Source organism: Jeotgalibacillus sp. 10bf12 (assembly GCF_055597105.1).
Map to the genome: position 1 here is coordinate 3,281,127 of NZ_CP200276.1, position 56,041 is coordinate 3,337,167.

At 44.4% G+C, this 56,041-nt stretch carries 69 protein-coding genes (1 of these 69 running past the window's edge); 6 read left to right on the forward strand and 63 right to left on the reverse strand.

Annotation, left to right across the window (positions count from 1 at the left end; translation table 11 throughout):
* The 27 genes from DH10bf12_RS17135 to DH10bf12_RS17265 form a co-directional block, all read right to left on the reverse strand.
* A protein-coding gene (locus DH10bf12_RS17135) for a hypothetical protein (RefSeq protein WP_471736426.1) crosses the window boundary here: on the reverse strand, positions 1–124 show its 5' end (the start). It extends 128 nt beyond the left edge of the window; 124 of the gene's 252 nt are visible here — the first part of the coding sequence; the start codon lies at positions 122–124; the stop codon falls past the left edge of the window.
* Between the two features lie 2 nt (positions 125–126).
* On the reverse strand, positions 127–633 hold the full coding sequence (recU, locus tag DH10bf12_RS17140; protein ID WP_471736427.1) for a Holliday junction resolvase RecU: 507 nt from the start codon (positions 631–633) through the stop codon (positions 127–129).
* Positions 634–637: 4 nt separating this feature from the next.
* A complete protein-coding gene (locus DH10bf12_RS17145; protein WP_471736428.1) occupies positions 638–1,024 on the reverse strand; it encodes a hypothetical protein in 387 nt (128 codons plus the stop codon).
* Positions 1,024–1,545 (reverse strand): hypothetical protein, encoded by a 522-nt coding sequence (locus DH10bf12_RS17150; RefSeq protein ID WP_471736429.1) that lies wholly within the window; start codon positions 1,543–1,545, stop codon positions 1,024–1,026. Before DH10bf12_RS17150 ends, DH10bf12_RS17145 begins: the two co-directional genes overlap by 1 nt.
* Before the next feature lie 11 nt (positions 1,546–1,556).
* On the reverse strand, positions 1,557–1,679 hold the full coding sequence (locus tag DH10bf12_RS17155; protein WP_471736430.1) for a hypothetical protein: 123 nt from the start codon (positions 1,677–1,679) through the stop codon (positions 1,557–1,559).
* Positions 1,679–2,158: a dUTP diphosphatase gene (locus DH10bf12_RS17160; RefSeq protein WP_471736431.1), complete on the reverse strand. Its 480-nt coding sequence runs from the start codon at positions 2,156–2,158 to the stop codon at positions 1,679–1,681. The genes DH10bf12_RS17155 and DH10bf12_RS17160 overlap by 1 nt, the downstream gene beginning before the upstream one ends.
* Entirely contained in the window at positions 2,155–2,733 is a 579-nt protein-coding gene (locus DH10bf12_RS17165) for a hypothetical protein (protein WP_471736432.1), read from the reverse strand. Before DH10bf12_RS17165 ends, DH10bf12_RS17160 begins: the two co-directional genes overlap by 4 nt.
* Positions 2,734–2,872: 139 nt before the next feature.
* A complete protein-coding gene (gene ssb / locus DH10bf12_RS17170) occupies positions 2,873–3,322 on the reverse strand; it encodes a single-stranded DNA-binding protein (RefSeq protein ID WP_471736433.1) in 450 nt (149 codons plus the stop codon).
* A complete protein-coding gene (locus tag DH10bf12_RS17175) occupies positions 3,322–4,128 on the reverse strand; it encodes a hypothetical protein (RefSeq protein ID WP_471736434.1) in 807 nt (268 codons plus the stop codon). Before DH10bf12_RS17175 ends, ssb begins: the two co-directional genes overlap by 1 nt.
* An 81-nt stretch (positions 4,129–4,209) precedes the next feature.
* Positions 4,210–4,629 (reverse strand): hypothetical protein, encoded by a 420-nt coding sequence (locus DH10bf12_RS17180; RefSeq protein ID WP_471736435.1) that lies wholly within the window; start codon positions 4,627–4,629, stop codon positions 4,210–4,212.
* Between the two features lies 1 nt (position 4,630).
* Positions 4,631–5,497, reverse strand: a complete 867-nt coding sequence (locus tag DH10bf12_RS17185; RefSeq protein ID WP_471736436.1) for a DnaD domain-containing protein — start codon at positions 5,495–5,497, stop codon at positions 4,631–4,633.
* A 12-nt stretch (positions 5,498–5,509) separates the two neighbouring features.
* Entirely contained in the window at positions 5,510–5,908 is a 399-nt protein-coding gene (locus DH10bf12_RS17190) for a hypothetical protein (RefSeq protein ID WP_471736437.1), read from the reverse strand.
* The gene (locus DH10bf12_RS17195) at positions 5,905–6,057 is read right to left on the reverse strand and encodes a hypothetical protein (protein ID WP_471736438.1); all 153 of its coding nucleotides are present in this window, start codon (positions 6,055–6,057) and stop codon (positions 5,905–5,907) included. The genes DH10bf12_RS17190 and DH10bf12_RS17195 overlap by 4 nt, the downstream gene beginning before the upstream one ends.
* Positions 6,054–6,734 (reverse strand): Sak single strand annealing protein, encoded by a 681-nt coding sequence (locus tag DH10bf12_RS17200; protein ID WP_471736439.1) that lies wholly within the window; start codon positions 6,732–6,734, stop codon positions 6,054–6,056. Before DH10bf12_RS17200 ends, DH10bf12_RS17195 begins: the two co-directional genes overlap by 4 nt.
* Positions 6,727–6,939: a hypothetical protein gene (locus DH10bf12_RS17205; protein ID WP_471736440.1), complete on the reverse strand. Its 213-nt coding sequence runs from the start codon at positions 6,937–6,939 to the stop codon at positions 6,727–6,729. Before DH10bf12_RS17205 ends, DH10bf12_RS17200 begins: the two co-directional genes overlap by 8 nt.
* Positions 6,940–6,942: 3 nt before the next feature.
* On the reverse strand, positions 6,943–7,146 hold the full coding sequence (locus tag DH10bf12_RS17210) for a hypothetical protein (RefSeq protein WP_471736441.1): 204 nt from the start codon (positions 7,144–7,146) through the stop codon (positions 6,943–6,945).
* The gene (locus DH10bf12_RS17215) at positions 7,143–7,517 is read right to left on the reverse strand and encodes a YopX family protein (RefSeq protein ID WP_471736442.1); all 375 of its coding nucleotides are present in this window, start codon (positions 7,515–7,517) and stop codon (positions 7,143–7,145) included. The genes DH10bf12_RS17210 and DH10bf12_RS17215 overlap by 4 nt, the downstream gene beginning before the upstream one ends.
* A 96-nt stretch (positions 7,518–7,613) precedes the next feature.
* On the reverse strand, positions 7,614–7,832 hold the full coding sequence (locus tag DH10bf12_RS17220; RefSeq protein WP_471736443.1) for a hypothetical protein: 219 nt from the start codon (positions 7,830–7,832) through the stop codon (positions 7,614–7,616).
* 13 nt (positions 7,833–7,845) lie between these two features.
* Positions 7,846–8,058 (reverse strand): YqaI family protein, encoded by a 213-nt coding sequence (locus DH10bf12_RS17225; protein ID WP_471736444.1) that lies wholly within the window; start codon positions 8,056–8,058, stop codon positions 7,846–7,848.
* Positions 8,024–8,230, reverse strand: a complete 207-nt coding sequence (locus DH10bf12_RS17230) for a hypothetical protein (RefSeq protein ID WP_471736445.1) — start codon at positions 8,228–8,230, stop codon at positions 8,024–8,026. The genes DH10bf12_RS17225 and DH10bf12_RS17230 overlap by 35 nt, the downstream gene beginning before the upstream one ends.
* Position 8,231: 1 nt before the next feature.
* A complete protein-coding gene (locus DH10bf12_RS17235) occupies positions 8,232–8,747 on the reverse strand; it encodes a hypothetical protein (protein ID WP_471736446.1) in 516 nt (171 codons plus the stop codon).
* A gap of 49 nt (positions 8,748–8,796) precedes the next feature.
* On the reverse strand, positions 8,797–9,096 hold the full coding sequence (locus DH10bf12_RS17240) for a DNA-binding protein (RefSeq protein WP_471736447.1): 300 nt from the start codon (positions 9,094–9,096) through the stop codon (positions 8,797–8,799).
* A 15-nt stretch (positions 9,097–9,111) separates the two neighbouring features.
* On the reverse strand, positions 9,112–9,873 hold the full coding sequence (locus DH10bf12_RS17245) for a phage antirepressor (RefSeq protein ID WP_471736448.1): 762 nt from the start codon (positions 9,871–9,873) through the stop codon (positions 9,112–9,114).
* The gene (locus DH10bf12_RS17250; protein WP_471736449.1) at positions 9,873–10,049 is read right to left on the reverse strand and encodes a hypothetical protein; all 177 of its coding nucleotides are present in this window, start codon (positions 10,047–10,049) and stop codon (positions 9,873–9,875) included. The genes DH10bf12_RS17245 and DH10bf12_RS17250 overlap by 1 nt, the downstream gene beginning before the upstream one ends.
* A 207-nt stretch (positions 10,050–10,256) precedes the next feature.
* Positions 10,257–10,523, reverse strand: a complete 267-nt coding sequence (locus tag DH10bf12_RS17255) for a hypothetical protein (protein ID WP_471736450.1) — start codon at positions 10,521–10,523, stop codon at positions 10,257–10,259.
* An 85-nt stretch (positions 10,524–10,608) separates the two neighbouring features.
* On the reverse strand, positions 10,609–11,103 hold the full coding sequence (locus DH10bf12_RS17260) for a helix-turn-helix domain-containing protein (protein ID WP_471736451.1): 495 nt from the start codon (positions 11,101–11,103) through the stop codon (positions 10,609–10,611).
* A 10-nt stretch (positions 11,104–11,113) separates the two neighbouring features.
* The gene (locus DH10bf12_RS17265; protein ID WP_471736452.1) at positions 11,114–11,335 is read right to left on the reverse strand and encodes a helix-turn-helix transcriptional regulator; all 222 of its coding nucleotides are present in this window, start codon (positions 11,333–11,335) and stop codon (positions 11,114–11,116) included.
* A gap of 156 nt (positions 11,336–11,491) precedes the next feature.
* Here DH10bf12_RS17265 and DH10bf12_RS17270 point away from each other — a divergent pair, with 156 nt between their 5' ends.
* From DH10bf12_RS17270 to DH10bf12_RS17285, 4 genes are all read left to right on the forward strand, one after another.
* A complete protein-coding gene (locus DH10bf12_RS17270; RefSeq protein ID WP_471736453.1) occupies positions 11,492–11,875 on the forward strand; it encodes a helix-turn-helix domain-containing protein in 384 nt (127 codons plus the stop codon).
* Between the two features lie 403 nt (positions 11,876–12,278).
* A complete protein-coding gene (locus tag DH10bf12_RS17275) occupies positions 12,279–12,977 on the forward strand; it encodes a hypothetical protein (protein WP_471736454.1) in 699 nt (232 codons plus the stop codon).
* A 168-nt stretch (positions 12,978–13,145) separates the two neighbouring features.
* Entirely contained in the window at positions 13,146–13,631 is a 486-nt protein-coding gene (locus tag DH10bf12_RS17280) for an ImmA/IrrE family metallo-endopeptidase (protein WP_471736455.1), read from the forward strand.
* 5 nt (positions 13,632–13,636) lie between these two features.
* On the forward strand, positions 13,637–14,857 hold the full coding sequence (locus tag DH10bf12_RS17285; RefSeq protein WP_471736456.1) for a tyrosine-type recombinase/integrase: 1,221 nt from the start codon (positions 13,637–13,639) through the stop codon (positions 14,855–14,857).
* Between the two features lie 250 nt (positions 14,858–15,107).
* On the opposite strand, the gene hisIE is transcribed toward DH10bf12_RS17285, so the two are convergent.
* The 9 genes from hisIE to DH10bf12_RS17330 form a co-directional block, all read right to left on the reverse strand.
* Complete coding sequence (gene hisIE / locus DH10bf12_RS17290; RefSeq protein WP_471738263.1) at positions 15,108–15,734, reverse strand: bifunctional phosphoribosyl-AMP cyclohydrolase/phosphoribosyl-ATP diphosphatase HisIE; 627 nt, start codon at positions 15,732–15,734, stop codon at positions 15,108–15,110.
* Between the two features lie 2 nt (positions 15,735–15,736).
* A complete protein-coding gene (gene hisF, locus DH10bf12_RS17295) occupies positions 15,737–16,495 on the reverse strand; it encodes an imidazole glycerol phosphate synthase subunit HisF (protein WP_039810995.1) in 759 nt (252 codons plus the stop codon).
* Positions 16,495–17,223: a 1-(5-phosphoribosyl)-5-[(5-phosphoribosylamino)methylideneamino]imidazole-4-carboxamide isomerase gene (hisA, locus tag DH10bf12_RS17300; RefSeq protein WP_471736457.1), complete on the reverse strand. Its 729-nt coding sequence runs from the start codon at positions 17,221–17,223 to the stop codon at positions 16,495–16,497. Before hisA ends, hisF begins: the two co-directional genes overlap by 1 nt.
* Positions 17,220–17,855: an imidazole glycerol phosphate synthase subunit HisH gene (gene hisH / locus DH10bf12_RS17305; RefSeq protein ID WP_471736458.1), complete on the reverse strand. Its 636-nt coding sequence runs from the start codon at positions 17,853–17,855 to the stop codon at positions 17,220–17,222. Before hisH ends, hisA begins: the two co-directional genes overlap by 4 nt.
* Positions 17,856–18,446, reverse strand: coding sequence for an imidazoleglycerol-phosphate dehydratase HisB (gene hisB / locus DH10bf12_RS17310; RefSeq protein ID WP_322422483.1), 591 nt, complete (start codon positions 18,444–18,446; stop codon positions 17,856–17,858).
* A gap of 338 nt (positions 18,447–18,784) precedes the next feature.
* Entirely contained in the window at positions 18,785–20,053 is a 1,269-nt protein-coding gene (gene hisD, locus DH10bf12_RS17315; RefSeq protein ID WP_471736459.1) for a histidinol dehydrogenase, read from the reverse strand.
* A gap of 26 nt (positions 20,054–20,079) precedes the next feature.
* Positions 20,080–20,706 (reverse strand): ATP phosphoribosyltransferase, encoded by a 627-nt coding sequence (hisG, locus tag DH10bf12_RS17320; RefSeq protein WP_471736460.1) that lies wholly within the window; start codon positions 20,704–20,706, stop codon positions 20,080–20,082.
* Entirely contained in the window at positions 20,703–21,881 is a 1,179-nt protein-coding gene (locus DH10bf12_RS17325) for an ATP phosphoribosyltransferase regulatory subunit (protein WP_471736461.1), read from the reverse strand. Before DH10bf12_RS17325 ends, hisG begins: the two co-directional genes overlap by 4 nt.
* 550 nt (positions 21,882–22,431) lie before the next feature.
* Positions 22,432–23,205, reverse strand: coding sequence for a SurA N-terminal domain-containing protein (locus DH10bf12_RS17330; protein ID WP_471736462.1), 774 nt, complete (start codon positions 23,203–23,205; stop codon positions 22,432–22,434).
* Positions 23,206–23,791: 586 nt separating this feature from the next.
* Here DH10bf12_RS17330 and DH10bf12_RS17335 point away from each other — a divergent pair.
* Positions 23,792–24,382 (forward strand): biotin transporter BioY, encoded by a 591-nt coding sequence (locus DH10bf12_RS17335; RefSeq protein ID WP_471736463.1) that lies wholly within the window; start codon positions 23,792–23,794, stop codon positions 24,380–24,382.
* A gap of 17 nt (positions 24,383–24,399) precedes the next feature.
* Here DH10bf12_RS17335 and DH10bf12_RS17340 read toward each other — a convergent pair whose 3' ends face one another.
* The 5 genes from DH10bf12_RS17340 to hprK are packed head-to-tail and all read right to left on the reverse strand — an operon-like array spanning position 24,400 to position 28,276.
* Positions 24,400–24,903 (reverse strand): acyltransferase, encoded by a 504-nt coding sequence (locus DH10bf12_RS17340; RefSeq protein ID WP_471736464.1) that lies wholly within the window; start codon positions 24,901–24,903, stop codon positions 24,400–24,402.
* Positions 24,900–25,553: a pyrophosphatase PpaX gene (gene ppaX, locus DH10bf12_RS17345; RefSeq protein ID WP_471736465.1), complete on the reverse strand. Its 654-nt coding sequence runs from the start codon at positions 25,551–25,553 to the stop codon at positions 24,900–24,902. The genes DH10bf12_RS17340 and ppaX overlap by 4 nt, the downstream gene beginning before the upstream one ends.
* Positions 25,537–26,481: a nucleoside recognition domain-containing protein gene (locus DH10bf12_RS17350; protein ID WP_471736466.1), complete on the reverse strand. Its 945-nt coding sequence runs from the start codon at positions 26,479–26,481 to the stop codon at positions 25,537–25,539. The genes ppaX and DH10bf12_RS17350 overlap by 17 nt, the downstream gene beginning before the upstream one ends.
* Positions 26,482–26,490: 9 nt before the next feature.
* Complete coding sequence (gene lgt, locus DH10bf12_RS17355) at positions 26,491–27,321, reverse strand: prolipoprotein diacylglyceryl transferase (protein WP_471738264.1); 831 nt, start codon at positions 27,319–27,321, stop codon at positions 26,491–26,493.
* Between the two features lie 19 nt (positions 27,322–27,340).
* Positions 27,341–28,276 (reverse strand): HPr(Ser) kinase/phosphatase, encoded by a 936-nt coding sequence (gene hprK, locus DH10bf12_RS17360; protein WP_471736467.1) that lies wholly within the window; start codon positions 28,274–28,276, stop codon positions 27,341–27,343.
* 161 nt (positions 28,277–28,437) lie between these two features.
* Between hprK and DH10bf12_RS17365 the strand changes: the two genes are divergently transcribed.
* Positions 28,438–29,097, forward strand: coding sequence for an N-acetylmuramoyl-L-alanine amidase (locus DH10bf12_RS17365; RefSeq protein ID WP_471736468.1), 660 nt, complete (start codon positions 28,438–28,440; stop codon positions 29,095–29,097).
* Between the two features lie 45 nt (positions 29,098–29,142).
* Here the strand turns inward: DH10bf12_RS17365 and DH10bf12_RS17370 are convergent, their stop codons facing one another.
* From DH10bf12_RS17370 to DH10bf12_RS17475, 22 genes are all read right to left on the reverse strand, one after another.
* Positions 29,143–29,406: a hypothetical protein gene (locus DH10bf12_RS17370; RefSeq protein ID WP_404404770.1), complete on the reverse strand. Its 264-nt coding sequence runs from the start codon at positions 29,404–29,406 to the stop codon at positions 29,143–29,145.
* 385 nt (positions 29,407–29,791) lie between these two features.
* Positions 29,792–31,060, reverse strand: coding sequence for a DUF4097 family beta strand repeat-containing protein (locus DH10bf12_RS17375; RefSeq protein WP_471736469.1), 1,269 nt, complete (start codon positions 31,058–31,060; stop codon positions 29,792–29,794).
* Between the two features lie 167 nt (positions 31,061–31,227).
* Positions 31,228–34,110, reverse strand: coding sequence for an excinuclease ABC subunit UvrA (gene uvrA / locus DH10bf12_RS17380; RefSeq protein WP_471736470.1), 2,883 nt, complete (start codon positions 34,108–34,110; stop codon positions 31,228–31,230).
* Between the two features lie 7 nt (positions 34,111–34,117).
* A complete protein-coding gene (gene uvrB, locus DH10bf12_RS17385) occupies positions 34,118–36,100 on the reverse strand; it encodes an excinuclease ABC subunit UvrB (RefSeq protein WP_471736471.1) in 1,983 nt (660 codons plus the stop codon).
* Positions 36,101–36,394: 294 nt separating this feature from the next.
* Positions 36,395–36,640: a CsbA family protein gene (locus DH10bf12_RS17390; RefSeq protein ID WP_404404778.1), complete on the reverse strand. Its 246-nt coding sequence runs from the start codon at positions 36,638–36,640 to the stop codon at positions 36,395–36,397.
* A gap of 31 nt (positions 36,641–36,671) precedes the next feature.
* On the reverse strand, positions 36,672–37,310 hold the full coding sequence (locus DH10bf12_RS17395; RefSeq protein WP_471736472.1) for an HD domain-containing protein: 639 nt from the start codon (positions 37,308–37,310) through the stop codon (positions 36,672–36,674).
* Between the two features lie 307 nt (positions 37,311–37,617).
* On the reverse strand, positions 37,618–38,781 hold the full coding sequence (locus tag DH10bf12_RS17400; protein WP_471736473.1) for a hypothetical protein: 1,164 nt from the start codon (positions 38,779–38,781) through the stop codon (positions 37,618–37,620).
* A gap of 115 nt (positions 38,782–38,896) precedes the next feature.
* Complete coding sequence (locus DH10bf12_RS17405) at positions 38,897–40,294, reverse strand: S41 family peptidase (protein ID WP_471736474.1); 1,398 nt, start codon at positions 40,292–40,294, stop codon at positions 38,897–38,899.
* Positions 40,295–40,318: 24 nt separating this feature from the next.
* Entirely contained in the window at positions 40,319–40,864 is a 546-nt protein-coding gene (locus tag DH10bf12_RS17410) for a TlpA family protein disulfide reductase (protein WP_471736475.1), read from the reverse strand.
* Between the two features lie 96 nt (positions 40,865–40,960).
* Positions 40,961–42,403: a murein hydrolase activator EnvC family protein gene (locus tag DH10bf12_RS17415; RefSeq protein WP_471736476.1), complete on the reverse strand. Its 1,443-nt coding sequence runs from the start codon at positions 42,401–42,403 to the stop codon at positions 40,961–40,963.
* Between the two features lie 51 nt (positions 42,404–42,454).
* Positions 42,455–43,339, reverse strand: coding sequence for a permease-like cell division protein FtsX (gene ftsX, locus DH10bf12_RS17420; protein WP_471736477.1), 885 nt, complete (start codon positions 43,337–43,339; stop codon positions 42,455–42,457).
* Complete coding sequence (gene ftsE / locus DH10bf12_RS17425; RefSeq protein ID WP_471736478.1) at positions 43,329–44,015, reverse strand: cell division ATP-binding protein FtsE; 687 nt, start codon at positions 44,013–44,015, stop codon at positions 43,329–43,331. The genes ftsX and ftsE overlap by 11 nt, the downstream gene beginning before the upstream one ends.
* 251 nt (positions 44,016–44,266) lie before the next feature.
* Entirely contained in the window at positions 44,267–44,587 is a 321-nt protein-coding gene (gene cccB, locus DH10bf12_RS17430; RefSeq protein ID WP_471736479.1) for a cytochrome c551, read from the reverse strand.
* Between the two features lie 53 nt (positions 44,588–44,640).
* Positions 44,641–45,510: a YitT family protein gene (locus DH10bf12_RS17435; RefSeq protein ID WP_471736480.1), complete on the reverse strand. Its 870-nt coding sequence runs from the start codon at positions 45,508–45,510 to the stop codon at positions 44,641–44,643.
* A gap of 291 nt (positions 45,511–45,801) precedes the next feature.
* Positions 45,802–46,906, reverse strand: a protein-coding gene (gene prfB / locus DH10bf12_RS17440) for a peptide chain release factor 2 (RefSeq protein ID WP_471736481.1) whose coding sequence is annotated in 2 segments (ribosomal slippage) — positions 45,802–46,833 and positions 46,835–46,906 — 1,104 coding nt in all. Because the reading frame shifts where the segments join, the coding sequence is not laid out codon by codon here.
* Positions 46,907–47,180: 274 nt separating this feature from the next.
* A complete protein-coding gene (gene secA, locus DH10bf12_RS17445) occupies positions 47,181–49,688 on the reverse strand; it encodes a preprotein translocase subunit SecA (protein ID WP_471736482.1) in 2,508 nt (835 codons plus the stop codon).
* Between the two features lie 276 nt (positions 49,689–49,964).
* Positions 49,965–50,795 (reverse strand): DUF1028 domain-containing protein, encoded by an 831-nt coding sequence (locus DH10bf12_RS17450; RefSeq protein WP_471736483.1) that lies wholly within the window; start codon positions 50,793–50,795, stop codon positions 49,965–49,967.
* Between the two features lie 33 nt (positions 50,796–50,828).
* Entirely contained in the window at positions 50,829–51,359 is a 531-nt protein-coding gene (locus DH10bf12_RS17455) for a chromate transporter (RefSeq protein WP_471736484.1), read from the reverse strand.
* Positions 51,356–51,883, reverse strand: a complete 528-nt coding sequence (locus tag DH10bf12_RS17460; RefSeq protein ID WP_471738265.1) for a chromate transporter — start codon at positions 51,881–51,883, stop codon at positions 51,356–51,358. The genes DH10bf12_RS17455 and DH10bf12_RS17460 overlap by 4 nt, the downstream gene beginning before the upstream one ends.
* A gap of 36 nt (positions 51,884–51,919) precedes the next feature.
* Complete coding sequence (locus DH10bf12_RS17465; protein ID WP_471736485.1) at positions 51,920–53,530, reverse strand: gamma-glutamyltransferase family protein; 1,611 nt, start codon at positions 53,528–53,530, stop codon at positions 51,920–51,922.
* A gap of 294 nt (positions 53,531–53,824) precedes the next feature.
* Positions 53,825–54,859, reverse strand: coding sequence for a YecA family protein (locus DH10bf12_RS17470; RefSeq protein ID WP_471736486.1), 1,035 nt, complete (start codon positions 54,857–54,859; stop codon positions 53,825–53,827).
* Positions 54,860–55,046: 187 nt separating this feature from the next.
* Positions 55,047–55,796: an SDR family NAD(P)-dependent oxidoreductase gene (locus tag DH10bf12_RS17475; RefSeq protein ID WP_471736487.1), complete on the reverse strand. Its 750-nt coding sequence runs from the start codon at positions 55,794–55,796 to the stop codon at positions 55,047–55,049.
* Positions 55,797–56,041: the final 245 nt, after the last annotated feature.

Below are 56,041 nucleotides of genomic sequence, written 5' to 3' on the forward strand. Positions count from 1 at the left end.
CTGACTTCAATTCTTTAGCCAGAACAGTGCCGATTGCATCCATTGCAGATTGAATCACAATTCCTTCTATGTCCGGTCTTACTCTCCCGATGTTCGGAATGATTAATGTTGATGTCTTTATCATGTTCACACCACCTTCAATAACCTGATATAATCCAACAGCACCCCATTACTACTCTTCACCTGATCACAATGAATCGGGAACCACTCATACTTAATCGACTTCGCACCGCCTGCCTGTGCCTTCTGCCACGCTTCCAGTAGATCATCAAACTGCAGCAGATACGTTTCCCTGTGCTTCTCAAAATGAACCAATATGAAGCTGATGCCACCCTGATCCTTCCACTTCTTCAGGAAGTCAATCTGATGCTGCTCAATATTGTTGAGTGGGAACCTGGTTGTTTGCTTCGTGCTTTTAGCATCAAATGCTATGCCTCTGCCATGTGACAGCCCAACGAAATCAACTGTGCTTCTGCTCTTGAAGAATGCCCCGGTGATCTGTTTGCCTTTTCTCATCACTGTAACCTCTGTCGGGATCTTATCGACCAGCGCAATGCCTTTCTGCTTGTACACTTGATTAGAGCGCTCAACCATCTGCTCGAATGCTTTTCCGAGATTGGCGTTTTTCTTCATTGAATCACCCTCCCACGTAAAACTGAACAGCTTTTCTCAGCCTCTTGACTTCCTCTTTCAGCTTGCTCATTTCCTTCAACTCATCAGCCTGCTTATTTGACCGGTATCGCTCGTTCTGAAGCGCGACATCTGTATTGATAGCTAGATTATTCAGTCTGTCGTTATCAGCCTGTAATTCAAGCACACGCGCTGCCAGATACTCTTCACGCTTTTTCAATTCGTCGTATTTCGTTTTGGTGACCATTAGAGGCTGATTCTCGAAACGTTCTTTTAATTCATCGCGCTCTTTTATTGCCTGCATAACAAATTCGGTGTTATGATCTATCGGATCAGGAACAATAATCCCTTTTTTAGGTATTTTATCTACCCAATTATCAATAGCTTCTACCATCATGAAACCCTCCCCGGATATAATGCTTGCATGGCGTTTCTCTCAGCTTCTCTCGCTTGTTCTTTTGTCTCGTAATAACCTATATCTATTTGTCTCTTTCCGATCGTTACACTCGCTTTAAAACGCTTCTCCTGCACATCTTGTTTAGCACCACTTTTCTCCACTCTGCGAATAGATGTGTAACGCATCCAGTTTTCCTTGCCGGTGACGCGGTTTTTAGTCCAGGCGTAGTACTCACCGATCTCACCCTTTTTGATCCTGTCAAAATCGACCTCGTATTTACCGATGATCACCTTTCCAGACCGATCAGTGATAAGCTCTCTATTCCTATTGCGATTAGCACGCTTTTCAGGATCTTTAAGCTCTCTTTGGCGTAATGCATTTAGATACTTGTCAAGTTGCTGTAAGGTAATGTCAAAATCATCTGCAATGCTGCTGCGTTTCTTGCCTTGATCTCTTAAACTCTCGTATGTCTCTAAGTCAAAAGGAACCTCCACTCTTTCTGCTCTTTTAACTGGCATGTTCTCCCCTCCTATTTTTTCGTATCTACATGATCCAGCACATACCTTCTGCCTGACACCTGTATCACGGTAGGCACTTCATTTTTAACCTTTGCGACTGTGACGACTGGACGGTATTTATGACCCTTTATCATCAGTAAGCGTTCTCCTGTCTAGCGTGATTCAACTGATTTTTAGCATAATAAGCATGTTCAATCTCTTCTTCTGTGAATCCCATCAACTCGCCTAATTGCAAAAATCTACTGAATGCCAGGTGATATTGATATTCCTGACCGTGATTGATCGTTGTCACTGTTTCATATACATCCAGCAAACATTCAAGTGTTGTTTTATGTTTAAACAAATTGATTCTCTCGAGTTTAAGTTCCATCTCATTCCCTAAACTCAAGAAGAAGTGAATACCATCCACGAACTCTTCAAGCGTTTTCTGTCTGTTCATTTGCTTATGGGTCCAAAACTTGAAGCCTCTCCATTCGTTTGCCATTTCCCCGATCTCAACCAGCAGCGCAATTTTCTTTTTCAGTAGCCTGTCCTCGCCTAATTGCCTCGGATGCTCCTGTTCAATATGTTCGTCTAGTTGACGTTGTGCATTGTACATGTTTAATAGATTCACGCTTCGAGCACCCCTCTAGCATTATCTTCAGCCGCCTTGGCTTCCTTTTCTGTATCGAATCGCCCGATCTCAATCTTTCTGCGCCCGACGTATGTATAAGCCGGGTAGTTGCCTTTCAGTGGATTCTTGTATACTTTCGGCTGCTCTTTCAACTCTTCTTTATATAGCTCCAGCAAAACTTTTCTTAGTGCGTCGTTCTCCATCTGCAGCGCTTCATTTTTACGTCTCTCACGCTCAATGTCTGTCCAGAGCTTATCTGCCTCATGAATGGCAGCTTCTTCAATTCTGAGTGCTTCTTTAAACAAGCTGATGATGTCATGTTGATGAATCTCAAGTTTCTGCGTAAGCTCCGACTTCTTCACATCTGATCGAGTTTTGACCATCTTTACCCGGTACATCACGCACTGATCATTCTCTTCAAACTTAAAACGCTTCTTCTGGGCCGAACTAAAACGCTTTGGCGCTGAAAACTCTCTGACGATCTCACCCTGTTGTTCAAACCCTCTGTCTTTTAGATCCTGGACTGCCTGCAAAAGCTCTTCTTCTCTCATTCTTGAGATAACTGTTGTTAGCATCGATCTTCCTCCTGACATCGTTTATTCCACTCTCTTTCAAGCTGTTCATCTGTCAAACTCTCGATATATTCAATGCTCCATGTCGTGACTAAGTTTAGTAGGCCGATGAGTTGTTCTCTGTCTTGGTTCACGTGTCACCTCAGAATGGGAGATCATCATCTGAGATATCAATCGGCTGGCCGTCATTCGAGAACGGATCTTTTGATACATCAGGTTGCTTATTCTCCTGCGGTTTATGTTCTCTCTGCTGCTCCTGTTGCTGATTGCTACCCTTAGGCTCAAGAAATTGAATGTTATCCGCTGAAACTTCAGTTACAAACACTCTTTTGCCTTCGCTATTCTCGTAATTCCTTGTGTTGATCCTGCCAGTTATACCAATCAATGAACCTTTCTTAGTGAAATTGGCAGCATTCTCAGCGCTACGCCCCCATATATTTAAGCTAATAAAGTCAGCCTCTTGATCACCTGATTGGCTTTTGAATGGCCTGTTCACTGCAATCCTGCCTGAAGCTACAGCCTTGCCCGCCTGGGTGTACCTCAAATCCAAATCTGCTACCAATCTTCCAACCAAAACCACCTGATTAATCATCATTGCACCTCTGTTTTCTGTTTTTTGTTACTCTTTGCCTTTGCGCTTAACACTGGATCTACTGGTCTGAATAAATCAGTCCCTCGATCACCTGATTTGTATCTATGAGTTAAAGCTCCGTAACTTATACCAGTTTTTCTTGACCATTCTTTCAGACATAATGTTTCAGATTCATAATTCACCATTATTTTTTCTTTTTTTGATTTTGAAACTAGATCTTTGCCTTTTACGCCTTGTTTATGCCTGTAATAAATAGCAGCATAGGGTATGCCATACTTCTTTGCTTGTTGAGCTAATGTTAATATTTTTCCTTCTATTTCAACGAAAACATTATTGATTGTATTATTGGCTTGAACGAAATTATCGACCCATCTGCAATTATCTGGAGAATAGCCTTTGTTATTATTAACCCTGTCAATAGAAAGCTCATCATTGTATCCATTGTTCATAGACCATTCGTAAAAATTGTCGAAGTTGTCCCACACAGAATCAACTTTTATACCCCTAAATCCATATCTCCGGTAAGATCCATTGTTTTTGTTGTTGCATCTATCCCTCATACTCAACCAAATTCGATATAACCTCTTGTGTTTGTAAGTGTTAGCAGTCTTTAATTCTGAAACTATTTGTTTTCTTAAACAGCCACAACTTTTACTTTTACCACTTGATAACGAATCTCTTAAAATCCACTTTTGTTCTCCACACTCACATTCACAAAGCCAATAAGATTTTTTATTTTCTCTTTTGTATTCAATAGCCAAAAGTCTGCCGAACCTTGTCCCTGTGTAATCAATAAAACTCCCCATTATTTATTACACCCCTCAAAAATAATATAATCAGCACCCTCAACCTTGCTGTTAAACACCTCAATCGTCACCAGCTTCTCTTTATCCACTGACTTTCTGCGCTTTACTCTGACGTATCTTTTCACGACGCTCTCTACCCTCAAGTGTTTTAATGGCACTCGTGATGTCAGCAAAGTTCATATTGTGCAGTTCTCCAAACGATCTTCTGGAACCGCCATTGCTCATGAAATCTCTGTATTCAGTCAGATTGAACGGAAACTCTCTGAAATATCTCCTCTTAGGCTGATAGCTCCCTCTCCTGCCTCTTGGAATGTTCATGATCGTAGGACTAAGCGTTTCGCCAATCATGCGTATCTCTTGATAGAAAGGACAGCCTGCGCACGCTTTATTAGGATTTGTTCTCTGAGGCGGAATCCAGTCCGGGCAATGATTGCAATGAGACTGTTCAATGCGCTCAATCTCTTCGTAAAGCTCCTTGCGTTTCTCCTTTGTGATTTGCACTTTATCCACCTCCCTGCTTCTGCGCTCTCTCGCGCCTGTATTGTTCTAACTCATTGATCTGCTCAGGTGTCATCTGTTCATCTTCATCCGGCTGATTAAACCACTCAGGAACCTTCTCTTTTCGCCCTGGCTTCTTGCCATATCCGTTATACTGCGGTTTCTGTTGCTTACTCTGTTGCACCTCATTCTCATGCTTCCTTGTAAATGCTCTAGCCTGATCAACTGTCAGCACATTCGCGTTGCGCCATTTCAGCAGCACGCCTTTAGCGAACCGCCACGGAGCTTGAGCTGATACCGCCACCTTAATAGCTGCAATGACTAATCCGTCACCATCACCGCCAGCCTGATCGATCTCATCTATTTCATGTCCGACATCCTCAATCATCAGTGGTGGCATCATACCCCAGTTTTCTTCGAATACTTTGAATGCGTTCTTTGGCTTATCGGGTACACTCTCAGTCTCCTTTTCAGACTGTTTGAGAGGTTCCGGTTCAGGCACAGTGTAATAGTCCTCTTCACTCGCTAAATCACTTTTCGGCTCATCCTGCATGCCTAACAGCGTGATGATCGTAAACCTGCGCTTATATGGCTCTCGTTTGATAAATCCGAGTCGTTCCAGCTTCTTAATCACGTTGTACACCCTATCTGCATCCTTCTTGATGACATCCTCTGTCTGATAGACTTCCACAGCTGCTTCCATCGAGCCGACAATGACCTGATAGGGTGCGAGTTTGATATTGTCGTAATTATGTCCAGCATCTCTTTCTAAATGGCTTGATCGCTTTGCCAGAAAGAGATAGGCCCTGAGAGCAATGGGATCGCTCCAAAGCTCATCGAGGACCTTGCTATTGAGTTTGAAGAATCCCATTTGTTCGCTCCTTTAATTTTTTAATAAACCATCTTTTTCAAGAAGCTCTTTCGCCCTACTCATACTTCCATGAAAAGCACCTGCTGGAATCGCTGAACCTCTAGCACCATCAATGGAGTGGTATAAGTTTTCGAGCACCTTTTTATATTCATCAATACTGGATTCTGAGGATTGAACCTCTTGTTCCAACACCAACTTAGGCGCTGATTGAATAATATCCGAGAAATGAGCGACCTTATCTGAAATCCGATAGATGATGATATCCGCCCGATCCTCTCCGTATCTAAGTGCAATGCGAGTAGTTTCTTCACCTTTATAAATCCCTTCATTGCGATAAGTTCCCAGCTCTGGTGATTCTTCAAATGCCTTTTTAGCTTCTTCTAAGAAATCCATATCACTTCTCGATATCATCCGATCATCCCCAGCAACTTCTTCGTAATGCCATTACTCTTCTTAATCGCCTTAGCCACTGCAACCTTCTTCGCCTTATGCTGCACGTACTTGCCATCCTTTGCGGCTGTTAGGTCGTCTTTGAGATCCATTAGTGCTGATAGTTTCATGATGCTTGTCCCTCCTGTTGCTTTTTATTGTTGATCCATACATCAAGCATTTTGACTGCAGCAGTGCCTCTTTGTGCATCCACTGTTTTCATGCTGTCAAAGCCTATTTTTGCTTTAAGCGCCTCAATGAAATCATCCTGCGATTTATCGTTGCCGTACAACTCAGCAAGCTCGCCAGCCTTCGCAAAGATCAGCTTCTTCATGTTCTCAGTCGCTGGCACTGGCTCATTCGCTTTCTTTTTCTCCTCTTCAGCACGCTTCTTGTCCTCTTCCGGCAGATCCTCGCCTGAATAGATATATAAGCCAAGACCATGCAATCCGATCGCCTTCACCATGCAACGCTTCTGTGCTTTGTTCACCTCAAAGGCTGTCGGGTTCATCATGGCTTTGTTCCGGTGATCCATGACTGGCAGCCATTCCGTTTCCTGCCTGCCTTTGATCTCGACTGTCACCTTTACATAAAAGCCTGTTGACGTTTGCAGATATGGCACTTTCACCTCAGTGTTGTCAGGTAACGGAAACTCATGGATCGTGACAGTTGCGTTTTCATCAATCTTCTTGACCTCAGCCCATGCCCACGCCCATGACAGGTATGACAGATTCGCTTTCTTCTCAACCTTGTCATTGACGTTGATGGAGAATAACTGTTCAAATAGTGTCTGCTTCTTTTCAGCCATCTGTATCTTCTCCTTCCAATATCTCGATATAGTGGTTCAGTTCTTTCAGTACAGCCTGTTCATGCTCCAGGTTCTCTTCTGCTGTTGTCAGCATCTCAAGCGTGTGCTTGATCCGTTCCTGCAGCTCCTTGATCTGTCTTTGGGTATAGTCACGCTCGCTCTTAATGCGGTCGAGCGCTGACTTCTCGCTTCGTGATCTGCTCAATCTTTACGCCTCCTTGATGAGGTGAAGTGTCCTCTGCATCTCCCACTCAGTCCGATCTTCCTGATATTGCTCAAGCACCTGCTCATATGCTGCCGATCCACCAAGTGACTTTTCATGATCCTTCAGCCATTCGTAAAGGAAATGGATCGTATCGCTGTCATCTGGATGCGGCTGATAGATGGATTGTCCTTTGTATGTGAAGTTCATTTTGTCGCCTCCAGTAGTTCAGGGTTTTCGTGAATGTTGCCGATGACTTCATAAGTCGGATCGAGGTCTTGATCCATACCAAAATATTGCTTGACACCCCGAACTCTGAAACTGGACATTACATAAGTGACCCTACCAACGAATCGGTTTTTCTCACCTTTTCTCCACCAATAGCCTTTTACAACGTCATTCTCATATATCTCAACACCGTTCTTGTCTTTCAGTCCGGTGTATTGCATTAATGGCATTTCGATATAGCTGAAATCACCTGAATATCTTGTAACTTTTGAAGTGTCATGGAAGAAATCATCATGCCATTCAATCATTTTGTTTTCTTCTTCATCCCATGCTCTGAATTTGATTTGTCTCATCTAACACGCCTCCTTGTTTTTTCAGGCGCTGCTATGTATAATTGAATTAGCGATATAGCAACGCCAGACCGTTTCAGTGCCCTCTGTACGGTCTTTTTATTTGTCCTCGATCTGATATTCAACTTCTACTGACCAGTTAATGATTTCAAACGCTAACTGTCCGTCAATATAAACTTCATAAACGAATTCGATGCTATCCTCATACTCAATTGTTCTGTCCTTTATCTCTGTGACGGTGCCGCTAGTATGTTTCATGCCAATCCAATACTGACTTCCTTGATTCAGATTCAAACTTTTTATTTTCCTATTGTTCATTCCCCCGCACCCCCTAAAGTGTCTTGATCTCCATCCCCAAAACTTCCACCAGATACCGTTCCAGGTTGTCCTCAAGAATCGTTTCACCGTTGTCCTCGATCACCTTATCGCCTACCCAAATCTCATCCTGGAAATAATCCACGCCCATGATCTCTTCCCGATCAATGTAGTCCTGCGGATAGCCGTGACGTTCAACCTGTTCGATCATTGGATGATCTCTCAACATTTTTGTTTTGCTCCTCTCTGATTAGTTTTAGAAACGCTACAACATCTTTCAGACTCAAGCTCACAAGCCCATCAATTGTTGTTTCCTGCTTCACCAAAAGCCTTTTGCCGTCCTTGCATACCATAAGCGTCTTGCCAAAATGATCGTCTTCATAAAGCTCTCTGACTTCCACGTTATCCCTCCTTGTAATAACCACGAGCAATCAACTTGCGCTCGTTATCCTTATACGCCCTCACAATGTCCAGTTTCGATGATTCAGCGAGCACTGCGATCAGCTTGCCTGCTGCATACTGCGCATCTATCGCCTGATCTGCGACTCTCTGCAAGTCCTCATACTGCCAGTTCTCAATGCTTTCCAGTGGCTGTGCGAAGTTAAAACTGTTCAATGACTCGATCGCCTCCTGCATTTCTCTGACTGCGATCTCTTTCCATGCTGACGGATGCAATATGGCTTTCTTACCGTCCGGCTTTTTAGGTCCGAACCCTGTGTACTCTCTTGCGATATTGAAGTGGAACCATGGATCACGCGCTTTTTCTGAGATCATTCTGCTGATGTCAGCTGGCATTTCTGTTCTGTTGTTTTCGTATTGAGATAAACTCTCTCTTGAGATTGGAAGCTCCAATTCAAGCACCATTTGTTGTTGAGATCGGCTGCCCCGTTCCGTTCTCAGTACGTTACCAATTGTCATTTTTCAACGCCCTCTTTCTACCGCGATATAGTTTGTTAATGATTTATACTTAAATTACTCGGTTTAGATATTTCGTTTCTCGCTTAACCCATTTGGTGTTCATGTCGATCCATTCAAACAGCTGCTTCGTTGGCACTTTTGGATGACCAGCTTCTCTAAATACCGGGAAGTCACCGCGCTTCATTAGCTCAACTGCTTTTGAGTGACTGATGCCGAGTACTTCTTGAAATTCAGTTTTAGATAACACTGGCGGCAATTGATTCGCCATATCACGTTCTTTAAATGCCTGATCAATTGATTCCTTAATGACTGCCTGCAGCTGATCGAGATCCAGTTCTACTTTCAGCATTGCGCCTCTCTCCTTTCACATCGCTTTAATGCGGTGTCCAAGTAATTTATTGATAAAGTACATCTGACCTTTCGCTGTAACCAAGGTCGTTCGTGTCTGCTTCATTTCTCCTTGTGATCCACTGCGAACGCCTTTCTTAACTTCGAATAGCCCCCGGTCCATCGACCTCTGTGTTGGAAGGTTGTACATGTCCCCGACCTTCTTGCAGAGGTAACCCTCTTCTCTCATCCAATGAAAGAGTCGATTGGTTCCGGTTTTATAACCGTTTTGATTAAGGGTGACTGCTAAGTCTTTCATCAGCACCGAATCCCTTGATGCTGTAAATGCGTTTGCTAGAGCAACCTTAGGCTCGTCCAGTTTGATCTGCTGCTGTGCCTTTTCTTTCTCAGCTCGTTCTTCTTTCAGCTTTTGGAGTACTGTGATCATCGTGTCTGGATCGTTCAGCATTTCTTCCATTTTGTCCGGTGTAGCGTAGACGCCATGTTTGCGGATTGTCGGTAGAACGTCTTTCTTAATCCAGCGCTTAAATGTTTTCGCTTCAGCCTTCCTGCTGGCAAAGATCAGTTCATAAAGACCTTGTTCATTGACCACATTTGTTAATCCCTGACGCCCTAAGTTGAACTTAGACCGTTCGTCAGGCTCAAGTCTGCTCAATACCATTGTCGGATTTGTAAGCTCAAGCACCCTGCATACATCTGCTGCAACGAACCAATATTCATCGTGCTTGTCCAGGATTCTAATTTCATGACCTTCAAAGAATTTTGATAGTGTTGTCATTATTTAGCACCTGCTTTCTCGCCATCAGTAAGTTCGTAGAATTTTCCATATTCATCAAACGTGAACGCAACAAAGTTTTCATCATACCCGTCATTAAGCAACACGAAATTTTGTTCTACTTCATAAGGAATTCCAAGTAAATCAAATGTCATCAAAAGTTTCTCTTTGTCATTCATCCCTGCACCTCCTAAAAGTTAACCGCCAGCCACGCCTGCAACTGCTTCAACCGTTCTTCCGTGTCTGCTTTGTTCCAGTGTCGATCTCTGATGCGTTGTTTAATTTTCTTCATGCTTGATCGCCAGATAGATGTTAAAGAGGATAATCACAGCTATGATTGAAAATGATATGAATAATGCAGTTAGTGCTGTCATTGGGAAGCCTCCTTATTTTTGATGCGGTGGTATTTGGTCATCTGGATTTTGTAATTCTTCAAACCCGATACCTTCTTCAATCATTTGAGTTAACTTACGGTTCTCTTGAAACAACTTGGCGTATTGAGCGTTTGTGTAATTCCTGCCTTCTGGAGCATGAGAATCAATTTTCTTCTTTTCTTCTAACAGATCAACGTAACTGTGCAACAATTCGATTAAGTCAAGTTTGCTATTTGAAAGTTCATCAGCCCATGCTTCAATATCAATGTCTTTATTCACTTCTGCACCTCCCACCAAATCGAAAGTATCACCAGCAACACGATGATGACCGATACGACTATTTTTTTTGAGTTTGTGTAGGCTCTCATGATGTTTTCTGTTCTTCACCGTATCGATCGGTAATTAAATCAACTGGCGACAATCTTAATGCGGCAGCTATTTTCATAAGGATCATAACGTTGATTTTCATACTTCCATTTTCGATTCTACAAATTGCAGTGTGATCACAATTTACAGCGTCAGCTAATTGGCGTTGCGAAGCCCCTAATTCTTCTCTGCGATTTTTAATTCGTTTAGCGATCCTTTTGGCTGAATAATCAACCGCTTTATCATCAATGCTTGTGTTAAGGGGATTTTTGCTTTCTAATTCTCTGATCTCTACTGGTACACCGTCGTAAAGCGTTTGAATCGAGACACCAAGTACGTTTGCGATTTTGTTTAGTGTGTATACATCAGGATTCCTTTTGCCCTGCTCATAGTGGTAATAGCACGACTGCGTAACTCCCAAAGCCTCACACATTTGATTAACTGTGAAATTATTTAACTTCCTGTGCTTTCTGATGTTCTGAGAAATTAACATGTCTGCCTCCTTAATTAGCGACTTTTTGTTTCGTTTCGACTACATCATCTTCAAAAAAATTTGTCCAGTTAAACTCGAGTGTTGTAGCGATTCGTTTCGCAACGTTAACTGATGGATTCTTTTCGCCAAGCTCGATATTTGCATACGCACCTCTCGAAATACCAATCATTTCGGCAATTTCTTGTTGTGTTCTGCTCCCTCTCAGCTCGATAAGCCATACTCTCTTTTTCATGTTTTGCACCTCCGTTTTTTGTTTCGTTTTGAAGCTTATACTCATAATATCGTCAAAAAGAAACAAAGTCAACACCTAAAACGTCTTTTCGAAACATTTATTTTTTGTGTCATAAAGAAACGTTATAATAGCAATGATAAACAGGGGGCGATAATAATGTTCAATGAAATATTAAAGAGCCTTAGAAAACAAAAAGGCTTAACTCAAGATGAAGTTGCGAAGCTTTTGAAGATAAACCGAGGTACTTATGCAAATTACGAGCGAGGACACAGGCAGCCTGATTATGACACGTTGCTGCTGATCGCTGATTTTTATGACGTTGATCTGAACTATCTCCTGGGCCGAGACTTTAAACAGGTGACAGATAAACCTCTCACCGATCGCCAGAAATATCTCATGGACTGGTTCATGCAAAAGGAACATCTGTTTTTTCAGGATGGCGGTAGTATCGAGGATGCGATTGACGATTTAGAAATTATGTTTGAAGCTCATCAGAAAATGCGGAAACGTTTTGAAGAGGATCAGAAAAAGAAAAATTAACGCGCGCGTGTATATAACTACTACTACTAATTCTTTTATCTAAATATCTAATATCTATATATCTAAGTATAGTGAGCGCTCTACGAACTCTCTACGAACTTGTATCGAACTTGTATCGAACTGGAAATAATTTGTCAGAGATTTAAAGTTGATATAATAGGATTCTCACAAGAGGTCAGACCTCATGTCTATCGAACTTGTATCGAACTCTCTACGAGCTCTATACTGAGACACAGCGCTAAAGTGTTCTGATCTTCTTCTATTAGAGTGCGTGATTTATTTCTAAATTTCACCACTGATTAAGATAAAAGATATAAATTATTTGTCAAAAAATGAATCTTTTTTACCCGAAATGTAGTATAGTAAGGTGGAAGAAAATATACAAAACAGGGGGCAATTAGTTATGAAAAAGTATGTACTTACGCTTGGTATGGCTTCAGCTATAGTGCTGGCAGCTTGTGGTGACGATTCAGCAAATGAAGAACCTCAAGGTACAGCAACCGCAGTAGAAGAGGGAGAACAGACTGAGGAAGTTGCTACAGAGGAAACGGCTTCTGACACTGAGGAGTCAAATGAGGAAGCCACTGAAGAGCCTGAAGAAGATCCGAATAAACCAGGTGTCGAAGTGGAAGAAAACGAACATATGAAGGCGACTAATACCATTACTAATAAAGACCTCGGGATCTCTGGTACGATCGGACCGATGGAGTACTCTATTGATGGCATTCAGTTTAAAGAGGTTGAAATCAAATCAGAGGATGCAGCTTCTATGTTTGAGGCAGAAGTTGGAGATGTCATTCAGGCATTTACAATTGATTTCACAGGTGAAAATACATCTGATGAAGATATGAACTTCTATCTTGGTCAAGCAGTAGCGATCACCAGCACAAAAGAGCAGCTTGAGCCTGATATGATGTTAAGTGAGTACATCCCTGGGGAATACTTAGGACAGGTACAACACACTGGATATAACGTTTATGTGTTGGAAAACTCTAACCTTACTGACATTGAATCTATTGAAGTTAGAATTCAAGCACCAATGGACAGCAATTACGATACAGTTGGAGAAGATGTATCTCACACAATCGAAATCAATCAATAAGCCCTCCTCATGAGGGTTTTTCTTACACCTTAAAAGGGAACATACATTCGTATAAAGTGGATAAATGTTCCTCTGTTACCATCAATCATCACCTATATAAATACTGGATGGATTGGTAGAATTTTAACAATATTAGTAGATTCATATCAAATTATGAGGAGTGATGTCATGGAATATTGCCAGACACTATTGGAGGATAAAGTGCAGGAAATTTATGAAGGGATCGACATCTACCAACCGCATCAGATTGATATTGAGAAGATCGCTGCCAGACTCGGGCATTACGTGGAATATGCTGAATGCAAGCCATACAGCACGCTTGAGACGGACAGGTCAGGCTTTATTGTACTGGACAGCCGAGAGGATGAACGTAAGCAATGGGAAGCATTCGCGCATGAATTGTGCCATGTGATGACACATGCCGGCAATCAGTTCGGGATTACTGAAAGTTTCAGAGAATACCAGGAGGATCGCGCCAGGCTCTTCACACTCAAGTTTTGTCTGCCGGTGCATATGTTTGCCAAATACATAGATCCTCTACCCACTCGCACCGAAAGAATCTATACTATGTATAACCTCTTTCCAGTCACACCTGAGCTGGCTGAGAGGCGATTAAATAGTTATGAAGGTTACTATCAACTAAAGAAAGGGTGAAGGGTATGCAGGTCAAAAAAGTAATGGATGGTAAGAAAGTTTTGTATTATGAAGCTGTTGCTGATGGTCCGAGGGATCCACTAACAGGCAAGCGTAATCAGATCAGACGGCGCGATAAGGGTAAGGCTGAGGTGAAGCGCAAGGTTGAGCTGGCGATTAAGAAGCTCGAGGAGAAGCATAGGCGCATGATAAACGGTATTAAGGACCCTGACGAAGTTCGCCAGCTGACATTTAGTGATGTTGCCGAACTTTGGTATGAAGAGTACCGCAGAAGTGGTGTCAAGAAGAATACGTATTTATTCCGCCAGCAACGTTTAAAAAAGATCAGCGCAATGTTAGGTGATAAAAAGATTGTCCAGATCCACAGGGAAGAGTTTCAGGACCTGATCTTTCAATTATGTGATCTCTATGAACCGAATACGGTTTCGACCTATCTCAGTACGGTTAAGCTGGTATTCAAGTATGCGAAGAAAACGAAAATTATTTCGGAACTGCCTTATGAGGATACGTTTATCCCTAAGAAGCAGCTTACGATTGAAGAGCTTGAGCAGATTGATAAGGATGAAAATTACTTCACGCATGATGAAATCAAGGTATTCCTTCATACTGTGAATGAGCACGGTTTGCGGTTGGATAAGGAACGATTTTTCCTGCTGCTGTTTACTGGATTGAGGTCTGGTGAGCTATCAGCGCTGAAATGGTCCGACATTGATTTTAATACGCAGATGCTGCGGGTGACTAAAACACTTTACAAAGAGTCTGGCCGGGTAGATGATTATGAATTGACCGCACCGAAAACGCATGGGTCAGTTCGGGTAGTTCCGATCAATGATGAGATTACCAAGATGTTAAGGGAGCACAGAAAGAATCAGTTTAAGGTGATGGATATATTTTCGGGGTATGGGGGTAAAGTGGAGGCAGAGAATTTTGTGTTTGCCAGAGAAACTGGTCATCCCTACTGCACGCATACAACCTGGTATCGAATGAAGCGACTGATGAAGCTGTCAGGCATAAAAAAAGAAGCGACACCGCACATGCTGCGTCACACATTTATTTCGATGATGACAGAGGCTGGTGTCGATCTTGCCACGATCATGAGCCGGGTTGGTCATGAGGATGCAAAAACGACCATGAGAATATATACGCATGTCACTGAAAAGATGCAATCCGATGCCACGGAAAAGATGAGCAAATTTTACAGTAACATGCTCGAGATCATTCAATAATTTTAGATTCTGTGATATTTCTGTGATATTTTCGATTTCTTCAATTAAAAAACCTCTGAAAAGCCTTATATATCAATACTTGTAGATGGCGTGTATTGTATAGCCTCCGTACATTGTATTAACTAATCAATTTTAGCATGGATTTGGAAGTGTGGGAAGGGATGAATGCCATGGTCGAAAGGTAGAGGCGGGTCTGTCCCGGGTCTACACACAAAAAAGCACCCGCTCCAAAAAGGAACGGGTCTCTCAATTATTTCGGTCTATGATGACGCTCTTCAAGCACACCCATCACATCTGCAAGCGGCAGCTTCTGCTCGCGAAGCAGCACGAGTGTGTGATACAGCAGATCCGCTGTTTCCCACTTCAGCTCTTCTTTATCACGGTTTTTCGCTGCGATAATCACTTCAGCTGACTCTTCGCCAACTTTTTTCAGGATCTTATCAACGCCTTCTTCAAACAGATACGTTGTATAAGCGCCTTCCGGACGTTCTTCATCGCGTGCTGCAATCAGACCTTCAAGTACTGACAGAATCTGTGTTCCGACAGCCTTATCATCTGATTCATACACTTTTTCATTGAAGCATGAACGCTCGCCGGTGTGACAGGCAGGTCCGGCAGGCTTCACGCGGACTACGAGTGAATCACCATCGCAGTCAAGTGTCATGTCGATGATCTTTTGTGTGTTGCCGCTTGTTGCCCCCTTATGCCAAAGCTCCTGGCGAGAGCGGCTGTAAAACCATGTTTCCCCGGTTTCAACTGATTTCTGAAAAGATTCTTCATTCATATACGCTACTGTCAGGACTTCTCCGGTTAATGCATCCTGCACTACTGCCGGGATTAATCCCTTTCCATCGAAGCGAATGTTCTCTGTATTAATAGTCACCTTACATTCACTCCTTCATTTCTTAAATGTGCTTTAACTTCCTTTACACTTGTTTCTTCATAATGGAAAATCGATGCTGCAAGTGCCGCATCTGCTTTTCCATCTGTAAAAATCTCAGTAAAGTGCTCACTGCCACCAGCCCCGCCTGAAGCGATCACCGGAATATTGACAGCTTCACTCACTGCTTTTGTCAGTTCAACATTAAAGCCTGACTTTTCACCATCGCGATCCATTGAAGTTAACAGGATCTCTCCTGCACCAAGTGATTCTGCTTCTTTAACCCAGTCAATGACGAGCCTCTCAGTCGGCTTACGGCCGCCGTGCGTGTAAACGCGCCACGTGCCTGCCTCCTCATCCCATTTTGCATCGACTGCAACCACGATACACTGTGTACCAAAATATTCAGCGCCTTCACGGATCAGCTCAGGACGCAGGACAGCCGCTGTATTCAGGGACACCTTGTCAGCGCCGGCACGCAGAATCCGCTTCATATCTTCAAGCGCGTTAATTCCGCCGCCGACTGTAAATGGAATCGCAAGCTCCGCTGCAACCCCCTGCACAACATCTACCATTGTTTTGCGGCCTTCATGTGATGCTGAAATATCAAGAAACACAAGTTCATCTGCACCCTGCTGATCATATGCGCGCGCAAGTTCAACCGGATCCCCTGCATCACGGAGCTCAACGAACTGGATCCCTTTTACTACGCGGCCTTCTTTTACATCAAGACATGGAATGATCCGTTTTGTGAGCATCACGATGTCTCCTCAATCGCCTGTTTGACGGTGAATTTATTCGTGTAAATCGCTTTACCGACTATGGCACCTGCTACACCGACCCCTGAAACGGCCTGTAATGTACGCAGATCTTCAAGTGAGCTGACACCGCCTGAAGCGATGACTTCAGCGCCTGTATATTCTGCAAGTTCTACAACTGCATCCACATTTGGACCGCTCAGCATGCCATCCGTTGCGATATCTGTAAAAATAAACGTTTCAGCGCCTGCTTCTGCAAGCTCTTTTCCAAGGTCAACCGCTTTTAGCTCTGACGTTTCAATCCAGCCATGCGTCGCAACGTAGCCGTTCTTTGCATCAAGGCCGATTGCGATGCGGCTGCCGTATTTCTTCAGCCACTCTTTGACTAAAGCAGGATTTGTAACAGCCAGACTTCCGATAATCACGCGGTCAACGCCCTGGTCTAAATAGTGTACCACGTCTTCTTCAGTACGGATGCCACCGCCAACCTGAACACGTGCAGGCAATTCCTTTACAACGCGCTCAACAAATACATCATTCACGCGCTTGCCATCCTTTGCACCATCAAGGTCTACCATGTGGATCCACTCGGCACCCTCATCAACAAACTGCTTTGCCATATCAAAAGGAGAATCCCCATAGATTGTCTCCTGTGCATAATCACCCTGTGTCAGGCGTACACATTTGCCGCCTCTCATATCAATTGCCGGATATACTGTGAAACTCATACTTCCACCTCCGTATTTTGTACGTACTGCGTATAGTTTTTCAAAAGTGCCATGCCTAAGTCACCGCTTTTTTCAGGGTGAAATTGCATGCCGAACACATTGTTTTTCCCGACAACAGCCGGTACCTCTTCAAAATAATCTGATGAAGCGATCAATGCATCGCGCTCTTCTCCTGCAATATAGTAGGAGTGAACAAAATAGACGTGATCCGCTTCCACCTCCGCAGTCAGTGGTGATTCCTGGTGAAACTTCAGCTTATTCCATCCCATATGTGGGACCTTGTAGCGTTCACCATTTGCTTCTCCGGAAAACTTTACCGCTTTTCCTTTCAGCAGCCCAAGTCCTTTAAACACACCATTCTCTTCGCTTTCATCAAATAAAAGCTGCATCCCGAGACAGATACCAAGTATCGGCTTCCCTGCATGCGCCTGTTCTCTAATAAAATCAGAAAGCTTCGTTTCATCAAGCAGCTTCATCGCATCACGAAATGCGCCTACACCGGGTAAAATCAGTCCGTCCGTTTTTTCAAGCTGCTCTTTTTTATCACTGATGATGTAAGGGACGCCAATCCGCTCAAGTGCTTTACTGACACTGAACAGATTCCCCATACCGTAATCAACTATTCCGATCATTTACAACATCCCTTTCGTTGATGGCACACCTTTAACCCGCGGATCAATCTGAGTCGCTTCATCGAGCGCGCGGCCAAGCGCTTTAAATACAGCTTCAATCATGTGGTGCGTATTAAAGCCGTAATGCACATTCACGTGCAGGTTCATTCGCGCTTCAATCGCAAGCTTCCATAGAAATTCATGCACAAGCTCCACATCAAAATCTCCTACGCGCTCTTTCGGAAAATCAGCGTTCATCACTAAGTGCGGACGGTTGCTTAAATCAACTGTAACCTGCGCAAGTGCTTCATCCATAGGAACAAAAGCGTTACCGTAACGTTTGATTCCTTTTTTATCTCCAAGTGCTTCAAGCAGTGCCTGACCGAGTACGATGCCAATATCTTCTGTTGTATGGTGTCCATCAATGTCCACATCTCCGCGGCCTTCAACTGTCAGGTCAAAGTGCCCGTGCTTTGTGAAGAGGTCGAGCATGTGGGTCATAAATGGTACATCTGTCTGAATATCGCTGATGCCTTCGCCGTCGATGTTCAGTGCAAGTGAGATATTGGTTTCATTTGTTTTTCTTTTTAATGAAGCTTTACGTTCAGTCATTTGTGACACTCCTTTTAATATGTATGGCAAGCTGTGGTTGCTTTTTTAAGTTGGCTGAAGATTGGGGCTCCAGGCGGACGCTTTCCGTGGCCGGGCGGTGAGCTCGCAGGCTTCGCCGTGCTTGATCTCACCTGTCCCTTCCTGCCACAGGAGTCGCCGCCTTCCGCTCCAATCATCAGCTGTGCAAGTATATTAATGGTAATTCATAAGTACCTGATTTACACCTGCAAATAATATTTAATAATTCCCAATCCAGCGGAGCTTTTGGAGGACGGGGGCTCACCGCCCGGGGGCAGGAAAGCGGAGTTCTCCGAAAGCTCTGCGGTTACAGAAGATATTTAGTTTTTACCCCTAGCCTCAATTGCTCTAGCATGGGCTTCCAATCCTTCGAGCCTTGCGAATTTTGCAACTTTGCTGCCGTTTTCGTCAAAGGCTGCTTTGCTGTAGGAGATGATGCTTGATTTTTTCACAAAATCCTCTACTGACAGCGGGCTTGAGAAGCGGGCTGTCCCGCTTGTCGGAAGCGTATGGTTTGGCCCTGCAAAGTAATCACCGATCGGCTCTGAGCTGTACCTGCCCACGAAAATTGCGCCTGCGTGGCGGATCTTTCCGACCAGCTCCATTGCGTTATTCATCTGGACTTCAAGGTGCTCAGGTGCGATCTGATTGACTGCTTCTACTGCCTGATCAAGAGAATCTGCTACATAAATGGCACTGTGCTCTTCAATCGCAACACGTGCCATACCCTGTCTTGGCAGTTTATTCAGCTGTTCTTCCACTTCCTTTTGAACGGCTTCAGCAAGTTCTTTTGAAGTTGTTACGAGATTCGCCTGAGAAAGTTCGCCGTGTTCAGCCTGTGATAACAGGTCAGCAGCAACTTCATTGGCAAAGGCTGTATCATCTGCAATGACAGTTACGTCACTTGGTCCTGCGATCATATCAATATCCACAATACCAAACACTTCACGTTTAGCAAGTGCTACAAAGATATTTCCCGGTCCTGTGATTTTATCTACAGGTTTAATTGATTCTGTTCCATAAGCAAGCGCTGCAACTGCCTGCGCACCCCCAATTTTATAGATATCACGCACGCCTGCAAGACGGGCTGCAGCAAGAACGCCTGCTGGCACCTTGCCGTCTTTACCAGGTGGTGTGACCATCACAATCCGCTTCACGCCTGCAACCTGAGCAGGAATCGCATTCATGAGAACAGATGAAGGATAAGCGGCTGTTCCGCCCGGCACGTAAATACCTGCTGCATCAAGCGCTGTTACTTTCTGTCCTAGGATCGTCCCGTTTTCTTCAGTGGTCATCCAGGACTGCTGCACCTGCTTTTCGTGGAAGGAACGGATATTGTTCGCTGCTTCCTGTAAAATTGACAGCAGTTCCTCATCCAGTTCCTGAAGCGCTTCGTCCACTTCACCATCAGTCACTTTCAACGACTCAAGCTTTACACCATCAAACTGCTCCGTGTAAAAGCGGACCGCCTCGTCACCTTTTTCTTTTACTTCTGCAATAATGCTCTGTACACTTTTCCGCTGTGCCTCAGTGCCCTGATCAAGCGACTGACGCGGAATACTGCTTTTATTCAGATAACGGATATCCATTATTAGCAAATCCTTTCTGCTGGCTGTTAGCCGTTCACCACTTTTTCAAGTCTGTTTGTCATCTCACTGATCCGGTCATGCATCAGACGATAACTTACCGGATTCGCAATCAGGCGCGACGTGATGTCTACAATATGCTCATATTCCACTAAACCATTTTCTTTTAATGTCTGTCCAGTCGAGACAATATCAACAATACGATCAGTCAGCCCGATAATCGGTGCAATCTCAATCGAACCGTTCAGCTTAATGATTTCCACCTGCTCACCCTGCTCTCTAAAATAAGAGGAGGCAACATTCGGATATTTCGTTGCAATTCTTGGTGCCACTTCATTCATTTCAGTATCAGGAAGGCCTGCTACTGCTAAATAGCAGTGGCTGATTTTAAGATCCAGCAGTTCATACACATGGCGCTCTTCTTCAAGCATCACATCTTTCCCTGCAATCCCGATATCCGCAACACCGTGCTCAACATATGTTGGCACGTCCATCGGCTTCGCTAAAATAAAGCGCAGATTCTCCTCAGGCACTTCTATAATTAATTTTCTCGAATCATCAAATTCAGGCGGTAAATTGTAGCCTGCTTCCTTCAGCATCACAACCGCTTCTTCAAATATACGCCCTTTTGGCATGGCAATCGTTAATTCCTTCATGCCTGATCCCCTGCCTTTCCAATAAACGTATGCACATCTTTAAATCCAGCCGTAAAGCTGTCTAAGTCAGATACACCTTTCACATCCTGCACAATTACAGGCTGCTGGCTCTGTCTGTACTCAGCTGCCTTTTCAGCAGCTTCTTTCCTGCGTTCAGCTGAAAATAAAATTAATGCTGGCTGAGATTTTTTCACACTTTTATTTAAAGCTTCCATCAGATAATCCATTCTGAGTCCAAATCCGGTTGCACCAACCTCAGCACCAAACTTTTTCAGCAGGTTATCATAGCGTCCGCCATTACCCAGTGCGAATCCTACGTTGTCTGCATAAACCTCAAACAGTACACCCGTATAGTAAGACATGTGGCTGACAAGCGATACATCCATTTTCACATAATCCTCGATGCCGTAATCCTTCAGCACTGACAGTAATTCTTCAAGCTCACGCAGCGCCCCGCGTCCACCTTCACCCTCTAAAAGAGCTTCAGCTTTCGCAATCGATCCGCCATTCCCCTGAATATGAAGCACATCAATCAGCCTCTTCTTATCAATAGAAGAAAGCGGCAATGAATCAACATGCTTGCGGTAGCCAACATAGTTCTTTTCATACAAATGCTTTCTCAGCTTCTCAGCACGTTCTTCTGTCCCAACAATCTGAAGAAACAGTTCCTGCAGGAAGCCTACATGTCCAACAGCGATCGTAAAGTCTTCCAGGCCCGATGCTTTTAACACTGATGCTAAAAGTGCAATCGTTTCAGCATCTGCACTGACAGTCGAATCCCCGATCAGTTCAACACCAATCTGTTCAAACTCAGCCGGTCTCCCGCCTTCACGCTGCTGTGCGCGGAATAAGTTTGCCGCATAAGCCAGTCTGAGTGGATTGCGGTCTTTTAACAGCTTTGACGCTGCAACTCGTGCAATCGGCGCCGTCATATCAGGTCTGAGTACAAGCGTTCTTCCCTGCTGATCCAGAAGCTTAAACAGCTGCTGATCCAAAATCGCAGATGCTTCGCCGACTGTTTCGTTGTATTCAAGGGCCGGGGTTTCCATGAATTCATAGCCCCAGTTCATCATTTCATTTTCAATGTTTGTACGGATTTCTTTTTTCAGACTATATAAATGAGGAAACGTATCTCTCATTCCAATCGGTTTTTCAAACATAAACAGCTTTGACACCGTCTCCACAACCTTTCAAAAGTTAACTATCATAACCGCTGAACCTTTCCGTGGAGGGCTGCGCTTTCCTGCCCCCCGGACGGCGAGCCTCCTCGAGCTAAAGCTCTGCGGGGTCTTACCTGTCCTTTTCCGGGGCGGGAGTCTCCGCCCTCCTCTCTAAGGTTCAGCTGGTCTATCTTTATACATAAACCTGTTTAACTCATGTTCGTTTCTTAATTAAAATCGTATCAACCTATTATACCTGTTTAAACAGGATAACTCGAATAATTGACTGAATCCTTTAGTTCGCTAATACGATAACATAATGAAGATATTGTGTAGTTTACTAGGGATGGGATGGTTAGTCAAGGGTGTTGTTTGGGTGAAGATGTTGCTGTTTTTGCTGGAGTTGTCTTGATTTCTGCCGAAGTTGCTGCGATACACCCGGGAAGTTGTTGCTAATCAGCACAGAGTTGTCACTTTCACTTGCCAAGTTGCCGCTCCCCCTTCTCCAACTGTATTTTTCACACAAAAAAAGACACCTCCAAAAAGGAGATGCCTTCTCACTGATTTAGATCAATCTTTCAATTTCAGCTTCAGCTTTCAGTTCTTCAAGGTGAGCCATTAGCTGTTCCTGCTGTTTTTGCTGGTTCAGGTTCGCTACGATATCTTCACGAACGTCTTCTAGTGCAGGTGCTTCCTGTCCAGTTTGTTCTGCCTGAGCAGTAATCTGGTCATAGAATTCCTGGATTTCTTCATCAGATGGCTCTTCTGCAGGCGCTACTTCGTTTACATACTTATCAAATTTGATAGAGTCTGCCATTTGGCTGCGAAGTGTTTCCTGGTCCATGCCTTGTGCTTCCATGATTTCATTCAATGCTTCTTCTCCACCGAACTGCTCCTGAAATGATGCGTATTCCTCATCAATTTCCTCTTCTGTAGCTTCATGTCCAGCTTCGTCTGCTTTTTGAATGATGAGTGTCTGGTTCACTAAAAGATCAAGTGTCTGAGTTTTAGCCTGCTCTGCACCTTCTTCAGTTGTCGGGTCCTGTCCCATTTGCTGAAGGTTGCTTTGCGTTGAAGCTAAAGCTGAGTTATATGCTTCACCAGTAATTTCTTCACCATTAATTGTTGCAACGACTTCATCTTCTGCAACCTGCTGCTCTTCCATTGCAGCCTGCATTTCTTCAGCAGCCGCTTGCTGATCTTCTGCTGCCTGCTCTTCTTCAGCAGTTGGTTCTTCATTTTCTGCTTCTGTATTTGCTGATTCATCATCACTGCATGCTGCGAGTCCAAGCGCTAGTGCACCTGCAGCGAATGGTAAAAAGATTTTTTTAAAGTTCATCAGGTAAAACCCCTTTCAGATTTCCAAAAACTCTATTTCTTAGCCTACGTTGCATTGTAACGGACATCTGGAAAAAAGCAAACCCATAACACTTAATTTCACTAAATTGAAATATCAATGTAATGATATTTTTGTAACCGCTGATTCCTTCCGTGGAGAGCTGCGCTTTCCTGCCCCCCGGGCGGTGAGCCCCTATATGCTTCGCATACATGGTCTCACCCGTTCCTTCCTGGGGCGGGAGTCTCCGCTCTCCACTACAGGAATCAGCTATGAATTCTGCAGCAAATGTTCAATTAAATATATGTTAACCTATTAAAAATAAAAGTTGACTTAAAAAGATATTCTACTTATACTTTTTTTGTACATAATTATTTTCAATATTTCAACAGCATTGATAAAATTCATCTTTTTTAATGCACAGCTGATGATTTCCGTGGAAGGCAGGGACTCCAGCGGCGGAAAGGGACAGGTGAGACCATGCGGCGAAGCCGTGGGGGCTCCCCGCCCGGCCGCGGAAAGCTTCTGCCTGGAGCGGAAATCATCAGCCGAAGTACCAGATGCATCTAAAATGAAACGAGGGGTTCAAATGGTAAAATCACAGGTTCACGGAATGGTGCTTGCCTCATTATTTGCAGCACTCATGGCAATCGGCGCCAACATCACTTCAATCGTTCCAATCCTTGTGGTCGGCAACGTCCCGATCACACTTCAAACCGTTGTCTGCGTCATTGCAGGTTTACTGCTCGGTAAAAAGTGGGGACCAATCGCGATGACCGTATATATGCTGATCGGCCTTGCGGGCATGCCAGTATTTGCAGGATGGGGTGGCGGACTTGGCACACTGATCAGTCCAACTTTCGGATTTATTCTTTCTTATATTGTTACTGCATGGGTTGCCGGTGTGCTGACTGAAAAGAGCAAGTCATATGCGATGCTTATTACAGCGGCACTGCTTGGGACAGCAGTTAACTACTTCCTCGGCACAAACTGGATGTATATGGCGTATAAGCTCTGGTTTAACGCACCGGATGGCTTTACATATGCGATGGCATGGATCTGGATGCTGCCGACTATTCCTAAAGATATCATTCTATCGTTTGTGGCGGCAGCTGTTGGCGCAAAGATGCTGAAGGTGTTTCCACAGACACTGCCGGCAAAAACAAGAATTCCGGCATAACAAAAAGAGCAGAGGATCTAATCCTTCTGCTCTTTTTGTTCGGGCATTTTTATAATCTGCATCGGATTTCCGCCTGCAAATGCACCGGCAGGCACGTCCCGGTGAACGAGTGTGGCAGCTGAAATAACTGCCCCGTCTCCAATGACAACACCCGGTAATACAGTCGAGTTCGCCCCGATCATGACATTGTCACCAATCACGACTTCCCCGAGCCTGTACTCCTCCACCAGATATTCATGCGCTAAAATCGTTGAATTATAGCCGATTATTGTATTTTTTCCTACTTTAATCATTTCTGGATAAAGTGTATCCGGCATAACCATCAGTGCGAATGCCGTCTTTTCACCAACCTGCATTCTCAGCAGCTTCCGGTACATCCAGTTTTTCACACTGATAAACGGGGTATAACGCGCAGTCTGCAGTACGGCAAAGTTCCAGGCCACTTTTATAAAGGGTACGGTTTTATAAAGCTGCCAAAGCGAATTAGACCCTTCTACAGGATAACGCTTTGTTCTTCTCATGAGCCGCTCTCCTCAATGATTTTCAGCAGGTCATTCATCTCTTCAAGCATAAAGTCAGGTTTGTACTTTGCAAGATACTCTTTTCCTTTAGAGGTCCATGCAACTCCTGCAGTTCTTGTTCCCGCGTTATGACCACCTTCGATATCATGGTGATTATCACCGATCATAATGGCCTGATCAGCAGTTGAACCGAGTGCTTTCAGCGCTTTATTCAGCGGCTCAGGATGTGGCTTTGCATGCTCCACATCATCAAGACCGATTACAACTTCAAAATACTGATCAAGGTTCATGAGCTTTAACCCTTTTACCACCATATCATGACGCTTTGTTGAAACAATCGCCATTTTAATGCCGCGCTCATACAGTGCTTTTACCGTCTCATCCACACCGTTAAATGCAGTGACAAGTTCATCATGTACTTTAAAATTATATTCTCTGTAAAAGTCGACCATTTCCTGTGTTTTTTCAGGATTTAACGCCTGAAATGAATCAACGAGCGGCGGTCCCATAAACTGCAGGACGTCCTCCCGGGTATACTCACCCGGATAATAGTGATCCATCACATGCATAAATGAAGAAATAATTAACTCGTTTGTATTAATTAATGTGCCATCAAGATCAAATAGCACGGTATCAATGCGTTTGTTCATAGCTTGGTTCTCTCCTCTCCGCGCGGTTCCAGATCGCTGCCACTGTAATCGTTAATAAGACCGCTGTAATGACACGGATCAAAAGCAGCGGCAATATCGGAATCCCAAGCGGAATAAAGATTAATGTATCCTCGACAATGGCGTGACAGGCTACCAGAAAAATAAATGCAAGTGTGGCATCCTTTTTACTGACACCGTCTTCCTGGACTGCTTTAATCATCACCCCTGCCCCGTAGGCAAGACCGATCGTAAGTCCGGCAACAAGTGTCATCGACGTATTCTCTTTCATGCCGAGTCCTCTTGTGACAGGTGCCATCCAGCGTGAGAAGACATCAAGCCATTTGAGGTCACGCATAATCTGAATGACAATCATAAGTGGAATGACAATCAGCGCAAGCTGCATGACACCGAATGCTGCTTTTTCAAGCCCAAGCAGCAGGATCGAACCCCAGCCGCTCACATCAGGCTCACTGACAGGTACCATTCCGTACTGTGCAATCTCACCGCCACCGCTCCATACAAGATTAATGACAATTGCTGATGTAAAAGCAAGACCAAGTCTTACGAGCAAAATCACCCACAGCTTCACGCCAACTTTCAGCGCCACCCCCGTTTCAATTAACAGGTTGTGCGAAAAAGAAAGCATAACTGCAATGATGAAAACTTCTTTCACGGTCATTTCAAGCGATAAAATTCCGGCGATCCCGGCATATAAATTTAACAGATTTCCTAAAACAAGCGGAACAGCTGCTTCACCGCTAAGGCCAAATAAACCCATAAACGGGGCAATCAGCTCCGTGATAAACGGCAGGACAGGTGTAAACTGCAGAATCGTGATGATAAACGTAATCGGGAAAATGATTTTCCCGAGCGTCCACGTCGTATTCAGTCCTGCCTTTAAGCCGTCTTTCAACGTCTGTTGATTCATTTTATTCACCTAATTTCGTTTATCAGCGTAACGCGTTTTAATCCCCTGTCCAAATCTGCGGTAAAGAATCAGCCCGACTGCAACAATGACTAACAGAATTGAAATCGCCTGTGCGACCCTTATCGTTTCAGTAAGCATCAGGCTGTCTGTACGCAGCCCTTCCACAAATGTACGTCCAACAGAATACCAGATGACATAGCTCAGGAAGATTTCTCCTCTGAGCGGATTTACTTTTCTCAGTAAAAGTAACAGAATAAGCCCGACAAAGTTCCAGACTGATTCATATAAGAATGTCGGGTGATAATAGGCAAAGCTTCCGTTTACTTCAATATACATCTGATTGATGATCCAGTCAGGAATCATCAGTCCTTCAAGAAAGCTGCGTGACACCTCTCCGCCGTGTGCTTCCTGATTAATAAAGTTCCCCCAGCGTCCAAGCATTTGACCTAAGATAATACTCGGTGCTGCAATATCGACAATCTTCCAGAATGAAAGACCTTTTCGTTTTGCAAAAACATATCCGGTCGCGACTGAGCCGATCAGCGCACCGTGAATCGCAATTCCGCCGTTCCAGATCGCAACAATTTCACCCGGGTTCTGTGAGAAATAATCCCACTGAAAAATAACATAATAAATTCTCGCACTGATAATCGCAATTGGCACTGCCCAGATCAACAGGTCAGCAAACATATCCTTTGGCATGCCAAGCCTGTCTGCTTCACGGTTCGCAAGCAGGTAACCGAGCACAATACCCGTTCCGATAATCAGTCCATACCAGGCCACACTGAGCGGGCCGATGCTGAAGGCAACCGGATCGATCGGCTGGGCTGTTAATAACATCATATTGTTTCCTCCTGAATTAAATATCGTCATGGTCTCCGTCTACAATAATGTCATTCAGACGGTTCGAAAATTGCTCTGCTGCATTCATGCCCATTCTTTTCAGACGGAAATTCATCGCAGCCACTTCTATAATGACAGCCAGATTTCGGCCCGGTCGAACCGGAAGCGTGATCTTCGTAATATCTGTATCAATGATTCTCATCGTTTCTTCATCGAGTCCAAGACGGTCATACTGCTTTGTCCGATCCCAGATCTCAAGGTCAATGACAAGTGTTACGCGCTTATGACTGCGTACAGCACCAGCCCCGAAAAGTGTCATCACATTAATAATGCCAAGCCCTCTGATCTCAAGTAAATGTTCAATCAGCTCAGGTGAAGAGCCGATCAGGGTATCTGTATCCTCCTGGCGAATCTCAACGCTGTCATCTGCAACAAGGCGATGACCGCGCTTTACAAGCTCAAGCGCCGTTTCACTTTTACCGACGCCGCTTTTACCCGTAATCAATACACCAACACCATAAATATCTACAAGTACACCGTGCAATGCCGTAGTTGGGGCAAGCTTGCTCTCTAAAAAGTTTGTCAGGCGACTTGAAAAACGCGTTGTCTTAACAGGCGTTCTCATCACAGGCACCTGGTTAACCTCAGACGCCTCAATCAGTTCGCGTGGCACTTCAATATCACGCGACAGAATAATGCCCGGCGTATTATCTGTACATAACTGCCTCATCCGGTCCTTCTTTTCATCAGTCGACAGCAGCTCATAAAAAGACATCTCCGTCCGTCCGAGCAGCTGAATCCGTTCAGCAGGATAATAGCTGAAATAACCTGCCATCTCAAGACCCGGTCTTGAAATATCACTCGTCGTAATCGGACGGTGAATACCTTCTTCCCCGCTCACGAGCTCCATCTTGAACTTCTCAATAATTTCATTCGTCGTTACTTTAGCCATCATGACCCTCCCTGCTTATCTCACATACAGTCTATTGTAGCACTTTGAAAAATGAAGCACTACATTAGAAAACCGAAACATTTTTGAAAAGGTGTCTGATTTTCAGATCAAATACGATCTCTTTAGCGAAAGCAAAAATCATTTTACAAAGGAGAATCATGATGCCAATTGTATGTATTGATGCAGGACACAGCTATAACACGCCGGGTAAAAGAAGTCCGGATGGAATGAATGAGTACGCATTTAATAAAGCGGCAGCCCTTGCTGCTAAAAAAGTATTACTTCAGGCAGGCATCACCGTACTCACTCCGCACCGCGATGATCATGACGTCTCGCTCACAGCAAGAACAGATCTCGCCAACAACGGTCGGGCAGACCTCTATGTTTCCATTCACGCAAATGCCTTCGGCGGATCCATCTGGAATGGCGTCCAGGGAATCGAGACGTATATCCATTCACTTTATTCCGTTGAAGAGAAAAAACTCGCCCAAACGGTCCATCAGCATCTCCTTAACAGTGCAAAACGACCTGACAGAGGCATCAAAACAGCTGACTTTCACGTGCTGCGCGAGACAAAAATGCCTGCAATTTTAGTGGAGTGCGGATTCATGACAAATCGTCAGGAAAAGCAGCTGCTCGCAAGTGACGCCTATAGGAAAACGTGTGGTGAAGCCATCGCGTCAGGCGTACTCGCTTATCTCGGAAAAACTGTACAGCATACATTTTACGTTCAAACCGGCGCCTTTTCTAAAATAGAGAACGCTGAAAAACAGGCAGCTGCATTAAAGAAAGCCGGATTTGAAGCGATCATTAAATCATAACGCAAACTAAAAAGACGTCAGGGTTTTGAATCCCCTGACGTCTTTTTAATTTGCGTTTGATACTTCCGGATTATCTTTTCCTGAAGAAAACCTCAGCTTCAGGCCAATTGCCAGAATTGCAATCGAGATCAGCAGGCTGATGCCCCCGACGCCCCAATTGAAAATCAGCAGAATCCACTTAAACAAGCCCATAATATCAGTACTTTGCGTAAACAATGCCAGCACAACAAACAATACGCCTGTCCCAAGAAATGCCGCACCAACCGTACTGAAACCAAACCACATGATCCGGTTAATAAACGTCTCCATCTGCCTCACCCGCCTTATGTATTTATTGTACTATACCATGATGTGAGGGTTCGAAAACATTTTTGGTGCAGAGTGTGGTGGATAGAATGCGGTCTTCCTGCACTTAGGAAAAAGGCTTTTGGTTTGTTAAGGGCATAAAGAGGGTGTGGATCAGTCATTCTTTTGAGCGGAATGATACAAATGGATGGGTCGATTGCGTCAAGTTCCCGGGTGTATCGATACAAGTCGGTCTCTGACTGCGACAACTCTCCAGATAATTGGTACAAGTTCCCGACCCGTCCATACATTTCCAACATACAAAACAGCCCAATGCGCTAGTCTGGGGGGACGCGCCTTGGGCTGTTTTTAAATGTGTGAATCCTGGTCATCTATTTAGACGAATCTGTTAAGCGTTGGTTTCATTCTTTTTTGAATATGATTTAACAGTAACTGAACCGGTTTTTGCATCTGCTGTGATATACAGCTTAGATGCGTTTTCGCGGTCTTTTCTGAAATTTAGTCTACGCTGCATCATTTCCTCGCGCTCTTCCAAATGGTCCATCTCATGGAAGTCCACTTTCAGCTTGCCAAAGTTTGTTCTGAGCGTACCATCCAGTGACACTGAATCAGGCACATTGATTTCAATCGGACCTGCAAGTGACTTGGCTTCGATGCGTCTTGCTGATGAACTTGATGTGCTGCAGACAATCTTTCCGTTTACAGACTGTGCATCGATTTCATCAAGTGCACCTTCAACATTTACTTTACCGTTTACTGATTCTGCTTCAATCAGGTCCGCGCGTGTATTTTCAACGTTAATCCCGCCATTAGCCGTTTCAAGCTCTGCTTTTTCAATAAGCATATTAGAAAGCTCAATTTTTCCGTTCGCTGTCCGGACTTTGACTTTATTCACGTTCCCGCCTTCAGACTGAAACTTGCCGTTGAACAGACGGATATCCCATCTCTCGTAGCTTGCTTTTGGTACATATAAGATAGTATCCAGACTCATCATCTTCAGGTCTGATACAAAACGCAGTTTTTTGAAATTCGTATTGAAAATCACTGAATCCTTCAGCTGCTGCTTCGCTTTCAGTTCATCATCTGATCTGAATACTTTTACATTACACTCAGCTCTGACAAAATCTTCATCCCATGGACGAATCGTCAGTTTACCGTTTGAAATGCTCGCTTCAATATCAATGAGCTCTGCTTTTTCAGACTCAAATACGTGCTTGAATTCAAGTGAAGGTCCCATGTTAAATTCCAGGTCCAGCCCTTTTACTTTTTCAAATGCAGTCTGAACAAAGTCTGTCATTTTGTCTTTTTGCTGCTGACGCTTATGCTTCTTAGTCTGTTCAGTCGAGAATTCCGATGCTTTTTTCTCGATTGTACCGAAAAGATCATTGATCATTTCATCAAGATTGAATGGAAATTCTTTTTTCTGACTGCTTTGGCTGCCGGATTCGCTGTGTGACTGGCTGTGTGATTCACTGCTTGTCTTGTGAGAAGAACGGCTCTGCTGTTCATAAGTTGTTTCTTTATGAGCAGAAGTAGCTGAATCTCCCGTTGATTTAGAACCGTCTTTTTCGAGTGCTTCGAGCAAGGTTAATGCTTCAGTGGCCGTGATTGTTCCCTTTTCTACCATGCTTAAGATTCTCTTGCGTTCGTTTTCCATGTATTTGACACTCTCCTCTTGTTTGAAATTGTCACTACAATTTTTGAACGTGCTGCCTATTATACGATTAACCTGAATAAAAGTTTCATTTGATTCAAGCATGACAGAAAGCCGGGAACTGATCACCCGTCTCAGGTCTGATATTCATCTGAAACCCGGGTACGATTTTAAGCGTTCACTTTTTCTCCAGTGCGCTCAGCCATCTTTTCTTCCATACGGCTGCGATCACGTTCAAGGACCGGCTTCAGATAGCTTCCAGTGTAAGATTCCTTCACTTCAGCAATCGTTTCAGGCGTTCCGCAGGCAAGGATGGTCCCACCACGGTCACCGCCTTCAGGTCCAAGGTCGATGATATAATCAGATGCTTTAATGATATCGAGGTTGTGCTCGATAATCAGCACGGTATCTCCATTGTCAACCAGACGCTGCAATACATTCAGCAGGCGGGAAATATCATCTACATGAAGACCTGTTGTCGGCTCATCGAGAATATACATTGACTTACCATTCGAACGTCTGTGCAGTTCTGAAGCAAGCTTCACACGCTGGGCTTCCCCTCCGGAAAGCGTTGTTGCAGGCTGACCAAGTGTGATATAACCAAGTCCAACGTCTACAATCGTCTGCAGTTTACGGCTGATCTTTGGGATGTTTTCAAAAAATGAGAGTCCGTCCTCTACTGTCATCTCAAGAACGTCTGCGATATTTTTTCCTTTATATTTCACTTCAAGCGTCTCACGGTTATAGCGTTTCCCGTGACATACTTCGCACGGTACATAAACATCAGGCAGGAAGTGCATTTCAATTTTTATAATCCCGTCTCCGCGGCATGCTTCACAGCGTCCGCCTTTAACGTTAAAGCTGAAGCGGCCTTTTTTATACCCGCGCACTTTTGCTTCATTTGTTGTCGCAAATACGTCACGGATATTATCGAACACACCTGTATAAGTTGCCGGGTTCGAACGCGGCGTTCTGCCGATTGGAGATTGGTCAATATCGATTACTTTCTCAAGTTGATCGATCCCTTTAATTTCTTTATGCTCTCCAGGCTTTACCTTTGAACGGTGAAGTTTTTGAGCGAGCGACTTGTGCAGGATGCTGTTGATCAGCGTACTTTTACCTGAACCGGATACACCTGTGACAGATGTAAAAACACCAAGCGGAATTTTTACATCCACTTCCTTCAGGTTATTCGCTTTTGCCCCTTTGATTTCAAGCTGTCTCTTTTTATCAGGCTTTCTTCGTTCTGCCGGGAGCGGAATAAATTTCTTTCCTGATAAATACTGACCCGTCAGTGATTTAGTACTTTTCATTACCTGCTTCGGCGTACCGGCTGCAACAATTTCACCGCCATGCACACCTGCACCAGGCCCAACGTCAATCAGATAATCTGCAGCAAGCATCGTATCTTCATCATGCTCAACAACAATTAATGTATTACCGATATCACGCATATTTTTCAGCGTTTCAATCAGACGGTCATTGTCACGCTGGTGTAAGCCGATAGAAGGCTCATCCAGAATGTAGAGAACACCTGTCAGCTGAGAGCCGATCTGGGTTGCAAGCCTGATCCGCTGGGCTTCCCCGCCTGAGAGTGTTCCGGCTGCACGGCTTAATGTCAGGTAGTCGAGTCCAACGTTTATCAGGAACGTCAGACGCTCATTGATTTCTCTTAAGATCAGACGGGCAATCTGCATTTCTTTTTCAGTCAGTTCTACACGATTAAAAAATTCTTTTGCTTCTTCAATTGAAAAAGAAGTAATATGTCCAATATGAAGATCCTGTACTTTTACAGCGAGGCTTTCACGCTTCAGACGGTGACCTTCGCAGCTTGGGCAGTGATGCTGTGCCATATATTTCTGCATCTGCTCACGAATATAATCTGAGCTCGTCTCGCGGAAGCGTCTCTCTACGTTTTTCAGTACACCCTCAAAATTTATTTTATTTTCACGGACCTGACCAAAATCATTCTCATAGCGGAAGTAGATTTTGTCACGGCCGGACCCTTTAAGAATTTTATCCATTTGTTTCTTAGGGATATCCTTAACCGGAGTATCCATATCAATCTCATAATGGTCGCAAACTGCTTTTAGCATCGATGGGTAGTACTGAGAGCTCGTCGGCTCCCATGGTGCGATCGCATGCTCATTCAGCGTGAGGCTCCAGTCAGGAATGACAAGCTCAAGGTCAACTTCAAGCTTTGTCCCCAGACCATCACATTCGGGGCAGGCACCAAACGGCGAATTGAATGAGAACATACGCGGCTCAAGCTCTTCAATTGAAAAGCCGCAAATCGGGCAGGCGTGATGTTCATTAAATTTGATTTCCTCTTCACCAATGACATCCACAATGACATTCCCGTCTCCAAGCTTCAGTGCAGCTTCGAGTGAATCTGCCAGACGTGCTTCAGCACCTTCTTTTACGACAATACGGTCAATGATCACTTCAATGGAATGCTTTTTATTTTTATCAAGCTCAATGTCATCACCGATATCCATCATTTCACCGTTCACACGTACACGTACATACCCCTGCTTTTTCACGTCTTCAAGAATTTTTGCATGGGTTCCTTTACGTCCTGAAACAAGTGGTGAAAGAACCTGGAGCTTGGTGCGTTCAGGATATTCATAAATCCGGTCTACCATCTGTTCAACTGTCTGTGAGGTGATTTCAATGCCGTGATCAGGACAGACCGGTCTGCCGACACGTGCAAATAACAATCGGAGGTAGTCATAAATTTCAGTAACAGTTCCGACTGTTGAACGCGGGTTTCTGCTGGTTGTTTTCTGATCAATTGAAATCGCCGGTGATAATCCTTCGATTGTATCGACATCCGGCTTATCCATCTGGCCGAGAAATTGTCTTGCATAAGCAGAGAGCGACTCAACATACCGTCTCTGCCCTTCCGCATAAATCGTGTCAAATGCGAGTGATGATTTACCTGATCCTGAAAGACCTGTCATCACAACGAGTTTGTCACGCGGAATTTTTATATCAATATTTTTAAGATTATGAGCGCGGGCGCCCTGTATAATAATCTGATCTTTACCCATAGTCAGGTCATCCTTCCGCTTTCAGTTCTAAAACGAGGTCACGCAGCTCAGCCGCTTTTTCAAAATCAAGCGCACGTGCTGCTTCCTTCATTTCAATCTCCATTGACTCAATGACTTTCGCACGTTCCTGCTTAGACATCTTCTTCATCTGCTCAGCAGGTGATACATATTCTTCCGCTTCTTCAACCGCGTGCGTTGCACGGATCACATCACGGATTTCCTTATTAATCGTAACAGGTGTAATGCCATGTTCTTCATTATAAGCAATCTGTTTCTCACGTCTTCTCGCTGTCTCTTCCATCGCACGCGACATAGAGTCAGTCACTTTATCTGCATATAAAATGACGTGACCATTTGAGTTACGTGCAGCTCGGCCCATTGTCTGGATCAATGAACGGTCAGAACGGAGGAAGCCTTCTTTATCCGCATCTAAAATTGTAATAAGTGACACTTCAGGAATATCCAGTCCTTCACGTAAAAGGTTGATTCCGATTAACACATCATATTTACCAACCCGCAGATCTCTGATGATTTCAATCCGCTCAAGCGTCTTTATTTCTGAATGGAGATACTGAACTTTAATGCCGATTTCCTTCAGATAATCAGTAAGATCCTCAGACATTTTTTTCGTCAGAGTTGTGATCAGCGTTCGTTCATTTTTCGCAATCCGCTCCTGGATTTCACCAAGCAGGTCATCAATCTGACCTTCACTCGGGCGGATTTCAACGGTTGGATCTAGCAGCCCGGTTGGACGAATGATCTGCTCAACCATTTCATCAGTGTGCTCCATTTCGTATGGACCCGGTGTTGCTGATACATAAATGGCATTATGCACATGCTTTTCAAATTCATCAAATTTCAATGGGCGGTTATCCATCGCGGAAGGAAGACGGAAGCCGTGATCTACAAGCACTTTCTTCCTCGCCTGGTCCCCGTTATACATTCCGCGTACCTGAGGGAGCGTTACGTGTGATTCATCAATGACTAAAAGAAAATCATCCGGGAAGTAATCCAGCAGTGTATAAGGCGTTGCACCTGCTTCGCGCAGTGTCAGGTGTCTTGAGTAGTTCTCAATCCCTGAACAAAAGCCCATCTCCCTCATCATCTCAAGATCATAGCGCGTACGCTGTTCAAGGCGCTGCGCTTCAAGCAGCTTATCTTCTTCCTTCATGATCTTCAGCTGTTCTTCAAGCTCTTTTTCAATGTTTTCAATTGCGACACGCATTTTTTCTTCACGCGTGACGAAGTGGGATGCCGGGAATACTGCCACATGATCGCGATCACCAAGAATTTCGCCTGTCAGGGCATCCACCATTCTGATCCGGTCAATTTCATCACCGAAAAACTCTACGCGAATACAGTGCTCATCATTTTTAGCAGGGAAGATTTCAACTACATCCCCGCGCACACGGAACGTTCCGCGGGTAAAAGCAATATCATTGCGCTCATACTGAATGTCAACGAGTCTTCTAAGCAGCTGGTTCCGTTCAATTTCCATTCCGACACGAAGTGAAACAACGAGTTCTTTATATTCTTCCGGCGAACCTAAGCCATAAATACATGAAACGGACGAGATAATAATGACATCATCACGCTCAAACAGTGAAGATGTCGCTGAGTGACGCAGCTTATCAATTTCATCATTGATGCTTGCATCTTTTTCTATAAACGTATCGGTCTGAGGCACGTAAGCTTCAGGCTGATAATAATCATAATAGCTGACAAAATATTCAACAGCGTTATTTGGGAAGAACTCTTTAAACTCACTATAAAGCTGTCCGGCAAGCGTTTTGTTATGGGCAATGACCAGCGTTGGTTTTTTCACTTCCTGTACAACATTCGAAACCGTAAAGGTCTTCCCTGTACCAGTCGCACCAAGCAGTGTCTGATGCCGCTTCTTCTTTTCAACACCCTCTACAAGCTTCTTAATTGCAGCAGGCTGATCCCCCGCCGGCTGATATTTTGATTGCAAATCAAATTCCTGCACCATTCTTTCAACGCCTCCTATAAATCTTTCCGATAAAACCTTCTTCTATATTCATACCCTTTATGATGAAATGAAACAGGGTTTTAAGCAAATTAATTGTCTCAACTAGTTTACCACCATGAGATTAAAAATAACAGCAAAAAGCGAACATACATTCCCGGTGGGTTTTTAGTGGTGTGGTTGAGAGGGTTTGAGACATGTTGGAGGACGGATCAATACATTCTGGCGGCGGGGATTGCTAGATTCTCAGTATACAAAGCGACAACTCCACTATCCCAATAAAAAACAGCGCCGAATCTATGCGATTCCGCGCTGTTTTTCTGTGTAGTTCTTCATATATCGGTTGACGTACCAGAGACCGAGTGTCAGTGAAGCTGCATCGACAATGATGACATACCAGCTGCCTGTATAGCCTTTATAAGAAGAGCCGGCAATCAGTGCAATGGTCAGCAGCATTGCAATAGTGCGGCTGTATGTGATTCGGGTAAATAGGATAACGAGTAATGCTGGAAGAAACATGGCCATTAGAATTTTTGTGCCCATTTCATCACCTCACGATACAATCATACTGAACTCATTTTGATGCTGCAATAAGATTTTCCGTTATTTTGCTTAATTCTGAGTGAGGAATAAACTTTTCAGCGAGCATATCAGGCAGCACACTCTCGAGGAAAAACGCCACGCTCGTCATTTCGCTGAACTTCAGGATGGTGGATAATGCCTCCTGATAGATCTCAAGAAAGATCGGCTCAGGGTTTCCTTTTTGTATTTCACCAAATGATTCATACAGCAGATCAATTTTATCCGCGACAGATAAAATACTCCCTTCAAGCGTGCGATCCTTCCCCTCTTTAAAACGCGCAAGGTAAATCGACTGATACTCCTCAGGAAATTCTGTCTGCACGAACCGGTGCGCCATTTCCTCCTCAACCTCACTGAACAGACGGTTTAGTTCAGAGGATGCGTATTTAACCGGCGTTTTGATATCACCCGTAAAAATCTCAGGGTAATCATGATTCAACGCTTTCTCGTAAAGGTTTTTCCAATTGACGGTTTTACCGTGGTGCTCTTCAACTGTTCCGAGAAACTGGGCAATCTTTGTCACTTTAAATGAATGAGCGGCAACTGTGTGTTCATTGTATTTAAACTTGCCGGGACAGCGGTAAAGCTTTTCCATATCCGATAAACTTTTAAAATAATGATGAATCCCCATAAGCTCACCCCGTTAATTTTAGCTAATCGTAGCATTCACAGTGTGTAAAGTACAATACATAATATGTGAAAATTTTGCTAAAGGATTTGGGTGGAGAGCGGGGAGGTTGTTTTATTTAGTCACCTTTGATTGTTATTCCATCACCTTTTATTTTATTCGATCAGGTTTATTGTCAATTCAGCCTCAGCCGCTTTGCATATAGTTCATTCTTACACCTTTTAACTTTTATCTATCATCAATCAAATTTATTCAATCATCTTTCTCATTATTCGATGCAGCTGGGCCAAAATAAAAACAGCCCGATTACTCAGGCTGTCTCACGTTTACGATCTTCAATTAAAATCAAACCAAGCTGATAGTGCTGACCTTCATACAAGGCAGCCTGCGTATAGCGGATTTCGCCTGCATGATTGTACACTTCAAGCTTAGTGTGCGCACGGCTTTTCTGAACCGCTTCATAAAATTCACGCTCGTTCCTGACGACAATACCATTCACCTTATGAACCATTTCACCACGTGCCAGACCCATTTTTGCAGCCGGCGTGTCAGGAAGCACATCAATAATCATGACGCCCTTGTCTCCGTTCAGAAAGTGAAAGCCGGATTTTCTGCAGACTGCACGTGTTTTAAGCAGAATGAACAGTCTGCCAGCAAAAGCGATGCCAAACGCTGCGTAGATCAGATATGGTGCCCAGAGCGAACCCGCTGCGATTACAGCAGAAAGTACGCCAAGCCATACTACCTGAGAACCGGTTGACTGTAAGATACTTTTTGGCAGGTCATGGACAACCGTTAACTGATAACCGAGTATAGCCGGGAAAATCAGCAGCGAGAACGTATCACCTGAACCGATGAGCGGCCACCAGCCTGCTTCATTAATCAGTCCATTTGGTACAGGAATCAGTAATGGTACAAGCCAGATTCTCTTAGTAAAAAATGCGCCTGCCTTCATCCCGCGTGGCGTCCGTACTAAGCGGGGTGACGTCTGTTTGACTGAGTTCAGCTGAATCATTAGCCCTTCAGCAATCAGCAGTAACCCCATAAGGATTCCTGCAGCTGTAAATACTTCAGGCAATGAAGGCACCAGGTCAGGAAGCGTTACATTAAAACGATCGAGACCAATGATTGCTGCGAGCACAAAAGGAAATAAAAACCCTGCAGATAAAAGTCTGAACTGGCCTGTGACTGCAGCTAAAATCATGACGAGACTGACTGCATAAATCCAGAATGTATCAATTACGATCCCAGCTCCGCTGATGACAGCTGATAAAACAAGTCCAACTGCCAGAGAAACACCAAAAAAACTGAGTAATTCTATGTACCACGGTTTGACCGCTGTTCTGACGTCCCTGCGTTCTCTTTTCAATCTGACAGTTCCTGCAGCAATTGCTGCGATCACGCCAATGATCAGCACTGGATTTAACAGACCCAGCAGCGCACCGGGCATTTCATTTAACCATTGATTGAACATACGATCCCCCCGGTCGATAACAAATTCTTGTATTAATTGTATCAGACCTGAGAGGTTCACAGTATAGGAATTTCGCCCGGTGCACATGTTTATTTATGCGCACCGGGCGGAATTTTTAATGCTTTGCAATAAATTCGATTGCAGACTGCAGCTGATGATCGTGATTTGGATTCTTTTTATAGAGCTCAAGTGTTGATTCCAGCTTTTTTAAAGTCGACGTATTCACTTCGCCTGTTTCTTTCAGACGCGATTTTTTCTGAAAATCACGGATCGCTTTTTCAGTCTGTCCACTGAAGTAGCCATCAGTGCGGTCCATTTCGTAGCCGAGTCCATCGAGCAGTCTTTGAAGTGAAGCGACCCTTTCATCATTCATGCCTTTTTTCAGGACGATGGATGATTGTACCGGGGACAGCTCAAAGATCTCAGGCTGGACAACCTCTAAAGTTGGCTGAATGCCTTTACGATGGATCCAGCGCTTATCCGGTGTGAGCCATTTGGACACAGTCAGCTTCATCTGGCTCCCGTCGCCAAGCTCAAGTGACTGCTGTACGGTTCCTTTACCAAATGTTTTCGTGCCAATCAGCGTATAGCCTTCCACTTCGTACATGGCTGCTGCAAGAATTTCTGAAGCTGAAGCGCTGCCTTCATCAATTAAGACGACTACCGGATACTCCTTTTTACTTTCAGAAGCCGAAGTCAAAGCTTCTCTTTTACCTGAGCGCTCTTCCACATACATAAACGGTTTTTTATTTGTTATAAAATTGCCCAGTACTTCCTCAACACTCGAGAGTAAGCCACCCGGATTTCCTCTTACATCAATAATTAATCCGGACAACTCTTCCTTCTCAAGGTCAGCTAACGCAGCTTTGACATCCTTGCCTGTTCCCTCACCGAACGTTTTAATTTCTATGTACCCGGCCTTTGCCCCTTCGCGTTCATAAAGCTGATGGGATACCGTTTCTACTGGAATATCTTCGCGCACAACGTTAATTGTTAATGACTTTTCAGCTTCGCCTCTTAAAATGCCAAGCTGTACGCGGCTGCCTTTAGGTCCTCTGATTTTAGAAGTCAGATCGTAAATGGTCAGCCCGTCAATTTCTTCATTATCTACTTTTGTTATGACGTCATTCGGCTTTAGTCCAGCCTTTTCAGCCGGTGATCCTTTTAATGGGGCAACAATGATGAAGCTGCCTTCCTGCTGCGTGATTTCAGCACCGATTCCACTAAATGATGAGTCGAGTGAATCATGAAACTGCTTTGAAGCCTGTTCATCCATGTATACGGAATAGGGATCTCCAAGCGCTTCAACCATGCCTTTTAATGCGCCATCAAGCAGTAAATCCTGATCTACCTTTTCCACATAACTTTCCTGAATCATCTGCTGTGCTTTTTCAATTTTTGATTGTTCAACAGAGGCCTCTTCCGGCACTCTTTTAACTATCCACCGGTCCGCACTGTAATAGACACCTGCTCCCAGTACCATACATATCAGGATCATAAGTACTCTTTTCACCTGCTTCCCCCTCTCTGATACACGTTATGAAGCATTTGTTTCACTTAGAAGCCCGTCCAGACTCTTTTCAAGTTGTGCTGCTGTAACAGGGCCAAAAAATGTTTCATAAATTTTGCCGTCAGCAGTGATCATGACAGTAATGGGAATGGTAAATACATTGAATGTTTTCTGCAGACGGCCTTCCTCATCCAGTGCAATAGGAAAAGCAATCTGATGCTTTTTAATAAAATCAGAGACATTCTTTTTGCTGAACTCCTCCTTTGTCAAATTCACACCGATCAGCTTTACATCAGGATGATCAGCAGAGAACTTTTTTAATTCAGGCATTTCTTCAATGCAGGGCGGGCACCAGCTCGTCCAGAAATTCAGTATCAGCGGCTCACCGGCAAAATTATGATTAGAAAGCTCAGTACCGTCTTCTAAAATCACTGTAAACGTCGGTGCATCCCTTAATTCAGTTTTCATAACAGGCTCGCTCGGGGCCGGCTCAACACTAATCAGAAAAAACAATCCCGCACAGCATAAAACAGCAAATGCCCATCCCGCCAACCTTGCTTTCCGGATCGTCATATACTGTCCCTCCTCCTGAGGAAGTATATGACTGAATCAGTGGTTCATGACAGACAAAATAAAAACTCCCAAACCGAAGTTTGGGAGTCTGCTAGATTAGAATGAGATATATTTACGAGGGTTAACAGCATTTGATTTAGATCCGTTCCATGCACCTTCGTGAAGTTCGAAGTGAAGGTGAGATCCGAATGAGAATCCTGTGTTACCCATGCCGCCAATGTATTGTCCTTTTTCAATGTACTGACCATTTGAAACAGCGATGCTGCTAAGGTGAGCATATACAGTTGTGAACGTTTGTCCGTTTACACTGTGAGTCAGGATGACCATGTTACCATAACCACCATTTTCACCGCCTGCTGCTTTGACAACATAACCACTTGCTGCTGCAACAATTGCTGATCCTGTACCATTAGCAACGTCAATTCCATAATGATAACGGGTATTACCATTTAGAATATCCCAGCCGAATTCAGTCGTGATTCTGCCGCTCGCTGGTGTTGTCCATGCACCGGCTGAAACAGGAGCTGAAACCGATGGAGCAGGTGGAGCTGTTGGTTGTGAAGAAGAGTTGCTTGAGCTGCTGGCACTGCTTGAACTACTAGTTTGAGAAGCTGCTGCCTGCTTATCAGCTTCAGCTTGTCTTTCAGCCTCTGCCTGTCTCTCTGCTGCTGCCGCTCTCTCTGCAGCAGCTTGTCTTTCAGCTTCTGCTTGTCTTTCCAGTTCTTTTTGGCGCTCAATTTCTTTTTGACGAGCCAGTTCAGCAAGTCTTTCCTGCTCTGCTACAATTTCATTTTCAATATCTGCTGCAAGGTTTTTAAGTTCACTATCTTCTTCCTGAAGCTTAGACTTTTCGTCCTCAAGTTCAGCCTGTTTTGCTTCAAGGTCCGCCATTAGCGTATCCTTGTCAGCCTTTTGAGAATCAAGGTCTGATTTTAAAGCATCAAGTTCTGATTTTTTAGCTTCAAGCTCTTCAAGCTGCTGCTGTACCTCTGCTTCTTTTTGTTCGAGAGATACTTTATCCTGATGCTGTTCCTCCATAATCTTACGGTCAGCATCTACAAGTGTATTCACTGCTGAGAAACGGTCAATAAAGTCGCCGAAGTTTTCAGCGCCCAGTAAAACGTCAACATAGCTTACTGAACCGCCGGTTAATTGAATTGCACGTGCACGTTCTTCCAGAAGTGCATTACGTTCTTCAATTTTTTTCTTTAATTCTTCAATTTCTCCACGAAGCTTTTCGATTTGAGCATTTGTTTCATCAATTTCAACAGAAACTGCGTTAATTTTATTTGTTGTATCTTCAATCTTACTATCTAATTTCTTAATTTCAGCAGTTACTTTCGCCTGTTCAGCTACAATTTTTTCAATACGGTTGTTTGTTGAACTGATCTCACCGTTGATTTCTTCACGCTGGTTTTCGATTGATGAACGTTCTTCTTTTAAATTATCTAAAGTTTCAGCAGAAGCGGTATTGATTACCGGAAAGCTTCCTGCAATAAGTGCTGCTGCCAATGACAGGCTGACGAATGACTTTTTCACAAAATTGTTCTCCCTTCGAATCTAGCATCTCTTTTTTTATATTTTTCTAATTTATACACGCAGGAACTTTCTGACAGACATAAAGCTTCCCCATACGCCAATTACGACGCCCATCAGTAAGATTAATGCGTTAATCTGGTATATAAACGGTGAAAATTCAAGGATCTGAATAAATGAATTTTCAAGCCGTGGCTCCATATATTCATAGACATTGTAATAAAGAAACGATACAGCTGCAATTGGAAGAATTGAACCGATGATACCTAGCCAGATTCCTTCAAGTATGAATGGTATTCTGACGAACCAGTTAGATGCACCAACCAGCTTCATGATTTCAATTTCTGTCCTTCTTGCAACAATTGTGATCTTAATTGTGTTTGAAATCAGGAACATTGCGGTAAACAGTAAACCGAAGATCAAAACGGCACCGACATTTCTGCTGACTTCAAGAATGCTGAACAGCCGATCGATTTTGCCTTCCCCGAATTCAACAGAGTGTGTATTCTCTAATGTGCCGATCTGGGAAGCGAGACGTTCAGTCTGTCTTGGATCAATGGCTTTTACAATGAATTTATCACGAAGTGGATTATTCTGTTCGAATAACGCCATCTCATCACCGAAGCTGTCAATCAGCCCGGATAGTTCTTCTTCCTTTGTTGAATACTCGATGGATTCAACGCCGGATAATTGTTCTATTTCCTGTTCCAGTGATGCGACCGCCTGCTCGTCTGCTTCAAGCTCGACGTAGACGTTCATTTCAACATCATTTTCTATATCATCAGCGGCTTTATTCATATTCAGCATAAGCGCTGTGAATACGCCGACAAGTAATAGCGTGACAGTCACTGCACTAACGGATGCAAAAGTCATCCACCCGTTTCTTGCAAGACTCTTAAAGCTTTCTCTGAAGTGTCTTGTAATTGTTCTAGCTTTCATAACCGTAGTCCCCCCGCTGTTCGTCACGGACAATCACACCATTTTCAATGGCAATGACCCGGTGGCGGATCGTATTAACGATTTCACGGTTGTGTGTAGCCATAATGATTGTAGTGCCGCGTGAATTAATTTCTTCAAACAAGTTCATAATTTCCCATGACGTTTCCGGATCAAGGTTTCCTGTCGGCTCATCGGCAATCACCACTTTGGGCGAATTAACGATCGAACGTGCGATAGAAACTCGCTGTTGTTCCCCTCCGGAAAGCTCATCGGGCATCATGCGGGCTTTGTGTTTCAATCCTACAAGATCTAACACTTCCATAACTCTCTGTCTGATCACCTTTGGCTGTTCCTCAATAACTTCTAAAGCAAAAGATATATTTTCGTAAACGGTCAGCTTATTCAGGAGTTTAAAATCCTGGAAAACCACTCCGATATTTCTGCGTAAATAGGGCACGCGTTTGCGCTTCAGTTTCGCAATATCGATTCCATTCACCAAAATTGTCCCTTTAGTCGGTTTTTCTTCACGGTACATCATTTTGATAAATGTAGATTTACCAGCTCCACTTGGTCCGACAACATAGACGAACTCCCCGGACTGAATCTTCACATCAAAACCGTTTGCAGCCATGATACCATTCGGGTACTTTTTGTATACTTCATTCATTTGTATCATAAAAATACGCACCTTATCTTTAAATTTCCACGATGACTGATTCTGGTTGACTGGTGTAATTGCCTTCACACACACCTGATATAATAGGAATAAATAGCTAATTATATGTACAGGTCGTTTTTTGGCACAAGAACATTATATCATTCTAGCGAATTTTGTTAACGACAATTATATTACAGTTTCATTTCGTGCATGAAATATAAAAAACATCTTTTACCGGGTTAGTAAAAGATGTTTTGATCGAATATTGTTTATTGCATTTCTGATAGCCATTCTGCTACAATTTCGGCTTCTTCGCCTTCAATTAAACCGCCAGGCATGCTTCCCTGTCCCTGCTGAATCACACTGAGAATTTCATCCTGACTTAGTCTTGAACCCACTTCCTGCAGGTTTGGACCACTCGCTCCTTCAAGATTATCCCCGTGACACCCGGAACAATTACCAATATAAATTTCTTCCGGATCCATCTCACCAGCTGAAGAGCCTGTATCAGTTGCTTCCTCTTCTCCGCCTCCGCATGCTCCAAGCAAAACTGCAGATCCCAGCGCAACACCTAACCACCATTTTTTCATCAACATCCACCTCATCTTTAAAATTATGTCAAATCTTTTCTTAAAATAACAATTTACTCTCTTTTAAATCCTTCACCCAGCACTTCCGATGCATCATTTACAATCACAAAAGCCTTCGGATCGATCTTTTTCACTACATTTTTCAGCTTTGTAAATTCTGTCTGATCAATCACGCACATTAAAATTGGACGCTCACGATCAGTGTATCCGCCATAAGCTGACAGCTTTGTTACACCTCTGTCGACCTCATCAAAAATAGCCTGGCTGATTTCTTCCTGACGATTCGTAATAATATGAACCATCTTCGAACGCTGCCATCCAACCTGCACCAGATCAATCGTTTTACTTGTTACATAAAGCGCGATCAATGCATACAATCCGAGTTCAATACTGAACACTACTGCCGAACTGAGAACGATTAACCCGTCAATGATTGCAATACTTGTACCAAGACCAAGGCCGCTGTATTTATGTATAATCTGTGCAGCCAGATCTGTACCGCCTGTAGATGCTTTACCTCTAAATACAATTCCTAAACCAATTCCAACACCAATTCCACCAAATAATGCGCCAAGAAGAGGATCCTCTGTCCATGGTGCCCAATTCTCCGTTAAAAATACCCATCCCGGCAAAGCCAGTGTTCCAACAAACGATTTTAATCCAAAATTTTTCCCAAGCAGTACCACACCTGCAATAAACAATGGGATATTAAATGCATACTGGACAATTGCAGGACGCCATTCAAACAGTCCATTTAAAATTGTACTGATCCCGCTCGTTCCGCCTGATGCCACCGCATTTGGAAGAAGGAACACATTAAAAGAAATCGCGACAAACAATGCCCCGATGATTACATAAATATAGTCAATTGCACCGTGCCAGCGTTTCGGCTCACTTTGACCACGGCGGTTTTGCTTACCCATTGACAGTCATCCTTTCTCTATTCAAGTCTACACCGCTAGAGAGTATAGCATGTAGCGACATTTCTGTGAATATTGTCATGCTAGAGCGTTAGTGCGGTGAAGGGGTTTAGTTGTCGATGTTTTGGCCGGGGATGCAGCATTCCGGACTGGAGTTGTGGCATTTCCACTCAAAGTTGCAGCGACACGTCCGGTTAGTTGTCACAATGCGCAGCCAAGCTGTCGTCTTCTACCGTTCACATTTTTTATAGCTGCCTATAAAAAATCCGCTGCACTCAGGCAGCGGATCTTTCATTAATTATTAATTTTCGAACGCAGATAAGCGTTAATGAATGGATCTAAATCTCCGTCCATTACACCTTGCACGTTACCTGATTCTGTACTCGTCCGGTGATCTTTTACCATTGAATACGGGTGGAAAACGTATGAGCGGATCTGACTTCCCCAGCCAATTTCCTTCTGCTCACCACGGATATCAGCAAGCTTCTGCTCCTGCTCTTCAATCTTCAGCTGATACAGCTTAGATTTAAGCATTTTCATCGCTGATTCACGGTTTTTAATCTGTGAACGTTCAGACTGACATGATACAACTGAATTTGTTGGAAGGTGGGTAATCCGGACGGCTGAGTCAGTTGTATTAATGTGCTGACCGCCGGCGCCGCTTGCACGGTACGTATCAATTTTCAGGTCTTCAGTTCTGATCTCAATTTCGATCTCATCATTGAATTCAGGCATGATGTCACATGACACGAATGACGTATGACGGCGGCCTGATGAGTCAAATGGTGAAATACGGACAAGGCGGTGAACACCTTTTTCTGCTTTCAGATAGCCATATGCATTGTGACCTTTAAATAGAAGTGTAACGGATTTGATGCCCGCTTCATCTCCTGGCAGATAATCAAGTGTTTCCACTTTATAGCCGCGCTTTTCTCCCCATCGCTGATACATACGGAGCAGCATTGAACCCCAGTCCTGTGATTCGGTACCGCCTGCACCAGGGTGCAGTTCAAGGATGGCACTATTTTTATCGTAAGGTTCACTAAGGAGTAATTGTAGCTCAAACTCATCCAGCGTTTTACGGAAAGTTTCGAGCTCAGCTACCATTTCAGCATGCATATCTTCGTCGGATTCTTCTTTTAAAAGCTCGAGAGTGACCTCAAGATTTTCCTGCGTATCAACCAGGTTTTGATAGCCGTTTACGACATCTTTCAGTGCGTTTTGATCGTTAATGATGCCTTGTGCTTTTTGCTGGTCATCCCAGAAAGTTGGTTCGACCATAAGTTCATCGATTTCAGCGAGTTTTGCCTCTTTGTTTTCTAAGTCAAAGAGACCCCCTGAAGTCAGCCAGTACCTTGGCTGTTTTTTCGAGCTCGTTTCTTACATCTGATAATTCCATTTGAGTTCCACCTTATTTTAAAGTTGTTTTTGCTTTGAAAAACGCTTGTGATTTCCGTGGGGGACTCCGCTTTCCGCAGCCGGGCGGTGAGCCCCCTCCGTGCCATTACGGGGTCTCACCTGTCCCTTTTCCGCTGCAGGAGTCTCCGTCCCCCACTGCAATCACAAGCTAAGTTGTATTTATATACTTTAAAAACATATTTCATGAAAAATAATTTAATATTTTTCTAAACAATCAGCCACATTAACCTGTAGCTAAAAGCGTAAAACTTTTATTAAACCCCGTGACAGTTCTTATATTTCTTACCGCTGCCGCATGGGCATGGGTCGTTGCGGCCGACAGTTGTTTCTTTACGGACCGGCTGGACTTTTTTCTTTGTCTCGCCGTCTGTTTTAGGGTTGACTGCCTGTCCTTTTGCGACTTCTTCACGTTCGATATTGCTGCGGATTTCAGCTTTCATCACATATTTTGTGACTTCTTCATTGACTGACTGCTGCATGGTTTCGAACATCGCGAAGCCTTCGTTCTGGTATTCACGCAGCGGGTCGATCTGACCGTATGCACGCAGGTGGATACCCTGACGCAGCTGGTCCATCGCGTCGATGTGATCGATCCACTTTGTATCAAGTGAGCGGAGAAGAACAACTTTTTCAAATTCACGCATTCTTTCACCAAGCTCAGCTTCACGCTCATCATAACGCTTCGTAACTTCTTCCATAATAATTGATTTCATCTCATCATTGGATTTACCTTCAAGCGTCTCAGCAGTGATCACATTTTCAGGCAGAAGATTAGCGAAGATGAAGTGTTCAAGCCCCTTCAGATCCCACTTACTTGTCTCTTCTACCATCGGTGCATGTGCATCAACTGCATCGTGAACAGTTGTTTCCACCATTTTATCAACAATATGACGAAGGTTTTCTGATTCAAGAACTTCGTCACGGTCTGTATAAATGACTTCACGCTGTTGACGAAGTACATCGTCATACTGTAGAAGCTGCTTACGTGCATCAAAGTTGTTACCTTCAACACGTTTTTGGGCAGATTCAACTGCGCGTGACACCATTTTACTCTGGATTGGCTGTGAATCATCCATTCCGAGGCGCGACATCATATTTTTCATATTGTCTGAACCGAAGCGGCGCATCAGATCATCTTCCATTGAAAGGTAGAACTGAGTCACACCAGGATCACCCTGACGTCCTGCTCGACCACGAAGCTGGTTATCGATACGGCGTGATTCATGGCGTTCAGTACCAATTACAGCAAGTCCGCCAATATCTTTTACGCCATCGCCAAGCTTGATATCTGTACCACGGCCGGCCATGTTTGTCGCGATCGTTACTGCACCGCGTTTACCGGCGTCCGTAATGATCTGTGCCTCACTGCCATGGTTTTTCGCATTCAGTACATTGTGAGGAATCCCTTTTTTCTTCAGTTCACTTGCGATTAGTTCTGACGTTTCAATCGCAACTGTCCCGACAAGCACCGGCTGACCCTTTAAATGACGTTCAGCAATATCCTCGATCGCTGCCATATACTTACCCTTTACAGAAGCATAGATCAGATCGGCTTTATCATCACGCACGATTTCACGGTTTGTTGGAATTACAACAACTCTCATATTATAAATGTTGCGGAATTCCTCTTCCTCTGTTTTCGCTGTACCTGTCATCCCTGACAGCTTTTCATAACGGCGGAAGTAGTTCTGGAAAGTGATCGAAGCCATTGTCATAGATTCATTTTGAATCTCAAGACCTTCTTTCGCTTCAATCGCCTGGTGAAGCCCATCACTATAGCGGCGCCCTTTCATCAGACGGCCTGTAAACTGGTCAACGATAACGACCTTTCCTTCTTCCACAACATAATCAAAGTCACGTTTCATTGAAGCATGTGCTTTTAGTGACTGCGTAATGTGGTGGTTGAGTGTAACGTGTGCATAGTCATACAGATTATCGATGCGGAATGCTTTCTCCGCTTTTGTAATTCCGTCTTCTGTGAGCTGTACACCTTTTGTTTTTTCATCATATGTGTAATCCTCATCAATTCTGAGGTTACGAACAAATGCATTTGTCTGGATATAAAGCTGCGTATTCTTTTGAGCCTGACCCGAGATAATGAGCGGTGTTCTCGCTTCATCAATTAAAATCGAGTCAACTTCATCGATTACAGCAAAGTAAAGCGGTCGCTGAACCTTCTGCTCTTTGTAAAGCACCATGTTATCGCGCAAATAATCAAACCCGAGCTCATTATTCGTGCTGTAAGTGATATCAGCTAAATAAGCTTCGCGCTTTTCATCTTTATCCATACTATTTAAATTCAGTCCAACAGTCAGTCCAAGGAAATTATAAAGCTGCCCCATTTCTTCAGCATCACGGCTGGCAAGGTATTCATTGACTGTGACAACGTGCACACCTTTCCCTGTGATCGCATTAAGATAAACAGGCATTGTAGACGTCAGCGTTTTACCTTCACCGGTTTTCATTTCTGCAATGTTACCTTCGTGAAGTGCTGCTGCACCCATCATCTGAACGCGGTACGGATCCAGCCCAAGCACGCGTTTTGCACCTTCTTTTACAACAGCAAATGCTTCTGGCATTAAATCATCAAGCGATTCTCCCTGCTGAAAACGCTGCTTGAATTCATCAGTCTTTGCACGCAGCTGCTCATCAGAAAGCTGTTCAATGCTGCCGGCTGTTGCAATCACTTTGTCAGCAGTTTTATCAAAACGTTTCACATCACGCTTATTACCATCAAAAATTTTATTCAAGATTCCAGACATGTTAACGCTCCTTTATATAACGGGCGGAAAAACCGTCCTTGCTATTCACATCACAAACAGAGAATATACCCCTGCTGCGTTGACTTTAAACCTACGTATATACCTAATTATCTTATCACTTACAGGGGGGATATACAAGAAATGGAGGGATGGGTTTTGGCGAGTGTGGGAATGTAGAAGCGGGTCTGTCCCGGGTCTACATTCTCGATAAGGTAGACCCGGGACAGACCCGCTTCTACCCCCGCACTCAAAACAAAAACCGGGCCATAGCCCGGTTTACGTTCGCTCCATATATTCAACGACTTCCATATCCACATAGCCTTCTGCCTGCTGACGCATTTCGAAGTTTTCAGTGTGAAGGTAGTGATGCAGTGCTTTATGAATAGACATACCTTCTTTTAAATAACCGTGTCGGACAAGCTGAAGTTCAAGTTTCTTTTCAACTTCGCCTTCGATTTCCACGATGTACTCTTTTTTAGAAGCAGCAAAATAAAGCTGGTGGAGCCTGTAAATACGGATCAGTTCATCGACTGGCGTTGTGTGATCATCGACGCGCAGGTCAATGTAACGGTCGTTAAATCCGCCGTAGCCACCCTTTTCTTTTACAACCACAAGTGCAGATGATTGCTGTCCGCGGGAGTCTCCTCCGGCAGCCTGACCAGCTGCGAGTGCAGCAAGCAGCCTTTCTGCGAGCGGCTGACCTTCTGCGTTTTCATAAGCGCGTGCCATAGATTCCACCGTGCCTTCTACCAGCACATTGCCCTGAACAGCGAAGTGCTTGCCAGTCATACCGCCTGCCCAGTCATAGCACTGCTCTCCTGTATATGTAGCTGCATTCCCCTGATTATCAATGATGCCAACCTGTCTGAATGCGCGATCTTCATCATCTTTTGTTAAAAGCTCAAGTGTTTCTTCCGCCGTTTTACCAGCCATTATAAACGTCATTGCTTCAGGTCCATAAGCTGTGTTTGCATAAGACTGCGTCGCCACTGCACCTACGCCTGCAACAGCATGCGGTACTACAGCTCCGACTGCAAGAAATTTTGATTGCGTCGCAACGCCCCACTCTTTTTCTACCGGATCATAACCCACAATTGAATACGTCATTTCAAGCACTCCCTCATATCAAGTTGCTTATATTTACCCTAAGAAAACCGCTCCGTAAACCAGTGCGCCTGCAATGACAAATGCAGGGTGTACCTTAAAGCGCTCAAGCAGCACAAAGCTGATCACTGCAAGTACGATCGTTTGAATGGTCCCTGTAGCTTCAATTGCATCCGCAAAAAACCCCCATGTCATCACACCTAACAGGACAGCGATTGTCGGTCGAACGAGCGTAGACATTTTTTTCACGCGGGGTGAATCCTTGTATTTCATGATCAGACCAAGCAGGACAATCATCAGGATTAGCGAAGGGGCAATCGTTGCGAAAAGTGCAACGCCGGCTCCTAAAATCCCGCCTTCCGCATAGCCGATATAACCTGCCATTTTCGTTGCGATCGGACCAGGCAGTGAGTTTCCAAGCGCAAGCACCTCTGAAAATTCCTGTGTCGTCATCCAGCCGAAGCGGTCAACGACTTCATTTTCAACAAGCGGTATAGATGCCGGACCGCCGCCATAACCCAGGATTCCGGGTATAAAAAACGCTAAAAAGATTTCCCAGTAAATCATGCTTTAGCACCCCGCTTCCCGCCGAAGATCAGCGCATACAGCAGGATTCCCAAAATGAGAATCGCCGGATGCAGACCTGCGATTTCAAGCAGCACAAAGCTTCCGATAATCAAAGCGATCGCAATACCCCAGCCAAATGCATTTTTAGATTTCTTGACAAAATCCCATGTTAAGACCGCGAGCAGTACGCCAACTACCGGCACAACCGCCTGTGACATGCCATTTACCCAGGCAACATCACGGTATGCGTTGAGCGCCATCAGCATCACAATCATCGCAACGACAGAGGGGAAAGTTGTTGCAAATACTGCGTTAATCATGCCGAGTATGCCGCCGACACGGTAGCCGATATAGCCTGCCATTTTTGTTGCAATCGGCCCCGGCATCGCATTGCCGAGCGCCAGTACATCTGAAAATTCTTCATCACTCATCCATTTATAATGCTCCACTACTTCTTTATGAACGAGTGGAATCGATGACGGTCCGCCCCCAAAGCCGAAGATGCCGACTCTGAAAAAACCCATGAACAGACCGCCCTGTTTATTATTAGCCAATCTTCATCACCACGCTGCAATTTGTCCGTCTGTACGGGATTCTGTCCCGCCTTTTAACACGCCAGTCTCCGGGTCACGCCAGATAATCTGTCCGCGCCCGAAAGATCCGCCGTCTGTTGTTACCTGAATCGTATGTCCTTTTCGTACAAGCGCCTGAGCTAAATGGTTCGGGAAGTGCGGCTCCACATGAACCGTCTTTCCATTCATCCACTGCCATCTCGGCGCATCAAGTGCTGCCTGCGGATTCAAATGGAAATCAATCGTATTCACTGCCACCTGGAAATGACCCTGCGGCTGCATATAACCACCCATCACGCCAAACGGACCAACTGCTTCTCCGTCTTTCGTAAGGAATCCAGGAATAATCGTATGATACGTCCGTTTACCAGGCTTCAATGCATTCGGGTGTTCAGCATCAAGGCTGAAATCATGCCCTCTGTTCTGCAGACCAATACCGGTACCAGGCACGACAACCCCTGAACCGAATCCCATATAGTTACTCTGAATATATGAAATCATATTGCCTTCATCATCAGCAGCCGCCAGATAAACCGTGCCACCCTTAGGAAGCTCCATCGGCTCCGGATCCATCGCTTTTTCACCAATGACTCCGCGGCGCTTATCCGCATACTCTTTTGATAAAAGCTCCTCAGTCGAGATCGGCATATCTGCAGGCTCTGTAATGAATGCTTTTCCATCTGTAAACGCAAGCTTCATCGCTTCAATCTGTTTGTGATATGTATCTGCACTCTGGAATTCATCAAACTCAAAGCCCTGCGCAATATTCAATGCCATTAGTGCAATCATCCCCTGGCCGTTTGGCGGGATTTCCCACACATCATAGCCGCGGTAATTCACTGACACCGGCTCCACCCATTCAGGCTTGAATGCTGCAAGATCTTCTTTTGATAAATAACCGCCATGCTCCTTCATATAAGCATCAATTTTATCAGCTAACTGTCCACTGTAAAAGCTTTCTGACTTTGTTTCAGCAATATCTTTTAGCGTCTCAGCATGTCCTTTTGACGACCACATCTCACCAATCTCAGGTGCACGGCCATCAGGTGTGAACGTATCGAACCATGATTTATAAACGTCATCTTTGAAAATTTCCTTGAATTTCTCAGCAGCAGACTTCCAGTACTTCCCGAGAATTGGGGATACCGGGTAGCCCTCTTCAGCTAAACGGATCGCAGGTGCCATCAGCTTTTCAAAAGGAAGTTTTCCATGCTTTTCAGATAGCTCTGCCCATGCAGCAGGCACACCCGGCACAGTCACCGGCTCTACGCCAAATACAGGCATCTTTTCATAGTCGCGTTTCTTCATTTCTTCTATTGAAATAGACTGTGGTGCAGGACCGCTTGCATTCAGTCCATGCAATTTTCCTTTCGTCCACACAAGTGCGAACGCATCGCCGCCGATCCCGTTTGAAGTCGGCTCTACGACAGTGAGTGCCGCAGCTGTTGCAATCGCAGCATCAATGGCGTTGCCACCCTCCTGTAAAATCTCAAGTCCTGCCTGTGCAGCAAGCGGCTGACTCGTCGCCACCATCCCGCGCTTTGCGAATACGGTGTTACGCTGTGATGCAAATGGATGGTATAAGTAATCTGTTGTCATCTATGTATGCTCCTTTTATTTCGAAATACGAACCAATGCGTTTTATTATAGTCTAAATTGAGGGAAAATTCTAGTTTTGTTGAGAAAAAGGTAGGATCATAACTTTTCATGTAGTTCAGAACGTTGACGGTCGTATTGTGGCTTGCGACGGTAGGATACACCCGGGTTGATGGTAGTGACAGCCGATCCGATGGTCGTAACAGTAAAGTCGACGGTAGTGGCGCCGTCATCTGCCACACTACACCACAACAAAAAAACGCCGGCTGCTCAAAGCTAAGCATCCGGCGTCTCATATTAAGATTCCTTCTTCAATTCCTCAAGCTCTCCAACAAACCACTCTTCAACCTTACGCGCTGCTGAAGACACACTTGAAGCCGTTACGTCAAACGCTTCTCCTGCTTCTTTCTGCGTCATTGGCGTTTCTGTCGCGTGCTGCGCCATCAGATACGTGAAAGTGGCAAGGTATGTTGCAGGCTTTCTCACTTTTGCTCCGTGCTCTGCAAAATAAGCAGATGCGATATGGCAGGCAAATAGTGACAGGTCTTCATCACGCTGATCCCAGAAAGCTTTCAGCTCGTGGATGGCTTCTTTTTGCTGATCCGATGAAAGGGGTTCAGTCATCTGTTCAATCCACTCACCATTTTCAGCTGCCTGCTCGCGGCCGACTAGTGCACGGATGACTTCCACGACACCTTCAGTTGAAACCCATTCACTGCGGTCTTCAGTCAGCTTCTCAACGCGTGATTTAAGCGCTGCTGCCTCACTTTTCGTGTAAACGGAAGGGAACATAAATCCGTATGGTACCCACTTATCTTCAAATGGAAGAAGCAGTGTAAATAGGTAATCAATCGGTGCCCATGAATGAAAGTCCGGAATGGTTACTTCATATGTTTCACCAGATACTAGATCTTTCATGCTCACTTTACGCGTCATCTCTTCCATTTCAGTTACTTCAGCTACAACAGGCTTTGGCTGCTGCCAGTTTTCAAGCAATTCCTTCAGGCGCGGACGTTCAACTGAAGGCGTGCGCTCATCCAGGAACTGCTCCCAGCTTGACGGCTGCCCGTGCAGTCCGAAAATATATGTCAGAAATACAGTCAGGAATTGAGGTTCATTGAAGACTTCCTGTACGTCCTGAAGCACATATTCATAATCCTTTTTAAATGAAGACTGCTTAGGCGCCATCGCTTCATTTAAAAAGCCAAGCTGAATATCCATCTGCTCTTTCACTAATAACGTTTCAATATTTACTACTTTATTTTCACAGCATTTTTTATATTTCTTACCACTGCCACATGGGCATGGTTCATTACGTCCAATTTCCTGCATTTCGGCACTTCCTTTTTAAAATAATCACCCATTATTGTAACATGGGGGCGGCAGAACGCAAAAAGGAGGTGATTTTGTGCAGGAAAGCGGCAGTGAATTTCAGCTGGATTGCTAATATTTTTGCTAAAGTTGTCGTGGTGCACGCGGGAAGTTGTCGGTGTTCCCACCCAGGGTGTTGCATTCAACCCTAAACCCCGAACGTCCTTCCGCCATTCACATTCATATTCTGCCCTGTTATAAAGCTCGCTTCCTCACTCGCTAAAAAGCGGACCATATTTGCAATCTCATCAGGCTTCCCCAGCCTGTTCAATGGAACGTCCCGGAGGTAGCCGCTCGCACTTTCCTCTGTGACTTCACCGTGACGCTCAACTGGTATAAAACCGGGATGAACGGCATTGACAGTGATATTGTATTTGCCTAATTCATTAGCCCATGAGCGTGTCATTCCGATCACTGCCGATTTCGCTGTGACGTAGTTTGAGAATTCAGGATTACCGATTTCCACTACCTCACTGCCAATATTAATCACCCGTCCCCACTGATTTTTCTTCATGCCAGGCATCACTTCTTTTAAAAGAAGTAACGGTGCTTTTGCGGTAAAGTGAAGCTGGTCAAGGTAATCTTCCCACGTGACTTCTTCAAGTGACAGTTCAGGCTGTGGACCGGTTGCGTTATTGACTAGAATCTCAACCGGCTGTCCGAAAGCCTCAACCGAATCAGCGATCAGCTTTTTAACTGCACCTTCATTTGTCACATCCGCTGAAATCGCGACCGCCTCCCCGCCGGCATTCTTGATACGCTGAACAATCGATTCAGCTTTTTCATGATTACTGTTGTAATTAATAACAACCTTAAAACCGGCCTCAGCAAGCTTTACCGCCATACTTTCCCCAAGGCCTCTTGAAGCGCCGGTTACGAGTGCTACTTTGTTTGTCATGTAAATCCTCCTATAAAATTTATGTAAATACATTTGAACTTTCACTACAACTTCTTCATGCCTTTAAGAAACTGAAAGACTATTACCGAAGTGCATGAAGAGGAAAATGCTACATTTGTCTGTGTTTTCGTTCAGGATGTAGCAGTTGCTGCCGGAGTTGTAGCGATACACCCGGTTCCTTGTCGCTTTCCACGCTAGAGTTGCCTCATTTTCTGCCAAAGTTGCACAGATCCGTTGTACGCCAC

Coding starts and splice junctions, on each gene's coding strand:
- recU (WP_471736427.1), bottom strand. CDS start 633: ATGAAGAAAAACGCCAATCTCGGAAAAGCATTCGAGCAGATGGTTGAG.
- DH10bf12_RS17145 (WP_471736428.1), bottom strand. CDS start 1,024: ATGGTAGAAGCTATTGATAATTGGGTAGATAAAATACCTAAAAAAGGG.
- DH10bf12_RS17150 (WP_471736429.1), bottom strand. CDS start 1,545: ATGCCAGTTAAAAGAGCAGAAAGAGTGGAGGTTCCTTTTGACTTAGAG.
- DH10bf12_RS17155 (WP_471736430.1), bottom strand. CDS start 1,679: ATGATAAAGGGTCATAAATACCGTCCAGTCGTCACAGTCGCAAAGGTT.
- DH10bf12_RS17165 (WP_471736432.1), bottom strand. CDS start 2,733: ATGCTAACAACAGTTATCTCAAGAATGAGAGAAGAAGAGCTTTTGCAG.
- ssb (WP_471736433.1), bottom strand. CDS start 3,322: ATGATTAATCAGGTGGTTTTGGTTGGAAGATTGGTAGCAGATTTGGAT.
- DH10bf12_RS17175 (WP_471736434.1), bottom strand. CDS start 4,128: ATGGGGAGTTTTATTGATTACACAGGGACAAGGTTCGGCAGACTTTTG.
- DH10bf12_RS17185 (WP_471736436.1), bottom strand. CDS start 5,497: ATGGGATTCTTCAAACTCAATAGCAAGGTCCTCGATGAGCTTTGGAGC.
- DH10bf12_RS17190 (WP_471736437.1), bottom strand. CDS start 5,908: ATGATATCGAGAAGTGATATGGATTTCTTAGAAGAAGCTAAAAAGGCA.
- DH10bf12_RS17195 (WP_471736438.1), bottom strand. CDS start 6,057: ATGAAACTATCAGCACTAATGGATCTCAAAGACGACCTAACAGCCGCA.
- DH10bf12_RS17200 (WP_471736439.1), bottom strand. CDS start 6,734: ATGGCTGAAAAGAAGCAGACACTATTTGAACAGTTATTCTCCATCAAC.
- DH10bf12_RS17210 (WP_471736441.1), bottom strand. CDS start 7,146: ATGAACTTCACATACAAAGGACAATCCATCTATCAGCCGCATCCAGAT.
- DH10bf12_RS17215 (WP_471736442.1), bottom strand. CDS start 7,517: ATGAGACAAATCAAATTCAGAGCATGGGATGAAGAAGAAAACAAAATG.
- DH10bf12_RS17220 (WP_471736443.1), bottom strand. CDS start 7,832: ATGAACAATAGGAAAATAAAAAGTTTGAATCTGAATCAAGGAAGTCAG.
- DH10bf12_RS17225 (WP_471736444.1), bottom strand. CDS start 8,058: ATGTTGAGAGATCATCCAATGATCGAACAGGTTGAACGTCACGGCTAT.
- DH10bf12_RS17235 (WP_471736446.1), bottom strand. CDS start 8,747: ATGACAATTGGTAACGTACTGAGAACGGAACGGGGCAGCCGATCTCAA.
- DH10bf12_RS17240 (WP_471736447.1), bottom strand. CDS start 9,096: ATGCTGAAAGTAGAACTGGATCTCGATCAGCTGCAGGCAGTCATTAAG.
- DH10bf12_RS17245 (WP_471736448.1), bottom strand. CDS start 9,873: ATGACAACACTATCAAAATTCTTTGAAGGTCATGAAATTAGAATCCTG.
- DH10bf12_RS17250 (WP_471736449.1), bottom strand. CDS start 10,049: ATGAATGACAAAGAGAAACTTTTGATGACATTTGATTTACTTGGAATT.
- DH10bf12_RS17260 (WP_471736451.1), bottom strand. CDS start 11,103: ATGTTAATTTCTCAGAACATCAGAAAGCACAGGAAGTTAAATAATTTC.
- DH10bf12_RS17265 (WP_471736452.1), bottom strand. CDS start 11,335: ATGAAAAAGAGAGTATGGCTTATCGAGCTGAGAGGGAGCAGAACACAA.
- DH10bf12_RS17270 (WP_471736453.1), top strand. CDS start 11,492: ATGTTCAATGAAATATTAAAGAGCCTTAGAAAACAAAAAGGCTTAACT.
- DH10bf12_RS17275 (WP_471736454.1), top strand. CDS start 12,279: ATGAAAAAGTATGTACTTACGCTTGGTATGGCTTCAGCTATAGTGCTG.
- DH10bf12_RS17280 (WP_471736455.1), top strand. CDS start 13,146: ATGGAATATTGCCAGACACTATTGGAGGATAAAGTGCAGGAAATTTAT.
- DH10bf12_RS17285 (WP_471736456.1), top strand. CDS start 13,637: ATGCAGGTCAAAAAAGTAATGGATGGTAAGAAAGTTTTGTATTATGAA.
- hisF (WP_039810995.1), bottom strand. CDS start 16,495: ATGCTCACAAAACGGATCATTCCATGTCTTGATGTAAAAGAAGGCCGC.
- hisA (WP_471736457.1), bottom strand. CDS start 17,223: ATGAGTTTCACAGTATATCCGGCAATTGATATGAGAGGCGGCAAATGT.
- hisH (WP_471736458.1), bottom strand. CDS start 17,855: ATGATCGGAATAGTTGATTACGGTATGGGGAATCTGTTCAGTGTCAGT.
- hisB (WP_322422483.1), bottom strand. CDS start 18,446: ATGACTGAACGTAAAGCTTCATTAAAAAGAAAAACAAATGAAACCAAT.
- hisD (WP_471736459.1), bottom strand. CDS start 20,053: ATGGATATCCGTTATCTGAATAAAAGCAGTATTCCGCGTCAGTCGCTT.
- hisG (WP_471736460.1), bottom strand. CDS start 20,706: ATGAAGGAATTAACGATTGCCATGCCAAAAGGGCGTATATTTGAAGAA.
- DH10bf12_RS17330 (WP_471736462.1), bottom strand. CDS start 23,205: ATGAACTTTAAAAAAATCTTTTTACCATTCGCTGCAGGTGCACTAGCG.
- DH10bf12_RS17335 (WP_471736463.1), top strand. CDS start 23,792: ATGGTAAAATCACAGGTTCACGGAATGGTGCTTGCCTCATTATTTGCA.
- DH10bf12_RS17340 (WP_471736464.1), bottom strand. CDS start 24,903: ATGAGAAGAACAAAGCGTTATCCTGTAGAAGGGTCTAATTCGCTTTGG.
- ppaX (WP_471736465.1), bottom strand. CDS start 25,553: ATGAACAAACGCATTGATACCGTGCTATTTGATCTTGATGGCACATTA.
- DH10bf12_RS17350 (WP_471736466.1), bottom strand. CDS start 26,481: ATGAATCAACAGACGTTGAAAGACGGCTTAAAGGCAGGACTGAATACG.
- lgt (WP_471738264.1), bottom strand. CDS start 27,321: ATGTTATTAACAGCCCAGCCGATCGATCCGGTTGCCTTCAGCATCGGC.
- hprK (WP_471736467.1), bottom strand. CDS start 28,276: ATGGCTAAAGTAACGACGAATGAAATTATTGAGAAGTTCAAGATGGAG.
- DH10bf12_RS17365 (WP_471736468.1), top strand. CDS start 28,438: ATGCCAATTGTATGTATTGATGCAGGACACAGCTATAACACGCCGGGT.
- DH10bf12_RS17370 (WP_404404770.1), bottom strand. CDS start 29,406: ATGGAGACGTTTATTAACCGGATCATGTGGTTTGGTTTCAGTACGGTT.
- DH10bf12_RS17375 (WP_471736469.1), bottom strand. CDS start 31,060: ATGGAAAACGAACGCAAGAGAATCTTAAGCATGGTAGAAAAGGGAACA.
- uvrA (WP_471736470.1), bottom strand. CDS start 34,110: ATGGGTAAAGATCAGATTATTATACAGGGCGCCCGCGCTCATAATCTT.
- uvrB (WP_471736471.1), bottom strand. CDS start 36,100: ATGGTGCAGGAATTTGATTTGCAATCAAAATATCAGCCGGCGGGGGAT.
- DH10bf12_RS17390 (WP_404404778.1), bottom strand. CDS start 36,640: ATGGGCACAAAAATTCTAATGGCCATGTTTCTTCCAGCATTACTCGTT.
- DH10bf12_RS17395 (WP_471736472.1), bottom strand. CDS start 37,310: ATGGGGATTCATCATTATTTTAAAAGTTTATCGGATATGGAAAAGCTT.
- DH10bf12_RS17400 (WP_471736473.1), bottom strand. CDS start 38,781: ATGTTCAATCAATGGTTAAATGAAATGCCCGGTGCGCTGCTGGGTCTG.
- DH10bf12_RS17410 (WP_471736475.1), bottom strand. CDS start 40,864: ATGACGATCCGGAAAGCAAGGTTGGCGGGATGGGCATTTGCTGTTTTA.
- ftsX (WP_471736477.1), bottom strand. CDS start 43,339: ATGAAAGCTAGAACAATTACAAGACACTTCAGAGAAAGCTTTAAGAGT.
- ftsE (WP_471736478.1), bottom strand. CDS start 44,015: ATGATACAAATGAATGAAGTATACAAAAAGTACCCGAATGGTATCATG.
- cccB (WP_471736479.1), bottom strand. CDS start 44,587: ATGAAAAAATGGTGGTTAGGTGTTGCGCTGGGATCTGCAGTTTTGCTT.
- DH10bf12_RS17435 (WP_471736480.1), bottom strand. CDS start 45,510: ATGGGTAAGCAAAACCGCCGTGGTCAAAGTGAGCCGAAACGCTGGCAC.
- secA (WP_471736482.1), bottom strand. CDS start 49,688: ATGTCTGGAATCTTGAATAAAATTTTTGATGGTAATAAGCGTGATGTG.
- DH10bf12_RS17450 (WP_471736483.1), bottom strand. CDS start 50,795: ATGACGTATTCAATTGTGGGTTATGATCCGGTAGAAAAAGAGTGGGGC.
- DH10bf12_RS17455 (WP_471736484.1), bottom strand. CDS start 51,359: ATGATTTACTGGGAAATCTTTTTAGCGTTTTTTATACCCGGAATCCTG.
- DH10bf12_RS17460 (WP_471738265.1), bottom strand. CDS start 51,883: ATGGGTTTTTTCAGAGTCGGCATCTTCGGCTTTGGGGGCGGACCGTCA.
- DH10bf12_RS17465 (WP_471736485.1), bottom strand. CDS start 53,530: ATGACAACAGATTACTTATACCATCCATTTGCATCACAGCGTAACACC.
- DH10bf12_RS17470 (WP_471736486.1), bottom strand. CDS start 54,859: ATGCAGGAAATTGGACGTAATGAACCATGCCCATGTGGCAGTGGTAAG.
- DH10bf12_RS17475 (WP_471736487.1), bottom strand. CDS start 55,796: ATGACAAACAAAGTAGCACTCGTAACCGGCGCTTCAAGAGGCCTTGGG.